The organism is Cellulomonas humilata (genome assembly GCF_013359775.1).
GTDB lineage: Bacteria > Actinomycetota > Actinomycetes > Actinomycetales > Cellulomonadaceae > Cellulomonas > Cellulomonas humilata.
In genome coordinates, this window is record NZ_JABMCI010000069.1 from 113,040 (window position 1) to 169,945 (window position 56,906).

Genomic DNA, 56,906 nt, shown 5'->3' on the forward strand with positions numbered 1-56,906 from the left:
TCGGCCTCCAGCCAGTGCATCTTCCCCCAGTGGGGGCGGCCGCCCACCTGGGCGACGATCCGCTCGACCGCGGCGAAGTACCGCGCGAAGGGCAGGCGCAGGTACTGGTGCACCGCGACGTACGCCGTCTCGCGCCCGTACGCCGTCGAGAGCCAGAGGTCGTCCTCGGCGGCGAACCGCACCTCCACCGGGAACGGCACGCGCTCGCCGCTGGACTCGATCCAGGCGTCGATCTCGCGCAGCACGGCCACCAGGTCCTCGCGCGGGACCGCGTACTCCATCTCGCGGAACCGGACGCGCCGCGGGGAGACGAAGACCTCCGCGGACGGCGCGGTGTACCGCCGCGAGGACAGGGCGCGGGCGGCGAACTCGTTGATCGACGCGGTGGTCGACGGGGCCAGGGTGGCGATGCCGTTGGCCACCGAGAACAGGGCGTTGGACAGCAGCTCGTCGTCGACCCACCCCCGCACCGGGTGCAGCGGGCGCACCACGTCGTCGGGGACGCGGTTGTTGCGCTTGGTGAGCGCCCGCCGGGTGTGCGGGAACCAGTAGAACTCGAAGTGGTCGTTGCCCTCGACGAGGCCGTCGCTCCCGTCCAGCTGGTCCAGCACGTCCTCCAGCGGCCAGGGCTCCTCGCGGGCCTCCAGGCGGTACGCGGGCACCACCTCGAGGGTGACCGCCGCGAGCACGCCGACGCTGCCGAGGCCCAGGCGGGCCAGCTCGAACAGCTCGGGCTGCTGCGTGGCGGAGACCTCGACGACGTCCCCCGACGCGGTCACCAGGCGGGCGCCGACCACCTGCGTGGCCAGCCCGCCCAGCCGGGCGCCCGTGCCGTGCGTACCCGTCGAGACGGCCCCCGCGATGGACTGCTTGTCGATGTCCCCGAGGTTGCGCATGGCCAGGCCCTGCTCGGCCAGGTGGGCGTTCAGGGCGTGCAGGCGGATCCCTGCGCCGACGGTGACGTGGGTCGTGCCGTCGGGCTGGCCCGCGACACGCTCGAACGCGTCCAACGAGTCGAGGCGGATCTGGACGCCTTCGGTGACGGCGACGGGGGTGAAAGAGTGCCCGCCGCCCACGGCCCGGACCTGGAGCCCGTCGCGAGCCCCCCGGCGAACCGTCGAGACGAGTTCGCCCAGGTCACGGGGGTGCTGCACGCGGCAGGGCGTGGCGCTCGCGGTGCGCGCCCAGTTCTGCCAGGTGCCAGCAGGCGACGATCGTCCCATAATGGTGAACCATCGTCCTGGTCGAATGTCCAAGTCAAGTGCGCAAAGTCCTTGACTATCGTGACAACCGACATTGAACTGTGTGGTGGGGGAGGCATTGGCCTCGTCCGCCGGTCGGGGGTGGCCGGTGGGGCCGTCGCCAGAGGGAGGGGACCCTGACATGAACCGCTTGCCTGTGGCCGAGAGGCGTGAGCAGCTCATCGAGGCTGCGCTCGCCGTCGCGAGCCGGGACGGCATCGACGCCGCCACCGTGCGCGCCGTCGCCGCCGAGGCGGGCGTGTCCCTCGGGGTCGTCCACTACTGCTTCCAGGACAAGGACGAGCTGCTGCGCGCGATGGCCCACGCCATCACGTCCGCCAACCTCGAGCGGAGCCTCGGCGACCTCCCCGAGCAGGGTGACGACCCCCAGACCGTGATCGAGGGGGTCCTGGACGCCCTCTGGGCGGGCATCCGGGAGTCCCGCGGCCCGCAGCTGCTCAGCTACGAGCTGACCACGTCGTCGCTGCGCCACTCCGAGCTCAACCAGGTCGCCATCGAGCAGTACCGGGGTCAGTGGGCCGCCGCCGAGCAGGTGCTGGACCTCGTCGAGCGCACCGCCCACGTCGGCTGGTCGGTCCCGCGGGGGGACATCGCGCGCACCGTGGTCGCCGTCATCGACGGCTACTCCCTGGCATGGCTCGTGGACGGGGACAGCGACGCGGCGCGCGCGGGCCTGCTGTCCTTCGGCCGGTACCTGTCCACCATGGCGGTGCCCGTCGCGCTCGAGCCGGTCGGTGTCGACGTCCTCGGATCCGGCGACACCGCCGCGACCCCGGCGTGACGCCTCCTTCCTCGGGCGGGTCGCCTGTGTCCACGGTGATCCGCCGCGCCCGCGTCGCGACCTCGGCCGGCTTCGCCGCGCAGGGCTTCGTCTACGCGGTGCTCCTCACCAGCCTCGAGGGGTTCAAGGACCGGTACGGCGTCGACGACGGGCAGATCACGCTCGTCGTGCTCGGCGTGTGCGTCATGGCCGCGCTCGGCACGCTGGTCGCCGACCGGGTGGCCCGGTCGAGCGGGGGGAGCAGGGTCGTCCTCGGGTCCGGCCTCGCCATCGTCGCGGCCTCGGTCGTCGTGGCCGCCGTGGCGCCCGGGTTCGCCCTGCTGGCTGCCGGCTTCGCGGTCTACGGCGTCGGGCTGGGCATGGTCGACGCCGGCACCAACATGCAGGCCGTCGCGGTCCAGCGCGAGTACGGACGGTCGCTCCTCACGGGGTTCTACGCGTCGTGGTCGGCGGGCGGCATCGTCGGCGCGGTGCTGGTGGCGGTCACCACCGGCCGCACACCTACCGACCCCGTCGCGGTCGCGCTGCTGTCCGGGACGCTCGTGGCAGGCCTCGCGGCCGGCTGGGTGCTGCGCAGCGCGTGGCGGGGCCGCGGTCCCGCCGGGGTGCACGCCGACGGCGTCGCCCGGCCCGACGAGGCGCTGGCGATCCCGGTGGGTGCGGGGGAGCGGCCCGTGGTGCCGTGGGGCGCCGTGCTGCTGCTCGGGCTCGGGGTGGTCGCCTACTACGTCGCGGACACGGCGATCTCCACCTGGAGCACCATCTACCTCGGCGACGTGCTGCTGGCGGCCGCGTCGTTCGCGCCCCTGGGCTACGCCGCGTACCTCACGACGACGCTCGGCTCCCGGCTGGCCGGCGACCCCCTGGTGCGCCGATGGGGTCGGGTGATCGTCCTGCGCGTCGCGGCGCTCGTCGGGGCCGTCGGGCTGGTGCTCGTCGTGGCCGCCCCCGGGCCCTGGGTGGCGCTGGTCGGCTTCGCGATCGCCGGCGCCGGGCTCGGTGTCATCGCGCCCCTGTGCTTCTCGGCCGCCGGCACGCTCGCCCCCGGGCACGCGGACGCGGTGGTCGCGCGGCTGAACATCTTCAACTACGTGGGGGCGGTGCTCGGCGGGGTGCTCGTGGGCGCCATCGGCAGCACGTCCTCGCTGCACTACGGCTTCCTCGTCCCGATCGTCCTGGTCGTCGCCGTGGCGGTGCTCGCGGGACGCTTCGGAGTGACCCGGGCGGAGGGCGCGCGGGCCACCGCCGACTCGGAGGCGGGTGCGTGACGCGCACCCTCGGCGACCGCCTCGACGAGGCGACGAAGGGCCTCCCCGCGCCGCTCGCGGTGGTGGACCTCGACGCCCTCGACGCCAACGCGGCGGACCTGGTGCTCCGGGCCGGCGGGACCCCGATCCGCGTCGCCAGCAAGTCGGTCCGCGTCCGGCACGTGCTCGAGCGCGTGCTCGCCCTGCCCGGGTTCGCCGGCGTGATGACCTACTCGGTGCGCGAGGCGCTCTGGCTCGTCGGCCACGGCGTCGACGACGTGCTGCTGGGATACCCGAGCGTGGACACCGACGCGCTCGACGCGCTCGCGGCCGACCCCGTCGCCGCGGCCGCGGTGACGCTCATGGTCGACGACGTCGCGCAGGTCGAGCTGGCCGCCCGCGCCGCGGACGCCCACGGCGCCACGCTGCGCCTCTGCCTCGACGTCGACGCCTCCCTCAGGCTCCGGCTCGGACCGCTGGTCGCCCACCTGGGGGTTCGGCGCTCGCCGGTGCACTCCGCGTCCGACGCGGGGGTGCTGGCCGCGGCGATCGCCCGCCGGTCCGGCGTCGACGTCGTCGGTGTCATGTTCTACGAGGCGCAGGTGGCCGGGCTGCCCGACGCGTCTCCCGCCGTCCGCGCCGTCAAGCGGCTCTCCATCCGGGACCTCGCCGTGCGCCGGGCCGCCGTCGTCGACGCCGTGCAGACCGCCGTCGGGCACGAGCTGACCCTGGTGAACTCCGGCGGGTCCGGGTCGGTGGCGTCGAGCGCCGCGGACCCCGTGGTCACCGAGGTCACCGCCGGCTCCGGCCTGTTCGTGCCCACCCTGTTCGACGCCTACCGCTCGTTCACCCCCCGGCCCGCCGCGTTCTTCGGGCTCGACGTGGTGCGCATCCCCGGCCAGGGCTATGCGACCGCGTTCGGCGGCGGCTACATCGCCTCCGGTCCGCCCACCGCGTCCCGCCAGCCGAAGCCCGTGTGGCCGTCGGGGCTGGCGCTCACCAGCCGCGAGGGAGCGGGCGAGGTGCAGACGCCGCTGCGGCTGTCCGGCGGCGCGGACCTGCGCATCGGCGACCGGGTCTGGTTCCGGCACGCCAAGTCGGGCGAGGTCATGGAGCGCTTCGAGCAGGTGCACCTGGTCCGGGACACCACGATCGAGTCCACGGCCCCGACGTACCGCGGCGAGCAGCGCACGTTCGGCTGATCGGACGCCGGGCTGATCGGCGTGTGAAAGGCGCGGGGGTTCCGCGCCGGTAGCCTTGACCGGTGACCCTGCGCCTCTTCGACACCGCGACCCGGACGGTGCGTGACTTCGTCCCGCTCGTGCCGAACGAGGTGGGCATCTACCTGTGCGGTGCCACGGTGCAGGCGCCGCCGCACATCGGCCACCTGCGGTCGGCCATCGCGTTCGACGTCCTGGTCCGCTGGCTGCGCCGCACGGGGCACCGCGTGACCCTCGTGCGCAACGTCACGGACATCGACGACAAGATCCTGGCCAAGGCCGCCGACGCCGGCGAGCCGTGGTGGGCGTGGGCCACCGCCAACGAGCGCGCGTTCAGCGCGGCCTACGACGCGCTCGGCGTCCTGCCGCCCAGCCACGAGCCCCGCGCGACCGGTCACGTGCCCGCGATGATCGAGCTGATGGACCACCTGGTCGACACCGGCCACGCCTACAGCACCGGCCCGGGCGACGTGTGGTTCGACGTCCGCTCCTACCCGGAGTACGGCGCGCTGACCAACCAGCGGGTCGACGACATGGTCCCGGCGCCGGACGGCACGGTCGACGACACCGCCAAGCGCGACCCCCGCGACTTCGCCCTCTGGAAGGCCGCCAAGCCGGGGGAGCCGGCGACGGCCTCCTGGGACACCCCGTTCGGCCGCGGTCGGCCCGGTTGGCACCTGGAGTGCTCGGCGATGGCGCAGCGCTACCTGGGCGACACGTTCGACATCCACGGCGGCGGCCTGGACCTGAGGTTCCCGCACCACGAGAACGAGCAGGCCCAGTCCCGCGCCGCCGGCTACGGGTTCGCGCAGTACTGGCTGCACAACGGCTGGGTCACGCAGGGCGGCTCCAAGATGAGCAAGTCGCTCGGCAACGGGCTGCTGGTCACCGTCGTGCTGGCCAAGGAGCGGGCGTCCGTGCTGCGGTACGCGATGACGGCCGTGCAGTACAGCTCGATGCTCGAGTGGACCGACGACACCCTGCGCGAGGCCGAGGCCACCTGGGACCGGCTGGCCGGCTTCGTCGAGCGCGCCGCCGAGAAGGTGGGGGTGGCCGACGACGCCGAGGTGGCGAAGGTGGAGCTGCCCGCCGACTTCGTCACCGCCATGGACGACGACCTCAACGTGCCGGCCGCGCTCGCGGTGGTGCACGAGCACCTGCGGACCGGCAACTCCGCGCTCGCGCACGGCGACCTGGCCGAGGCCCGCGACGCGATGGTCGTGCTGCGCGCCATGCTCGACGTGCTCGGCCTCGACCCGGGCGGCAGCCAGTGGCGCGCCCACGGCAGCGACGCCCGGTACGCCCACGCGCTCGAGGCCGTCGTCGCCGCCGAGCTGGAGGCCCGGGCCCAGGCCCGCGCCGCCCGCGACTTCGCCACGTCCGACGCCATCCGGGACCGCCTCGCCGCGGCCGGCATCGTGGTCGAGGACTCGTCTTCCGGAGCGCGCTGGTCACTTGCCGCGCGCGCCGACACTTCTGAGGAGAACTGAACATGGCTGGAAACTCCGAGCGCCGCGGGGCCGTCCGCAAGGGCAGCTCCAAGAAGGTCGCGAGCGCGGGCACCGGCGGCAAGAACCGCCGCTCGCTCGAGGGCAGGGGGCCGACGCCGAAGGCCGAGGACCGCGAGTACCACCCCGCGCACAAGGCGAAGGTCGCCGCCGAGCGGCGCGCGGTCGCGGGCACCCGCGGGACGTCCGGTCGCCAGTCGGCCGGGGCCAGCCGCAGCGCCGCCGGGTCCAAGGGCGGTCGCAAGAGCTCGACGCACGAGATCGTGTCCGGCCGGAACTCGGTGGTCGAGGCCCTGCGCGCAGGCATCCCCGTGTCCACGGTCTACATCGCCTCGCGCCTGGAGGCCGACGACCGCACGCGCGAGATCATCAGCGCCGCGGGCAACTCGAATTACCCGCTCCTCGAGGTCAGCCGCGCCGAGCTGGACCGCCTCACGGACGGCTCCGTCCACCAGGGCGTCGCCATCCAGGTCCCGCCGTACGCGTACGCGGACGACGACGACCTCCTGGACGCGGCCGCGGAGACTGACCGCCCGGCGCTCATCGTCGCGCTCGACGGCGTGACGGACCCGCGCAACCTCGGCGCCGTGCTCCGGTCCGCCGGGGCGTTCGGCGCCCACGGTGTCCTCGTGCCCGAGCGGCGCGCGGCCGGCGTGACGGCGTCGGCGTGGAAGGTGTCCGCCGGTGCGGCCGCACGCGTGCCGGTCGCCCGGGTGACCAACCTGGTGCGCACCCTCCAGAGCCTGAAGGCGGCGGGCGTGTTCGTCGTCGGCCTGGACGGCGGCGGCGACGTCTCGATCACCGACCTGCCCTACGCCACCGACCCGCTGGTGCTCGTCGTCGGCTCCGAGGGCAAGGGCCTGTCCCGGCTGGTCCGCGAGCAGTGCGACGCCATCGCGTCCATCCCGATCACGTCCGCGGTCGAGTCCCTGAACGCCGGCGTCGCCGCGGGCATCGCCCTGTTCGAGGTCTCCCGCCAGCGCGCGATCTAGCCCAGGATCAGGTCGTCGTCGTCCCCGGTGACCTGCGGGATCATGTCGGTCTCGGGGATCTCGCCCGCCTGCACGCCCAGGATCGCCTGCTCGTCGGGACGCGTGGGCAGGATGTTCTTCACGTAGCTCTTGGCGGCCTGCTTCATCGGCACGTCGTGGCCCTGCTGCTCCGAGAGGTACCAGCGGTGGTCCAGCAGCTCGTGGTAGATCTGCGCGGGCTCCAGCTTGCCGCGCAGGTCCTTCGGGACGCTGCGGACGGCCGGCTCGAAGATCTCGGTCAGCCAGTCGTGCGCGACGAACGACTCGTCGTCGCGCTGGCGGTCGGTGGCGGCGCGGAACTCGTCGAGGTCGTTGAGCAGACGGCGGGCCTGGTTCTCCTGCACGTCGAGGCCGGTGAGCCGCATGAGCCGGCGGGAGTGGTGCCCGGCGTCGACGACCTTGGGCTGGATGCGCACGCTGGTGCCGTCCACGTCCGTGGTGATGTCGAGCTCGCCGACGTCGAAGCCGAGGTCGTTGAGCCGGTCGATTCGGGCCTGCACGCGCCAACGGTCCCCGAAGGTGAACGACTCCGACTCGGTCAGCGCGCGCCAGAGCTCGCCGTACCGCTCGGCCAAGGCGTCACCGATGGCCACCGCGTCGACGTCCTCCTCGAGGAACTCGCCGGCCTGGAGGTCCATGAGCTCGCCGATGATGTTCACGCGGGCGACCTCGAGGTCGTAGCCGCGCTGGCCGTCCGAGAGCTTGTCGTGCAGGTCGCCCGTCTCGGCGTCCACCAGGTACGCGGCGAACGTCTCGGCGTCGCGGCGGAACAGGGTGTTCGACAGGGACACGTCGCCCCAGTAGAAGCCGACCAGGTGCAGGCGGACCAGGAGGACGGCGAGCGCGTCGATGAGGCGCGTGGCGGTGTCGGGGCGCAGCGACTGGCTGAACAGCGCGCGGTAGGGGAGCGAGAACGACAGGTGCTTGGTGATCAGCACCGCCTCGAGCCGCTCACCGCTGGGGTCGCTGCGTCCGGTGATGACACCGACGGGCTCGACGCTGGGGACGTCCAGGCGGCGCAGCTGGCGCAGCAGCTCGTACTCGCGGTACGCCACCGTCTCGCCGATCTCCTTGACCGCGACCACGCGGCCGGACATCTTGGCGAACCGCACGATGTGCCGGGAGATGCCGCGGGGCAGGGCGGCGAGCGTCTCGGCCGGCCAGTCCTCGAGCGGGATGTGCCATGGCAGGTCGAGGAGGGCGGGGTCGGGCGAGGCCGCGGTGATCTGCAGGCGCTGCGGCGTCGGGCTCATGGTCCGATCCTCTCAGAGAACGCCCACAGCACATGCGACAGGGCGGCCCCGGCCGAAGCCGGGACCGCCCTGTCGGGTGGTGCTGGGGTCAGACGGCGATCCGCTCGCCCGAGCCCGCGTGGAACAGGTGCTGCTCGTTGTCGCGGATGCGGATGTAGATCGTCTCGCCCTTGCCGGGCACCTGGCGCGGGTCGACGCGCACGATGACCTGCGCGTCGCCGGCACCGGAGTGCACCGCGTCGGCACGGCCGAACTCGTTGGTGAGCGAGCCGTACACGAACGCGTCGGAGCCGAGCTCCTCGACGATGTTGACGATGACCGGGATGCCGTCGGGCGTGCCCTCGGGCACGACGTCGAGCGACTCGGGACGGAAGCCGACCGTGACGTGGTTCTTGTCGTCGTCGGTGAACTGGCTGATGACCGAGCGCGGCACGGCGACGCGGGCACGGCCCAGGTTGGCGACGCCGTCCAGCACCGGGAACGTGCCGATGTTCATGGCCGGCGAGCCGATGAAGCCGGCGACGAACACGTTGGCCGGGGTGTCGTACATGTCGCGCGGGGTGCCGACCTGCTGCAGGAGACCGTCCTTGAGGACCGCGATGCGGTCACCCATGGTCAGGGCCTCGGTCTGGTCGTGCGTGACGTAGACGGTGGTGACACCGAGACGACGCTGCAGCGACGCGATCTGCGTACGGGTCTGGACGCGGAGCTTGGCGTCGAGGTTCGACAGCGGCTCGTCCATGAGGAACACCTGGGGCGAACGCACGATGGCGCGGCCCATGGCGACGCGCTGACGCTGGCCACCCGAGAGGGCCTTCGGCTTGCGGTCGAGGTACTGGGAGAGGTCGAGGATCTTGGCAGCCTCCTCGACGCGCTGACGGATCTCCGCCTTCGGGGTGCCGGCGATCTTGAGCGCGAAGCCCATGTTGTCGGCGACCGTCATGTGCGGGTACAGCGCGTAGTTCTGGAAGACCATCGCGATGTCGCGGTCCTTCGGCTGGACGTCCGTGACGTCGCGGTCGCCGATGAGGATGCGGCCCGAGTTGACGTCCTCGAGGCCCGCGAGCATGCGGAGCGACGTGGACTTGCCACAACCGGAGGGGCCGACGAGGACGAGGAACTCGCCGTCCTCGATGTGCAGGTCGAGCGAGTCGACCGCGGGGCGCTCAGTGCCGGGGTATACCCGGGAGGCCTTGTCGAAAGTGACCGTTGCCATAGCAGATCAATCCCTTCACCGGCAGGTACGTGCCGGACGATCCGTAGTGAAGAGTGTCAAGAGTGTCCTCGATGACACGGGTCCCGGAAGGAGGGTTGTCCTTCGGGGACCCGGGGTCATCATGCCATACCGGTGTGGACGGTCCACACCGGACAGTGACGCTCCACACGTTCAGCCGAGCACGATCCCCGACCCGTCGCGGAACCGGACGAGCAGCCGGCCCGCGTACTCGACGACCTGGTCGATGCCGACGGGATCGCCGGGGGCGAGCCGGGTGAGGTCGACGCTGCGAGCGCGGCGCCCGTCTGCGAGGTCGAGCGCGAGGAGCGAGCGGTCGGGGGTGACGACGACCACCAGCGACCCGTCGGTGCCCAGCCAGGCCGGCACCGCGCCCACCGGCACGGACCATCGGACCTCGCCCGTGCGGGCGTCGCGCGCGACGACGTCGGCACCCTCAGCGGTGTGCACGACGCCGTCGACGAGCAGCGGCTCGCCCCGGACTCCCTCGGCCCGCCAGAGCTCGTCGCCCGTGCCGGCGTCGCGGGCCACGAGGGCCACGCCGTCCCAGCCGCCGTCGTCGCCGGTGAGCAGGACGACCTCGGGTGCGGTGCCGTCGTCGACGGACAGCCGGGCGGGCAGCTCGCCGACCGCGACGCGCGTGCCGGCACGGGTGACCAGGACGCCCGCAGGCACCGCGAAGTTCTGCCAGGGCATCCACACCAGCGTCCCGGACCTGCCGAGCTCGGCCCAGCCGTCCGTCGCGACCGTGACGTCGCCGCGCGGCGACCCGTCGGCGCCGAACAGCCAGGCGTGCCCGCTGTCGGTGAGGAGCACGCGGTCGGCGTCGGCGGCGAGGTCCGGCTCGGACCGGATCACGTAGTCGCCGATCCGGACCTCGTGCACCTGGGGCACCACGGGGGTGCCGTGCCGCCACTGCACGGAGCCCGTGACGGGGTCGGTCGCGGTGAGCGTCCAGCGCACACCCCCGCGTCCGTCCTCGGCGGGCGTGGCGCGCACCAGGAGACCGCCGGTCGCCGCCCAGAGCGACCCGGCCGGCACGGTGGGTGTCGCGACGACCGAGCCGGTGACCGGGTCCAGCACCGCGAGCGGGGTCGCGGCGCCCCCGGACGCGACAGGGGAGACCTCGGCGGCGCAGACCGCCAGCGGTGCGTCGTCCGACCGCACGGTGCTGCAGCGGACCCACACGGAGGGGAACTCGGAGCGACCGCCCGGCGGGAGCGCCGCGTCGAGCGAGAACGGCACGGACCACCGCCGGTCGCCGGTGTCGGGGTCGGTGCCGCGCAGGGTCACTCCGCCCGGGTGGTAGTCGGCGCCGACCGCCCAGCCACCCGCGCTGTCGCCCGCCACGAGCGCTCCGACGCCGGGCGTCCACCGCCACAGCACGCCGGGTGGGTCCGCGAGGGCGCGCAGGACGCCGGGCACCTCCGCGAGGTACCGCAGCCGGGCGCGCTCGCGGGCGTCCAGCCACGACTGCACGCCGAGCAGGACCAGCACGAGGGCGACGACCGTCGCGGTCGCCCGCCCGGCGTGCCGCCGCGCCCAGAGGGGCACCCGTCGGGTGCGGTCGTCGTCAGGGGCGTCGAGCTCGTCGAGCTCGTCGAGCTCGACGGGCGCGAGGTGCACGGCGTGCCCGGCCGGGGCGCTCATCGCTCACCCGAGGACGGCGACCGAGCCGCTGTCCATCCACACGTACAGCCGCGGGTCGTGCCAGCCCGACCGGAAACCCTGCACGAAGGCGGTCGACCGGTCCCCGGCGACCTCCTCGGAGAGGTCGGTGCTCCACGCCAGCTCACCGTCGCGCAGCGAGTACGCCTCGAGCGTCACGCCCAGCCCGGGGACCAGCAGGTTCGTGCCGTCGGTGGACAGCTGGTGCGCCAGGCGCTCGAGCGGGGTCCGCCACAGCACCTCGCCGGTGGTGGCGTCGAGGGCGCGCAGGGAGTCACCGGTGGCGACGTAGAGCGTCCCGTCGAGCATGAGCCCGGCGACCACGGAGCCCTCCAGGTGCCAGAGCAGGTCCCCGGTGCGCGCGGAGCGCCCGCTGAGCCCGTCGGTCCCGCGCGCGCCGTCCCCGATGGTGATCACCACGTCCGGGGCGGAGCCGTCGTCGACCGCGAGCCAGCCGGCCGTCTCGTCGATGGCGACCTCCGTCCCGTCCTCCAGCAGCAGGATCCCCCGATACAGGTCCGACGACGTCCAGGTGCTCTTGATGAATACGCCCGCCCGGGCCGGCTGCAGCCACGACGCCGGCTCGAGCGGCACGTCGCGCACCAGGTCGCCGCCGGTGGTGAGGATCCAGGCGTGGTTGTCGACCCCGACCACGATCCGGTCGTCGTGGGTCTGCACGGAGGCCGCGGTCAGCCCGGACAGTCCCTCCGGGCCGTCGTCCCGGCTGACGACGTCGGTCACCGGGGAGGTCCAGGTCCAGCGGGCGTCGCCGGTGATGAGGTCGGTGGCGGTGACCTCCCAGCTCACCGCGTCCGCGTCGGTCTCCGCCGGGCTGCCGTCGTCGGTCACCCGCTCGGCGACGACCATCGCCTGGTCGGTGAACGCCAGCCCCGAGCCGCCGTCGACCACGCGCTCGGCCAGCAGCCGGCCGTCGGACGGGTCGAGGACCCAGACCGACGACGGAGGGGTGCCCTGGACGCCCTCGCCGTACTGCTGCGAGACGCACGCGGCCACCGACGGGCCCTCGTGGAGCAGTGCGCTGCAGGAGATCCAGAGCTCGGGGGACGAGCTGGTGGGGGTCGGCTGGGGGGTGGGGAGGTCCACCGGGGTGACCCAGGCGACGGCCCCGGTGTCCGGGTCGAGCCCGACGACCGAGGGGGAGCCGTCCGCGTCCTGGATCCCGCCGACGAGCACCCCGTCGACCATCGCGCCGGACTGGAGCGCGGCCGCCAGCCGGGGTTCGGCCCGCCAGATCACGCCGATCGACGAGTCCGCGGGCGCCACGACGCCGGGGATGGCCGCCAGCGCGGCCAGGCGCGCGGCCTCGCGGCGGTCGATCACGAGCTGGGTGACCAGGAGCGTCGCGACGAGCACTGCCGCGGCCGGCACGAGCGTCCGAGCGTGCCGGCGCAGCCACGTCCGCGCGGCCAGCACGTCGTCGGTCCGCCCGGCGGGGGCGTCCTCGTCGAGCGCGACGTCCACGCGACGCCCCGGGGCGGCCGAGGGGGAGCGCACGGGCTCGTCCGCAGCCTCGACGAGCTCGACCTGGTGCATCCGGCCGGGCATCTTCCGCACGCTACGCCTCGGTCGTGCGACCGACCACCAGGGGTCTCAGAGGCGGTCGGCGAGCTCCGCCAGCGCGGCCACCAGCTCGTCGGGTCCGTCGACGCGGTAGCGCGCCATCGTGCCTCCGTGCCCGACCTTGACCGTCAGGTCGCCGTCACGGAGCGCCTCGAACGCGTGCTCGTCGGTGACGTCGTCGCCCGCGTACAGGACCACCGCCGCGCCGAGCTCGTCGCGCAGCGCCGTGAGCGCCTCGCCCTTGCTGGCACGGAGCACCGAGATCTCGACGACGTCCTTGCCGTGCAGGACGCCCGAGCCCAGGCGCTCCCCGAGGACCATCGCCTCCTCCTCGGCCGGACGGGCCACCGCGTCCTCGGCCAGTCGGGTGTGCACGACGACGGCGGTCGGCTTGGTCTCCACCCAGACGCCGTCCCGGCCCCGGGTGATCCGGGCGGCCTCCGCGCCGAGCGACGCCAGCCGGTCCGCCTGCTCGTCGGTCAGCCGGACGACGTCGCGGTCGAGGCCGAACGTCGTCACCCGCGCCCGCTCCGCGCCATGGCTCCCGATGAGGAACGTCCCGGGCGGCACCTGGGCCAGCGTGTGCAGGTCGTGCATCGCGCGGCCGGACACCAGCGCGAGCGCGACGCCGGGCGTGCCGGCCAGCCGTTCGAGCGCGTCGATGCCGTCGGGCAGGATCCGGGACGCGGACGGGTCGTCCTGCAGCGGGGCCAGCGTGCCGTCGAAGTCGAGGGCGACCAGCAGTGGGCGGCGCGACGAGTCAGCCGCGAGGGCGCCGAGCGCGGCGGTGAGGTCCTCAGCCACGGCTGGCTCGCACGGGCACCGCGTTCAGGGCGGCCAGGAAGTCCTCGGACCAGGCCACCACGTCGTGCCCGAGCACGCGGCGGCGCAGGCGGCGCATCCGCTTGCGGGACTCGCGGCCGTCCATGTGCACGGCGTACGTGATCGCGTCCTTCATCCCGTCGATGTCGTGCGGGTTCACCAGCACCGCTCCTGTCAGCTCGTCGGCGGCGCCCGTGAACTCGGAGAGCACCAGCGCGCCGCGGTCGTCGGACCTGGCCGCGACGTACTCCTTGGCGACCAGGTTCATGCCGTCCCGCAGCGCGGTGACCAGCATGACGTCGGCCGCGAGGTACAGCGCCGCCATCTCCTCCATGGGGAAGGACTGGTGCAGGTACTGCACGGGCGCGTGACCCACCTGGCCGTAGTCGCCGTTGATGCGGCCGACCAGCAGCTCCACGTCGTCGCGCAGGGTCTGGTAGGCGCCGACGTTCTCCCGGCTCGGGCTGGCCACCTGCACGAGCGTGGTGCTCTGCGGGGACAGGCGCTCCTCGGAGAGCAGCTCCCCGTAGGCCTTGATCCGGTGCCGGATGCCCTTGGTGTAGTCGAGCCGGTCCACGCCCAGCAGCAGGTACTCGGGGTCTCCCAGCTCGCGGCGGATCTGGAGGGCGCGCTCGCGGACGGCGTCGGTCCGGGCGAGCTCGTCGAACGCGTGCGAGTCGATCGAGATGGGGAACGCGGCGGCGCGTACGTGCCGACCGGGCCCGGTGTGCCCGTCGGGCTCCGCCAACGTCACCACCTGCCCGCGCGTCGTCAGGTCCGTGAGCCGCCGCACGACGCGGACGAAGTTGGCGGCGTCACCGGCACGCTGGAACCCGACGAGGTCCGCCCCGAGCAGGCCTTCGATCACCTGCACCCGCCACGGCAGCTGGGCGAACAGCTCCAGGGGCGGGAACGGGATGTGGTGGAAGTACCCGATGCGCAGGTCCGGCCGCAGCTCCCGCAGCAGCTGAGGGACCAGCTGGAGCTGGTAGTCGTGCACCCAGACCGTCGCGCCCTGGGCCGCCTGCGCCGCCGCGGCCTCCGCGAAGCGCTGGTTGACCTTCCGGTACGAGTCCCACCACTGCCGGTGGTACGCCGGCGGCTCGATGACGTCGTGGTAGAGCGGCCACAGGGTGTCGTTGGAGAAGCCCTCGTAGAACTTCTCGAGGTCGTCCTCGGTGAGCACCACCGGGATCAGCTCGGTGCCGTCGACGTCGAACGGCTCGAGCTCGAGGTCGGGCGAACCGCCCCAGCCCACCCAGGCGCCGGAGGTGCTCGCCATCACCGGCGCGAGCGCGGTGACCAGCCCGCCGGGGGAGCGGGACCAGGTGGGCTCGCCGTCGTCGTCGAGGCTCACGTCTACGGGCAGCCGGTTCGCGACGACGACGAAGTCGTAGCCGTGCGCGGGCGCGTCGGTAGGCACCAGATCAACTCCTCGGGTCTGCGACCGACCCTATCTGTGCTGGTCGGACCGCGCGTTGCCGGGCGGGGGGCTGAGGGCTCCGGCTACGGTGCGGGGATGGAGCGGATGGGTCTGGAGCCCGGGACGGAGATCGGCGGATACACCGTCGTCGCCCCCCTGGGCTCGGGCGGCATGGGGACGGTCTACCGGGCGGTCGACGGCGGCGGCGACGCGGTCGCGCTCAAGATGCTGCACCCGCACATCGGGTCCGACGCCGTCGCGCGCGACCGGCTGCGCCGCGAGGTGCACGCCCTGCAGAAGCTGCGGCACCCGGGCGTGGCCGCGATCCTGGACGCCGAGGCCGACTCGACCGAGGCGTTCCTGGTCACCGAGCTGGTGCCCGGCGACAACCTCGAGGAGCACGTGCGCGAGCGCGGGCCGCTGGACGCCGAGGAGCTGCTGGACCTGGCCGAGGGGCTGCGCGACGCCCTCGTGGCGGTGCACGGCGCCGGGGTGGTGCACCGCGACCTCAAGCCGTCCAACGTGATCGTCGGCGACGACGGGCCGGTGCTCATCGACTTCGGCATCGCGCAGGCCGCGGACGACTCGAGGCTCACCGCCGAGGGCATGGTCCTGGGCACCCCCGGCTACCTCGCGCCCGAGCTGCTGGACGGCGACGAGCCCGACACGTCCTCCGACTTCTGGGGCTGGGCGGCGATCCTGGCGTTCGCGGCCACCGGTCGGGACCCGTTCGGCACCCGCCCGCTCGAGGCCGTGCTCGCCCGGGCGCGCTCGGGGGACGTCGACCTCGCCGGGCTCGGGCCGCTGACCACCGCTGCGCTCCGGCACGCCCTGGCACCGGCCGCGGCCGACCGCACGTCCCCGGACGACGTGGTCGCCGCGCTGACGGTGGTCGTCGCGGAGGGCGAGTCGATCGCCGACGAGACCGACACCGCGCTGCTCGTCGCCGACGACCTCGTCGGGACCACCGTCCTGGCGGCCGAGCCGGCGACCGTGGCGGTCGCGTCCCGCACCGTGCCCCCCGCGATCGCCAACGACGGGCACACACGCGCGTTCGACCCGACCGACCTCGCGCCCGTCGGGGCCGACGGGGAGTGGGAGGAGGACCCCGAGGGGGTCGACTGGATCAACGACGACCTCGACGCGTCGGAGGAGCCGGAGCCCGAGGGTTCCGGCTACGAGCGCCCGCCCGCGCGCCGCCGGTGGGGCACCCTGCTGGCGGCTGCGCTGCTGCTGGGCTCCGCCGGTGCCCTGTACCCGGGCGTGACGCTCATCGTGTTCGCGGTGCTGGTCCTGATCGTGCGGACGGCCGGTTCCACGGTCGAGGCCATGCACGGCCGCCGGGAGCGCGCCGGGGTGCGCCGCTCCGACCGCGCCGTCGCCACCGCCACCGTGCCCTGGCACCTGCTGCGCTCGCTCGTCGGGCTGATCCCGTCGCTCGTCGTCGGCGCCAGCGTCGTCGTGATCCTGCTCGGCCTGTCCTGGTGGCTGATCGGCGACGGCCGCTGGGTGATCGGCGACTCGCCGTCCGGGCAGGAGCCCCAGGGCCTGACCGCGGCGATCCTCGTCGGCACGATCGTCCTGCTCGGCGCGGCGGTCGTCTGGTGGGGACCGCTGTCGCTGATGACCCGCATCGGCGCCCGCCGGGTGCTCGCCGTCGTGGCGCCGGGCCGCACCGGAGCGCTCGTCGCCACCGTGGTCCTGCTGGCTGCCTCCGCGGTCTTCCTCGCCCAGATCTTCAGCGGCAGCGAGATCACCTGGGCGCCGCTGCCCACCCCCGTCCTGCCCTGAGCCGTCTCGCCATGCGGGACCCTTCTGGCGCGCCGCCGCGTCACCCTCTTGGGTGAAGGTTCGGTGGTCGGGGGAGGAGCGCGGGGATGTCGCTGGAGGCAGAGGCCGAGGTCGTGACGGGTCGGCGCAGCAACGGCGACGTGGTCCGGTTCGACCGACGCACAGGAGCGCTGGGCGTCTTTCGCGGCGACGTGATCGTGGCGTACTTCCGTCCCGACGAGGGCTACGAGTTCTTCCTGCGCGAGATCGCCAAGTGACCTCGTTCGACGACGCCTTCACCGCTGTCGTGCGCGCCCGCGGCGTGTGGCGCGACGACACCCCCTCCGCCGTGCTCGAGCGCTGGTCGAGCTTCGTCGCCGAGTGCGAGCACGGCTACCGGGGCGACGAGTTCGCGTACGCCAACGAGGCGATGTCACGGACCACGCTCGAGGCGGCGCTGACCGACCCGTCGCTGGCCGGCCGCCCTGAGCTGGCACTGCTGCGCCGCCGCGTCGAGGCGGTCGACGCCCGGTTCCGCCCGCTGCTGATGGAGCACGCGTTCCCGCGGATTGACCCCGACGAGTGGTGGCTGCGGGGGATCGTGCGGCGGGCCGGCGGGCGGCTGGCGCAGGACTGGAAGCGGTCGTTCGGGTTCGACATCGAGGTGGTCCGGCGGCCCCGTCCGTCGTGACGAGGCCCGGATCCTCAGCCGCGCCCCCTACGCTGTGCCGCATGATCGCGCGACGAGGGCCGCACCTGGCCGTCGCACGCCTGTCCCTGGTCGGCGCGTTCGTGCTGGCGGGGCTGGCCGCCGCGGTCGCCGCCGAGGGTCGCGTGCTGCTGCACGACTGCGTGAGCGCCGCGGGAGTGCTCGGCCCGCTCGGGCTGCGCCTGTCGGTGCTCCGCGACGCCGCCGACTGCCCGGAGGGCGCCTACGGACTGGGCACGGTGTCGCAGGGCGCCGTCGTGCTGCTCAGCGTGGCTGCGCCCGTCGCGGCCCTGTACCTCCTGCTCACCGCGTGCGGAGTCGGGTTGTCCGCCCTGCTCGTGCGTGCCGGGCGCCAGCTGCGGCGGCTGGTCGGCCAGGCCCTGCGGGGCGGCCTGCGCGCCGCCCGACCGCTGCCGGTCGCGGTCGGTGCGCACCTGGTCCCGCAGCCCGTGGTCCCGTCGTGGACCGACCGGGTGCTCGTCGGCAGCATCGCGCGACGGGGTCCCCCCGCGACGGCCTGACCTCGCACCCACCCGTCGTCCCTTCGTCCCACCAGGAGCACCCATGCCCACCAACGACCCCCGTCCCACCAAGGCGGTGCGACGCGACGAGGCCCGCCTCAAGGCCGCGCAGATGCGCAAGGAGCAGGAGCGCAAGGCCAAGCGGAACCGGCTCCTCGCGATCGCCGGACTCGCCGTCGCCGTCATCGCGCTCGTCGCCGTCGCGTTCACGATCGTCAACCAGAACAAGGCCAACGAGGCCGCCAACTCCGACGTCGTCTACGGCCAGGACGCCGAGAACGTCGTCGCCCCGCTGCTGGCCGACGTCACGTCGCCCGCAACCGCCGACGACACCGGCGGCATCCCCGTCAGCGCGGACGGCGTGGGCACGGTCGGCGACGGTGACGTCGACCTGACCATCTACTTCGACTACATGTGCCCCTACTGCGGCCAGTTCGACGCCACCAACTCGGCCGACCTGGACGCGATGATCGAGGAGGGCGGCGTGACCATCACGTACCACCCGATCTCGATCCTCGACCGCATGTCGGCCGGCAGCTCGTACTCGACCCGCACCGCCAACGCGACGGCGATCGTGGCCGACCAGGCTCCCGAGCAGTTCACCGCGTTCGTCACGGCCCTGTACGAGGACCAGCCGGCGGAGGGCACCTCGGGCCGGACCGACGCCGAGATCAAGAAGATCGCCACGGACGTCGGCGTGCCGGCCGAGGTGGCCGACACGTTCACCGACACGGTCGACGGCACCTTCGCCACGGACGCCGAGGAGTCGGTCGCCGGCACGTGGCGGACGTTCGCCCCGTGGGTCGCCGCCGCGACCAACCAGGCCGGTCTCGACCTGCCCAAGCTGTCCACCCCGGCCGTGCTGATCAACGGCACGGACTTCAGCGGGTGGCAGACGCCGGGCGCCCTGAAGCAGGCGGTCGAGGCCGCCAAGTCCTGACCCTCGGACGACCGGGCGCTCCCTGCGGGGGGCGCCCGGTTATCCTGGGCGCGCCCGCCTCCTTAGCTCAGTCGGCCAGAGCACCTGTCTTGTAAACAGGGGGTCATCGGTTCGAATCCGATAGGGGGCTCCATCGCCACGCCGCGGTCATCCCGCGGTCTCCGGCCGTTCACCTGCGCCGAGCACCATCGACGGCATGCGCGTGGAACGAGGACGACCCTCCGCCCGGTCGATGTCGATCGCCGAGCCCGTCTACGTCGTCGAGCTCTGGTCGAGCAGGGACGTCGGCGAGCAGTGGCGGCTGCTGGATGCCGAGGACATCGACGACGTCCTGGACTGGGCGCGACGACGGCAGCAGGGCCGGGTCCTGACCGTGAGCGTGGAGCACCACGACGAGTACGGGACCTCGGTGCTGCGCCTGCTCGGGCCCGCACGTGCCGTGGGCGGGTCGCTCCGGTCGGCCTGACCGGCCGGGTCAGGAGAGCCGCTCGAGGTACTGCAGGATCAGGCCCTCCCGCAGGGCCCAGGGGGACACCTCGAGCTCGTCGACGCCGAACGCCCGCATGGTCTCGGAGAGCACGATGCCGCCCGCGACGATCTGGAACGTCCGGTCGGCCGTGATGCCCGGCAGGGCGGGTCGCGAGTCGGCGGGGAGACGGGCGAGGCGGGGGACCCAGTCGTCGAGGCCGGACCGGCGCAGCAGCCGTCGGTCCTGCGGCCCCACTCCGTCCGCGAGCGAGCCCGCCAGCCGGGCCAGCGAGCGGATCGTCTTGGACGACCCGACCACGTGCGCCGGGTCGGGGCGGCCGGCGAAGTGCGCGCGGGCCTCGGCCAGCTGCGCCCGAACGTGTGTGCGCAGGGCGGCGAGCTGGTCGGCCGTCGGGGGGTCGTCGTGCAGGAACGACACCGTCGAGCGACCGGCACCCAGAGGCAGGGAGAGGGCCACGTCCGGGTCCTCGCTGCCCCCGGCGGCCAGCTCCAGCGAGCCGCCGCCGATGTCGAGCAGCAGGATCTCGCCCGCCGACCAGCCGAACCAGCGCCGGACGGCCAGGAACGTCGAGCGCGCCTCGTCGTCCCCGGTGAGCACCTGCAGCCGGACACCCGTCGTCGACTCCACCAGGTCGAGCACCTCGGTACCGTTGCCGGCCTCGCGCAGGGCCGAGGTCGCGAACGGCAGCAGCTCGTCGATCCCGGCCGTGGCACCCGCGGCGACGGCAGCGGCGACCGCGTCGACGACCGCGCGGACCCCCTCGGGGCTGATGGAGCCGGACGGCTCGAGGTAGCGCATGAGGCGCAGCACGGACCGGTGCGACGACTGCGCGACCGGTGGGCCGCCGCGGTGGGCGTCGACCACGAGCAGGTGCACGGTGTTCGATCCGACATCCAGCACTCCGAGTCGCATGGGTCGCACGTTACGGGCGGGAGGGCCTCGCGCGCAGTCACAGGAGGTTCACACCCTGGTCATCCGGAACTGTCCGGTTTGTCGTGCGCTGGTCGCCGGAGAGGAGTTCCATCGAACTCATGAGACGCACCGCAGCACTCTCTGTCCTCGCGGCGGCCGTGACCGCCGCCCTCCTCGCCCCCACGCCGGCGATCGCGGGTGACCGCGGGGGTCGGCACGCCGTCGCCCAGCCCACGCTCGTCGCTCGCGCCACCCTGTCCGCCGACTTCCTCGCTCCCGGACCGCCCTCGGGGGCGCTCGCCACACCCGCCAACGGTCGGCAGGGCCCGTTCGCCGGCCAGGTGATCCCCGGGTTCTCCGGCATGGTCGACGCCGGGGACGGCACGTTCTGGGCGCTGCCCGACAACGGGTTCGGCACCAAGGCGAACTCCGCGGACTTCCTCCTGCGGATGTACCACGTGACGCCGCAGTGGCAGACGGCCGGTGGGGGACCCGGGGAGATCGGCGTCGGGGAGTTCGTCTCCCTGCGCGACCCGGACCGCCGGATCGACGTCCCGATCGTGAACGACGCCACCGCGGACCGCCTGCTGACCGGCGCGGACTTCGATGTCGAGTCCGTGGTCCGCGCGGCGGACGGCAGCTTCTGGATCGGCGAGGAGTTCGGTCCGTTCCTGCTGCACGTCGACGCGACCGGGAAGCTCCTGGCGGCCCCCGTGCCCTTCGTCGGCGGCAAGTCGCCGCAGAACCCGTACCTCGCCCCTGGAGAGACGCCGCGGGTCCGCGCGAGCCGCGGGTTCGAGGCGCTGGCCGGGTCGCGCGACGGCCGGTACCTCTACCCGATCACCGAGGGCGCGTTCGTCGACGACGCGCAGCAGCGCCGCCGCACGATCTACGAGTTCGACACCGCGGCGGGCGCCTACACCGGACGCACCTGGGCCTACCAGACGCACCAGGACGCGAACGTCATCGGCGACGCGTTCCTGACGGGCAAGCGCGAGCTGCTGGTGATCGAGCGCGACGACTTCCAGGGCGCCGCCTCGGTGATGAAGCGCGTCTACCGGGTCGACCTCGGCACGACGGACGCCGACGGCTACGTGCGCAAGACGCTCGTGCTCGACGCGCTGAAGATCGCCAACCCGGACCACCTGGGCTCGGGCGACGGCTACGGCACCGACGACCCGTTCTCGCTGCCCGTCCAGTCGTTCGAGACCGTCGTGCAGCTGCGTGACGGCCGCCTGCTCCTCGCCAACGACAACAACTACCCGGGGAACGCGGCGCGCATCCCGGGCACCCCGGACGACACGGAGCTGGCCCTCGTCGACCTCCGCCAGGTGCGGGCGCCGAAGGCAGGCGACATCACGGTGGTCGGTCACCGCGGCGCCAGCGGCTACCGCCCGGAGCACACGCTCGCGTCCTACGAGCTGGCGATCCAGCAGTGCGCGGACTACATCGAGCCCGACCTCGTCTCGACGAAGGACGGCGTGCTCGTCGCCCGGCACGAGAACGAGATCAGCGGGACCACGGATGTGGCCGCCCGCGCCGAGTTCGCGGACCGCCGAGCCACCAGGACGATCGACGGTCGCAGCGTCACGGGGTGGTTCACGGAGGACTTCACGCTCGCCGAGCTGAAGACCCTGCGGGCCAAGGAGCGGCTCCCCGCGGTGCGGCCCGCCAACACCGCCTTCGACGGGCTCTACGAGGTCCCGACGTTCGACGAGGTGCTCGACCTCGCGCGGCACTCGGTCAGCTGCGACGGGCAGCCCGTGGGGGTCTACCCGGAGACCAAGCACCCGACGTACTTCGACTCGATCGGGCTGTCGCTCGAGGAGCCGCTGCTGGCCCAGCTCACGGCCAACGGGCTGAACGACAAGCGGTCGCCGGTGATCATCCAGAGCTTCGAGACCGGCAACCTGCGCGAGCTCGACCGGCTGACCAAGGTCCAGCTGGCCCAGCTGGTCGACTGCGCGGGGGCACCGTACAACCTGGTCGCCGCCGGCGACCCGCGCACCTACGCGGACCTGGTGACGCGCTCGGGCCTGCGGCAGATCGCCACCTACGCCGACGGTGTGGGCCTGTGCAAGGACAGGATGATCCCGCGGAACCCGGACGCGACCCTCGGGACGCCCACGCCGGTCATCCGGGACGCCCACAAGGTCGGCCTGGAGGTCCACGGGTGGACGTTCCGGCGGGAGAACCAGTTCCTGCCGGCCGAGTTCCGCAGCAGCGCGGACCCGAACGCCGTCGGTGACCTGGCCGGGGAGATCCGGGTGTTCGTGAAGGCGGGGATGGACGGGCTGTTCAGCGACAACCCCGACATCGCTGCAGCCACCGTGGGCTGACGCCCGGCGCGCACAGGCCGGTCCCCGGGAACGTCCTCCGGGGGCCGGCCCTCGTCGTACGGCCCCCGAACGGGTGAACTCGTCGTGCGCACCAAACGTTCGCCTCGGGGAAATCTGGCCGAAACGACACGTGTGTCACTCTCGATGACGAGCGTCCCGAGGCCCCGGTTCGAGCTTGGCTCCCGGGCCTCGGGGTGCCCAGCGAGACCCCACCCCCGATGCCGGTGAACTGAGGATGCGATGAACCCACGACACGACGTCCTGGTCGTCGGCGAGGCCCTGATCGACGTCCACGACGACGGCATGACCATCCGGGAGCGCCTCGGCGGCAGCGCGGGCAACATCGCCGTGGGCCTGGCCCGGCTGGGCCGGGACACGCTGCTGCACACGTCGATCGGCCGCGACGAGCGCGGCGACGACATCACCGCGTACCTGACGGCGTCGGGCGTCGGGCTCTCCGACTCGTCCGTCACGCCGGGGAGCTCGTCGGTGGCGCGTGCGGTGCTACGGGTCGACGGCTCGGCGCGGCACGACTTCCGGATCCACTGGGCGCCCGCGGCGGACCCGGGGACGGCCACCGCGCGCTGCGTCCACGCCGGCTCGGTCGCGGCGTACCTGGAGCCGGGTGCCAGCACGGTGCTGGACCTGGTGTCCCGCTCCCACGGCCGGTCCCTGATCACGTTCGACCCGAAGATCGAGCCGGCCCTCGTGGGCGCCCGCGAGGACGCCCGCCGGCGGACGCTCCAGTTCGTCGAGCTGGCCGGCATCGTGAAGGCGCGTGAGAGCGATCTCACGTTCCTGTACCCCGACGACGACCCGGTCGACGTCCTGCGCGACTGGATCGGCCGAGGTCCCGACCTGGCCGTGCTGACCCGCGGTCCGCACGGCGCCACCGCCGTCACGGCCCGCGGGGTCGTCGACGTGCCGGGCATCTCCGTGCTCTACGCCGAGGCCGGGGTGGGCGGGGGCGACGCGTTCATGTCGACCCTGATCGACAGCGCGCTGACGCTCGACGCCGACGTCAGCATGCGCTGGCTGCGCTCGGGCGCCCCGGTGGTCGAGCAGGTGCTGGCGCGCTCGGTGCAGGCGGCGGCCCTCACGGTCGCGCGGCTCGGCGCCGTCCCGCCCACCGCGGAGGAGCTCGCCTCCGCGGGTGCCTAGGCTCAGGCCTTCCACACCTGGACGACGCTGGGACGGGGTCCGCCCCACCGGCCGTCGGTGAGCGACCCCGGCGCCACGTAGTCGGGGAAGTAGGAGTGCTGCTGGGCCCAGGTGCCGTTCTCCCCGGGGTGCTGGACGGCCACGTAGACCATCTCGTCCGCGTCGCGCACCACCGGCCCGCACGTCTCGGCCTCGGCCGGCACGGACAGGAACTGCTGGACTCGGCCGCGCTCCGGACCCTCGAGCGGCACCTTGAACAGGCCGTCGCCGTACCCGATGACGCCGGGCGCCCCGTCGGTGGCGAGCCACATGGCGCCGGTCGAGTCGAAGGCGACGTTGTCCGGGCAGGAGATGGGGGAGACCTGGTCGGCGGGGAACCCGGCGAAGTAGGTCGACGTGTTCGTGGCGGGGTCGCCGCAGAGCAGGAGGATGCTCCAGCCGAAGCTGGTGGCGGCAGCGTCGTTGCCCGCCTCGGTGATCTCGATGACGTGGCCGTCGCGGTTGTTGGTCCGGGGGTTGGGCTCGACCGCGCCCTCCTTGCCGGCCTTCCCGCGGTCGGTGTTGTTGGTGCACACCACGTAGACCCGGCCCGACGTCGGGTGCGGCTCGACGTCCTCGCAGCGGTCCATCTTGGTGGCACCGGCCACGTCCGCGGCGAGCCGCGTGTCGACCAGGACCTGCTCGGTGCTGAACCCGGGGACGTGGCTCACGCCGTCGATCACCAGCGGGATCCACTCGCCGGTGCCGTCGAACGCCCCGTCCGAGGGGAGCGCGCCGGTGCCGGTGATCTCCGCGGCGGCGGAGTCGCCGGTGAACCGGGCGACGTAGAGGCTGCCGGCGGTGAGCAGCGTCTTGTTGTGCCGACGGCTGCGCTTGCTCGACCCGGGCCGGTAGGAGTCCGTCGAGACGAACTTGTAGAGGTAGTCGAACCGCTCGTCGTCGCCCATGTAGGCCACGGCCCGCCCGGTGCGCCCGATGACGACGTTGGCACCCTCGTGCTTGAACCGGCCGAGCGCGGTGTGCTTGACGGGCGGGCTGTACGGGTCCAGCGGGTCGACCTCGACGATGTACCCGAACCGGTGGGGCTCGTTCTCGTAGCCGGGGGTGCGCGCGTCGAACCGGGGGTCCACGGCCTCCCACCCGCGTGCGGTCGCCCTGTCGGCCAGGCCGTAGCGCAGGTCGGACGCGCTGGTGCCGGCCGTGCGGAAGTAGCCGTTGAAGTTCTCCTCGCCGGACAGCACCGTGCCCCACGGCGTGGTCCCGCCCGCGCAGTTGCCGAGCGTGCCCCGCACGGTCGTGCCCGTGGGGTCCTCGACCGTCCGCAGCAGCGCCGAGCCCGCGGCGGGGCCGCTGAACGTGAACGGGGTGCTCGCCGTGATCCGGCGGTTGAGCGGGGCGCCGACGACGTACTTCCACGGCCGGCGCTTGCGGGTCCGGTACAGCTGCACGATCGACATCCCGTGCGCGGCGATCGCGATGCGGCGCTGCTCGTCGAGCTGCTCCGGCGTCACGGCCGGCGGAAACATGATGCTCTCGTTCGTGTACTCCTGGTTGGCGACGAGGATCGCGCTGTACCCGAGCGGTCCCTCGATGATGTCGAGGTAGTCGTTGTTGTAGCCGAACTGGCGCTCCTGGAGCTGCGCGGTCTGGGCGTTCGGGTCGAACGCGTCGCGCGCGGAGAACAGCGGGTCTCCCCAGCGGATGATCGGCGACCACCGGTACCCGTCCGGCACGACGAACGAGTCGGCGGACGCGGGCACCGGCGCGATCGGGGTGAACGCCAGCCGCGCGCCCGGACGACCCCCCGCGGCGGCAGGCAAGGCGTCGCCGACGGCGGCACCGACGACGATCGCACCGCCGGCGGCGACCGCCCCCCACAGCACCGAGCGTCGGGTCATGCTCGCGCTCGCGATGTCCCGGAAGTACGCGTTCTCGCTGGTGTTGGGCACCGGGTGGAAGCAGGCGTCGGCGCACTTCAGGTGACAGGTCACCGCGGACCGCTTGCCCGCGGTGTGCCCGGCCATGGGCAGCAGGGGACGTCGGCCGGTCTCCTGGTCATCGGTGGTGGTCATCGCGGGAACCCTCCGTCGCCGTGCACGCTCTGGTGCTCCCACGGTGCCGGTCGGCCGGATGCGGCAGAACGGACGCCGGATGGCGGCCCGGTGAACGTCTCGGGAACGGGCGGCGGACGTCACTCCACCCGCAGGTCCAGCCCCATGGCCTCGACGAGCGTGACCGCCTGCGGCAGCGTGATGATGGCGCGCTCCAGCGTCGTGGACACCGGGTCGATCCCCGTGAGGTCGCTGCCCCGCAGGTCGCACCCGGTCAGGTCGGCCCGCAGCAGCGACGCGCCGGCCAGGTCGCAGTCGCGCAGGGTGCCGCCGACCGCCCGGGCGCCGGTGAGGTCGGCCTCGCGCAGGCGTACGCCGGTGAACGTCGCCGAGTGCAGGTCCGCGCCGGGCAGGGCGACGAACGACCAGTTCCCGCCCTCGACCTTGGTGATGTCCCACGTGCAGCCGTCGAACCGCGAGCCGACCAGCTTGCACCGTTCGAACCGGGCGTCGAAGAAGTTCGAGCGGTGGAAGGTGCAGTTCACGAACGCGGCGTCGGTGTGCACGGACGCGTTGAGCTTCGCGTTGCGGAAGACGCACTCCTCGAAGACGGCGCCGACGCCGAACGCCTCGGTGAGGTCCAGGTCCAGGAACTCCACGTTGCGGAACTCCTGCCCGGACAGGTCCCGCGCGTACCAGTCCTCGCCCCGGATCACGGTGGTGGTCGACGGCATGTCAGACGGCCGGCCCGGTCTCCTCGAGGAGCCGCAGGGCGGCGCTCACGCGGGGGTTGCGCTGCGGGTCGGCATCGATACCGAGCGTGGCGTACATCCCGTTGACGTGGTTCTGTACAGACTTCTCCGTGATGCCCAGACGGTCGCCGATGCCGGCGTTCGACAGGCCGGACGCCAGCAGCCGGAGCACCTCGTACTGCCGGTCCGTGAGCCGGGCGACCGCCGACCCGGCCCGCGGGGTCATCCGCGCGATCAGCGCGGGGTCGAGCACCGTCTCCCCGACAGCGGCCGCGCGCACCGCGTTGACCAGCACCTCCTCGCTGGTCGAGGACGTCTTGGACAGGTAGCCCCAGCCCGAGGCGACATCGGCGGGCAGGTCCAGCAGGAGGTCCATGGCGTCGTGCGCCGACAGCAGCAGGATGCCGAGCGTGGGCATCCTGCGGCGCAACGTCACGCCCAGGGAGATGCCGTTGCCGTCGGGCAGGTCGATGTCCAGGACCACGCAGTCCACCAGGCCCGGGCGCAGCATGCGGGCGGCCTCCGTGGCCGTGCCGATGGCCGCGACGACGTGCAGGCCGGGGGTGCCGGACAGGGTGTGCTCGAGCATCGACCGGAACAGCGGCTGGTCCTCGACGACGGCGATGCGCAGGGGGTTGGTGCTGGGAACACTCATCGGCGCCAGTATCGTCTGCGCCGGGGTTCCCCGCGCGCCACGCGCCGCGGGACCCTGAACCGAACGCGTCACCGGGCGCGCCACCGACGACGTCGAACGGAGCACGCGCCCCATGACGACCCCGTCGACGGACTCGGCCGCGGTGCTGGCTCTCCAGCGCGGCGACCTGCGACGTGACCAGATCACCCTGCTGCGCGGCACGGCGATCGTGGCGCTGGGCTACGGGTTGGGCGCAGCGCTCCAGCTGACCTACGTGTTCGCGGCGGACAGCCCGGCGTGGGCGTCCGTCCCGTTCTGGTCACGGCTCGCGTCGAACATCGCCGAGGTCGCCATCCTCGTCGGGGTGCTCGCGGCGTTCCAGGCGCACCGCGCGACCCGCGTCTGGTGGATGGTCGCGTTCGTCGTCTCCGCCTCGGCGGTCGCAACCGTCGGCCGCTTCGGGGCCCAGCTCCTGTTCGGGGTGCACGAGGACCCGTCCGCCGCCGTGCGTGAGGCCGAGGTGGTCAGCGGCTTCATCCTCGCCGCGATCTCGGGCGGGATCGGCATGTGGGCCATGGCCACCCGGCGGGTGGCGAGGGTCCGCACCCGCGAGTCCACCCGGAACGCGGTGCACGTGGAGGTGGCGCTCAAGGCGCTCGAGCAGGAGGAGATCCGGGTCCGGCGGGCGGTCGCGGAAGGCTTGCACGGCACCCTGCAGAGCAAGCTCGTGCTCGTCGACGCGCGGTTGGCCGACGTGCTCGCCCGCGCCCGGGAGCGCGGGATGGGCGCCGACGACGTGGAGTCGCTGGCGTGGGTGCGCACCGAGCTCGACGAGACTCGTGAGATCGACGTGCGCGAGATGAGCCGGCTGCTGTACCCCGACCGCCTCGAGCTCGGGCTGGTGCCGGCGCTGCGCGCGCTCCTGGGCCGCATCCCGGCCAGCATCGCCACGCGGCTGGCGGTGAGCGACGCCGTCCGGACGCTCGACGACCCGACCGCGTGCACCCTGACGGTCAGCGAGCGGCTGCTCGCGGTCCGGGTGGTGGAGGAGGGGCTGACCAACGCGCTCAAGCACGGCCCCGCCTCGTCGCTCGCCGTCGAGCTCGACGTGGCCGACGGCGTGCTGCACGTGAGGGTCGAGAACGACGGCGAGCTGTACGACCCCGCCGTCGCCGGGACGCCCTCGGGCACCGCCCGGCTGGGAATGCGGCTCAACCTCGTCGGCGGTCGGCTGGTCCTGTCGCCCGGTGCCGAGAAGGGTGCTCGCCTCGAGGCCTGGCTGCCCCTGGGGGCCGGCGCACAGTAGGACGTGTGTCCAGGTTGGGACGTCCGCCGGATTCGTCCGGGGTGAAAGAAACCGGCCTTTCGGGCCCCCCAGGTGCTGCCACCCAGACTTGGACGGGTGACCATGTCGATGAGACCTACGTTCGCGGTCGACCGCCACTGTGGCGAGTCTCCGTGTGGGTTTCGGTGAGGTACCGATTCCCCGGCACCTCACCCTCAGGAGAATCACCATGGCTTCCACCAAGTCCAAGAAGTCCCGCAAGGGCATCGCCGTCGCGCTGGCGTTCCTCGGCATCGCGGGCCTGTCGCTCGCGTCCGCCGCGCAGCTCAACCTGACCAACACGTCCTCGGCGCTGCCGCAGGCCGCCACGACGACCGTGACCGGCGCCTGCCAGCAGACCGACATCGCCGTCTCGTTCGGCACGACCCCGGTCGCGGGCACGCTGGCCACCGGCGCCTCGTTCGGCTACAACGCGACGGTCGACAGCCTGGTGCTCACGAAGATCGACGCCAACTGCGCCGGCAAGACGATCAAGATCGCCCTCGGCGACGCCACGGGCACCAAGCTCGGCACCGAGTACAGCTCCACCGTCGTCGCCGGCGGCGGCCCCCTGTCGCTCACGCTGAACGGCACCACGCCGCTCGTCACGATCCCCGCGGCCGACGTCTCCAAGATCGCGAAGGTCTCCGTCACGATCTACTGACGGAACCTGACCCGAGGCGTCCCTCCGTGGACACGAGCACCGCCGAAGCAGCCGACCGCACCGGTCGGCTGCTTCGGCGCGTCCGGGACGTCTTCTTCTGGGTCGCCGTCGCGGCCTGCGCGTGGCTCCTGTGGCCGTCCAGCGTCGGCGGCTGCACCACCCTGATCATCGTCAGCGGCCACTCGATGGAGCCGACCTACGCCACCGGGGACCTCGTGGTCGCGCGGTGCGGCGAGCCGGCCGTCGGCGACGTCGTCGTCTACCGGCCGACGGAGCTGGGCGGCGACGCCCGCATCATCCACCGGGTGATCGGCGGCGACGCCACCGGGTGGCAGATCCAGGGCGACAACAACGACTGGGTCGACCCGTTCGCACCGACCAACGACGAAGTGATCGGTGTCGCCGCGATCCACATCCCGAAGGTCGGCCTCGTGGCCTCGGCGATCGCGAGCCCGTGGATCTGGGCCAGCCTGATCGTCCTCGCGATCGCCCTCCTGGTGTGGCCGCGCGACGAGGACGACGAGGACGACGAGGAGCCGGCTCCGCCGGTCGGTGCCATGAGCTCCCGCGACGGGTCCGACCCGGTCCCGGAGCTCGACCCGGTGGCCGGATCATGAGCCACCGTCTCCGCGGCGGGGCCGTCGCCGCCCTGATCGCGCTCGCGACGCTGGTCGCCCTGATGGTGGCGCCCGGATACGCCGCCGGCCTCACGCTCGTCGGCAAGTCCAGGCCCTTCGCGGCCACGTCGTCCAGCTGCACGACCGGCACCCTCACCGTCGCGCCGAGCGGCACCCCGGTTGCCGGGAAGTACACGGCGGTCACCGTCTCCGGGATCAAGGGCTCCACGTGCGCTACCGGCCGCGTCATCGTCTACGGGTCGTCGGCCCCCGGCACCATCGTCTTCACCGGCACGGGCACGGTCACGGGCACGACGATGACGGCGACATCGTCGGCGTTCACCCCGCCGGCCTCGGCGGCGGCGGCGGTCTACCTGACCCTCAACGGCTGGCTCGTGCGGGCAACGTGGGCCTATACGCCCCCGCCGCCCCCGCTGCTCAGCTGCACGACCCCGTACGACGCGACTGCGACGTGCACGGCGACGGTCGCCAGTGGGACCCAGTGGCCTACGCCGCCGACCGACTACCTCGGGATGGTGCGGATCAGCACGACGTCGACGACCGCCGTGCGGTGGCGGATCACGATGAACCTGTCGGACGCCACCCTCCCGTTCCTGGCGAAGGCGCTGCTCGACACCCAGGGCGGCCTGGTCCTCATCGGCACGGTGGACTGCGCCGCGACCCCGCGGACGATCACGGTCGAGGGGACGACCGCCTGGGGCAACTACAACACCGTGGTCGCCGGGCGGACCGAGAACCTCCAGGTGCACGGGTACTCCACGGTCCAGTCGGGGACCCTGCTCCTGCGCTGCCCGTGACCGGACGTCAGTCCAGCGGAGCCAGCTCCGGCCGCTTCGGCACGCGCTCGTCGCCCGACGACTTCCCGCGCAACCGCCGGGTGGCCCACGGGTAGACGTGCTCCCGCACCCAGGCGGCGTCCTCGCGGGCCTTCGTCATCCGGGGTGTCGGCGGCAGCGGGGTGAGCGGGTCGTCCCAGGAGGCGTCGTCGGGGTCCAGCCCCAGCCCCACCAGGGCGCCCTGCGCCACGCGGGCGTGACCGTCGGTGGTCAGGTGGATGCGGTCGTCGGCCCACATCCGCCAGTCCCGCAGCGAGCGCATGCCCCACAGGTCCACCACGTAGGCGCCGTGCCGACGTGCCATCGACCAGATGAGCGCGTTGTAGATCCCGACCCGGCTGCGCGTGGCCTTCACCAGCGGGCTGTCCGCGGCGTCGACGCCCGTGCCGAGCAGCACGTCGACGCCCGCCTCGCGCAGGCGGACGACGCCGGCCTCGAGGTTGCGGGCCAGCCGGTCGATGTCGGCGGTGGGACGCAGGATGTCGTTGCCGCCGCCGACCAGGCTCACGAGGTCCGGCTTCAGCGCGAGCGCCGCGGGCACCTGCTCGACGAGGATCGGGCGCAGCAGCCGCCCGCGGATGGCGAGGTTCGCGTACTGCAGCGGTGACTCGCCCGCGGCGGAGCGTCGCTGCGACAGGTGCGACGCCAGCAGGTCCGCCCATCCGCGCTGCGGTGCCTCGACGCCGTCGGGGGAGTCCCACAGGCCCTCGGTGAACGAGTCGCCGATCGCCACGTACCGGGACCAGGGCGGGATCTGGTTGCTCACCGGGACATTGTGCCCGCGCTCGCGAACTCCTCAACTCACCTGTGTCCTGGTCGATGGGCCGGGTGAGGACCAGGTCCCGCACTCGGGGCAGGGCGCGTCACGACCACACGATCGTGACGCCGACGCCGAGCAGGATGCTGACGCCGCCTCCACGCGCACGACCGCGCCCACGGAGGGGAGCGTCATGACGTCGACCCGAAGACGCGTCGGCCCGTCGTCCGAGCGGCTGTTCTGGGCAGGCTCGCTGGTCGGGCTCGCCATCGCGGGCATGTTCGCGTCCGCGCGGTTCGCGGGACAGACCGTCTCCGCCGCCTCGGGGTGCGACACCTCGACGGTCGACTGGGGCTACGAGGTCGAGCTGAGCCCTGGCACGGGGGCCTACTCGCTCGCCGGGACGCGCTTCGACCGGGTCCCCCCGGGGTGTGCCGGCGCGCGGGCGGTGATCGTCTACCGCGACGACCAGCAGGTGCAGCACCGGTCCGAGGTGGTGCTCGTCGCCGGGCTGGTGGACCAGCTGGCCGACGAGGTGTGGACCGCGCACGCCCTGACCAGGGCCTCGTGGGGGATCGTCTCGGGGACCTGATCAGGTCAGCGACCAGTCCACCGGGTCCGCGCCCTGCGCCACCAGCAGCTCGTTGACGCGGGAGAACGGCCGGGAGCCGAAGAACCCGCGGCTCGCGGACAGCGGGCTGGGGTGCACGCTCTCGACCGTCGGCACGGACCCGAGGGCGGGCTTGAGCGACTGCGCGTCCCGCCCCCAGAGCACCGCGACGAGGGGGCCGCCGCGCTCGACGAGGGCCGCGATCGCCCGGTCGGTCACCGCCTCCCACCCGTGCCGCCGGTGCGACGCGGGCGCCCCCGGACGGACCGTGAGCACCCTGTTGAGCAGCATCACGCCCTGGTCGGCCCACGGGGACAGGTCGCCGCTGGTCGGGGGTGCCACGCCGACGTCCGCCACCAGCTCGGTGAAGATGTTGGTCAGCGACCGCGGCAGGGGCCGGACGTCGGGCTGCACCGAGAAGGACAGGCCCATCGGGTGCCCCGGCGTCGGGTACGGGTCCTGGCCGACGACGAGCACGCGAACCTCCGCGAGCGGCCGCCGGAAGGCCCGCAGCACGGCATCTCCGGCCGGCAGGTAGCTGCGCCCGGCCGCGACCTCGTCGCGCAGGAACTGCCCCGCCGCGCGAAGCTGCGGCTCGACCGGTGCGAGGGCGACGGCCCAGTCGGGGGCGACGAGCTGGTCCAGCGGCGCGGCGGTCACGCCCGCGAGGCTACCGATCCTGCGCCGCGTGGACGACCGCCGCGGCACACGGGCGACGACGCGCCGACGGGAATGACACGCGTGTCATTACGGTCGTACGATGACGGCTGTCGGTCAGCACCCCGGGTGCGGGCCGAGCCCCCGAGAGCACAGGAGGACGCATGGACGCCGCGACGATCACCGTCGGTCACATCCCGGCACCCAGCAGCCCCCGCCCGGCGGAGCTCTCCGAGCGCGACGAGCAGGTGCTCGCGTTCGAGCGGCAGTGGTGGAAGTACGCGGGCGCCAAGGAGTCGGCCATCCGCGAGCTGTTCGACATGTCGGCCACGCGGTACTACCAGGTGCTGAACGCCCTCATCGACGACCCGGCGGCCCTCGCGCACGACCCGATGCTCATCAAGCGCCTGCGCCGCATGCGGTCATCGCGCCAGCGCGCTCGCACCGCCCGTCGCCTCGGCGACGCCTGATCCACCCGTCTTTGTGCGCCGCCGTCCGCATCGCTGCACGTGACACGGCCCACGTCAGGCCGCAGGTGGACCCGCCCCCATGGCCTGAGCCGTTAGCCTGTCGGCCGTGAGCAAGGCGGAGTACTCCTATCCCGAGGACGAGTTCGACGTCCCGTCGAATCCTGACGTCCCCCGAGGCGTGCACCGCGCCCCCCGCTCGGCGTGGAGCAGGTGGTGGCCGTTCCTGGCGGTCGTCGTGCTCGCACCCGTGCTCGCGTTCGCGGCCGTGAACTACCTGGCGCGCGACGGCAACCTCCCCTCGCTCCCGGGCACGTCGACGGCGCCCGAGGCGCAGGACGAGACACCGGCAGACACCCCGACCGAGGGCGAGACTCCCGCGGACACCGAGACGACCCCGGTGGACGAGCCCGCGGCGCCGACCCCCGTGCTCGACACGCCGATCGTGGTGCTCAACGCGGCCAGCATCGGCGGCCTCGCCGCGACGCAGGCGGAGAAGCTCACCACCGCCGGGTTCACCGCCGTCACCACCGGCAACACCGAGGCGACCACCGACGACTCGGTCGTGTTCTACGCGACCGAGGACCAGGTGGCGACCGCCCAGCTGGTCGCCGACACGCTCGGCCTGAGCGCCCCGACCCTCTCCGCGGCGGACGCAGGAACCGGCATCTCCGTCGTCCTCGTCACCGACCCCGACGCCTGACCGGTCAGCTCGGACGGACCCGAGAACACCCTGGTCGGCGCGGGAGCGCGGCCACTAGGCTCTCGCGCACCGGACGCCGGCGGAGCGTCCGGGCACCGGACGTCGAGGAGCACGGCATGGCCCAGGGCATCGTGAAGTGGTTCAACGCGGAGAAGGGGTACGGCTTCATCACCCCGACGGGGGGAGGCCAGGACCTCTTCGTGCATTTCAGCGCCATCCAGTCGGACGGCTACCGGTCCCTCGAAGAGGGCCAGGGCGTCGAGTTCGAGGTCGGACAGGGCACCAAGGGACCCCAGGCGGAGCAGGTCCGCGGTCTCTGACCCCCCACCTGGACGGGCCGTGCACCCCGGGGTGTGCGGCCCGTCGGCGTGTCACCCCTCGAGTGCGTCGAGGGCCAGCAGCACGCAGGCCGCGCTCCAGCCCAGCGGTGCGACGGCCGCGGGGGAGCCGTCGGCGAGCACCTTCTCCGGCAGCGAGCCTGAGGGCGTGCGGTGGGTGTCGAGGAACGTGAGCCAGCCGTCGGCCAGGTCGGCGTCGCCGCTCTCCGCCGCCACCCACGCGTAGAGCGACGTCTGCGGCGTCCAGGAGACTCCGTCGTCGCGCCACCCCGCCCCGGGCGCCAGGCCGTTCGCAGGTCGCACCATCGCCACCGCGGACGCCCGCCACGCCTCGTCGGCACCGGGCACCGCGGCGGTGAGGAAGGGCGGGAGCAGGAAGGCGCTGGCGGCGTCCGCGTGGCCACCGTCGGCGTACCGGCCGAACCCGGTCGGGCCGAACGCGCGGATCACGGCCACCTTGGAGCGGATCGAGGCGTCGAACGCGGACCGGGCGAGTGCGTCGTCGCCGGTGAGCACCAGCACGCCCGACGCCTGCTGGAGCCCCGCGACGAGCGGCGCGACCGTGCCGAGCGTGAGGGCGTCCTCGGGCACCTCCCAGTAGTCCGGCGACGCGGGCGGGAGGCCGTCGCGCGCGACGAGGTCGATCGCGTGCCGGGTGGAGCGCAGCAGCAGCGGGCGCAGCTGCTCCGCGGCCGCCGCGCGGTCGTCGGGGTCGGCGATCTCCGCGAGCACCATGCCGGCCGCCCACAGCGCCCAGCCTGTGCCGTCGGTCTGCACGCCGCGCTCGTCCGGAGGCCCCGACCCGTCGGGCAGGTAGCGCGCCTGGAACGAGCCGTCCGGCGACTGCACGCGGTCGAGGAAGCCGAGGATCTCCAGGGCGTCGTCCACGTGGCCGGTGCGGGCCAGCGCGACGGCGACGAACGAGGCGTCGCGCGGCCACACGTACCGCCACTTCTCCGACCAGGCCGCGACGGCCGCCCCGTCGGGGAGCATCAGCGCGTGCAGGTCCAGCAGGGCCGCGCGGGCCATGTCCTCGTACGGTCCGCCGGCGCCCGGGACGGTGCCGGACGCGAGCCAGGCGCGCTGGCGCCCGGCGACGGTGGCAGCTGCCCGGACGGTCGCCTGGTGCCCGGTGGGCGCTGCCCCGGTGACGACGCGCGTGAGGGTCGACGCGGCGGGGTCGACCACGTGGGTGCCGGGCAGGAACGTCGCGTCGGTGCCGACGGCGAGCGGCACCCGCAGACCGCCCGCGTACGTGGTCAGCCCCTCGAGGTAGAGCGGGATGGTCGCGTACCGGCTGGCCGGCGCGTCGCCCGAGACGGGTGCGGCGGGACCGTCGGCGGCCAGAGCCCCGGCGGGCGCGGTGGCGACGATGGTGGTGGTGGCCGCGACGACGAGCGCGGTGGCCACGAGCCCGCCCGTGCGGCGGGGGAGGTCGGCGTGGCGCGGGCGGCGCGACGGGCGCAGGGGCGCGACGAGACTGCCGACGGTCCGCCGACCACCAGTGTCGACGTCGTCGTCGTGACCCAGCACACGCGCACGATAGCGCTGGTGGGCGCCTTGCGGTGCCGCGGGGAGCGCTGCTCACAGCGAACGCTGCTTGCACTCTCGGGGGTCGAGTGCTAACCATTGGACTTAGCACTCTCCGGTGGAGAGTGACAGAATCACCACGGCCGTCAGGTGAGGGCCGTCGCACGCGGGACAAGACCGCGGGTGGCGTGCCCGTCCGTCGCGGGCACCCTCGGCCGACCCGAACCCAGTGAAGGATCACAGCCCCATGGCCAAGATCATTGCCTTCAACGAGGAGGCCCGCCGCGGCATCGAGCGGGGACTCAACATCCTCGCCGACACCGTCAAGGTCACTCTCGGCCCGAAGGGCCGCAACGTCGTCCTGGACAAGAAGTGGGGCGCCCCCACGATCACCAACGACGGCGTCTCCATCGCCAAGGAGATCGACCTCGAGGACCCCTTCGAGAAGATCGGTGCGGAGCTCGTCAAGGAGGTCGCCAAGAAGACCGACGACGTCGCCGGCGACGGCACCACCACCGCCACCGTGCTCGCCCAGGCGCTCGTGCGCGAGGGCCTGCGCAACGTCGCGGCCGGCGCCAACCCGATCGCCCTGAAGAAGGGCATCGAGAAGGCCGTCGAGGCCGTCACCGCCGCCCTGCTCGCGCAGGCCAAGGAGGTCGAGACCAAGGAGCAGATCGCCGCCACGGCCGCGATCTCCGCCGGCGACCAGGCGATCGGCGACCTCATCGCCGAGGCGCTCGACAAGGTCGGCAAGGAAGGCGTCATCACCGTCGAGGAGTCCAGCGCGCTGGGCCTCGAGCTGGAGCTGACCGAGGGCATGCGCTTCGACAAGGGCTTCCTGTCGGCGTACTTCGTCACCGACCCGGAGCGCCAGGAGGCCGTCCTCGAGGACGCCTACGTGCTGCTCGTCGAGTCGAAGATCTCGAACGTCAAGGACCTGCTGCCGCTGCTGGAGAAGGTCATCCAGGCCGGCAAGCCGCTGTTCATCGTCGCCGAGGACGTCGAGGGCGAGGCCCTGGCCACGCTCGTCGTCAACAAGATCCGCGGCCTGTTCAAGTCGGTCGCCGTCAAGGCCCCCGGCTTCGGCGACCGCCGCAAGGCGATGCTGCAGGACATGGCCATCCTCACCGGTGGCCAGGTCGTCTCCGAGACCGTCGGTCTCAAGCTCGACACGGTGGGCCTCGAGGTCCTCGGCACGGCGCGCAAGATCGTCGTCACCAAGGACGAGACCACCATCGTCGAGGGCTCCGGCGACGCCGCCCAGATCCAGGGTCGCGTCTCGCAGATCCGTGCCGAGATCGAGAACTCCGACTCGGACTACGACCGCGAGAAGCTCCAGGAGCGCCTCGCCAAGCTCGCCGGTGGCGTCGCCGTCATCAAGGCGGGCGCGGCCACCGAGGTCGAGCTCAAGGAGCGCAAGCACCGCATCGAGGACGCCGTGCGCAACGCCAAGGCGGCCGTCGAGGAGGGCATCGTCGCCGGTGGCGGCGTGGCGCTCATCCAGGCCGGCAAGACCGCGTTCGAGGGCCTCAAGCTCGAGGGCGACGAGGCGACCGGTGCGCAGATCGTGAAGCTCGCGATCGAGGCCCCGCTCAAGCAGATCGCGATCAACGCCGGTCTCGAGGGTGGCGTCGTCGTCGAGAAGGTGCGCAACCTCCCCGTGGGTCACGGCCTCAACGCCGCGACCAACACGTACGAGGACCTGCTCGCCGCGGGCGTCAACGACCCGGTGAAGGTCACGCGCTCCGCCCTGCAGAACGCGGCGTCCATCGCTGCGCTGTTCCTCACCACCGAGGCCGTCGTGGCCGACAAGCCGGAGCGCAACAACGCGCCCTCCGGTGGCGGTGGCGGCGACGACTTCGGCGGCGGGTTCTGATCCGCAGCTGAGGCGCTAGCAGTCTCTGGACGGGCCGGTCACCTTCGGGTGACCGGCCCGTTCGTCGTCCCCGGGGCGGGGAGCCGGCGAGATCGGCAGTTCCCGCTGAGATCGGCACCTGCAACTGCCGACGTCGGCGGCAGCTGCCGATCTCGTCCGGTCGCTGCCGGCTACTGGCGGTAGCTGGACAGGAAGTTGCCCATGCGTTCGATGGCCTCCTGCAGGACCCTCGCCTCCGGGAGCGTGACGATGCGCAGGTGGTCCGGGGTGGGCCAGTTGAAGCCCGTGCCCTGGACCAGCAGGATGTGCTCGCTGACCAGCAGGTCGTAGACCAGGCGGGCGTCGTCGCGGATCTCGTGGACGTCCGGGTCCAGGCGCGGGAACAGGTAGAGGGCACCGTCGGGGCGGACGCAGTCGACGCCGGGGATCGAGGTCAGCCCGCGGTAGGCCACGTCCCGCTGCTCGTGCAGGCGACCGCCGGGGGCGATGAGGGCGTCGATGCTCTGGATCCCGCCGAGGGCTGCCTGGACGGCGTGCTGGGCGGGGACGTTCGGGCACAGGCGCGTGGACGCCAGGAGGGTGATGCCCTCGAGGAAGCCGGTCGCGTGCTCGCGTGGTCCGGTGACGACGAGCCAGCCGGAGCGGTAGCCGGCCACGCGGTACGTCTTGGACAGGCCGTTGAACGTCAGGCACAGCAGGTCAGGGGCGACGGTGGCCATCGGGATGTGCTGGGCGCCGTCGAACAGGATGCGGTCGTAGATCTCGTCGGCGAGCAGCAGGAGGCTGTGCTCCCGCGCGATCTCGGCGATGCCCTCCAGCACGGTGCGTGAGTAGACCGCGCCGGTGGGGTTGTTGGGGTTGATGACGACGATCGCCTTGGTCCGGGGGGTGACCAGGGAGCGTAGGTGCTCCAGGTCGGGCTCCCAGCCGGCGGACTCGTCGCAGCGGTAGTGCACGGGCACGCCGTCGGACAGCGAGGTCATCGCGGTCCACAGGGGGTAGTCGGGGGAGGGGATGAGCACCTCGTCGCCCTCGTCGAGGAGTGCCTGCATGACCATGGTGATGAGCTCGGACACGCCGTTGCCCAGGTAGACGTCGTCGACGTCGATCTCCGGGAAGCCGGGCTCGGTCTCGTACCGGGTGACCACCGCGCGACGGGCGGAGAGGATGCCGCGCGAGTCGGTGTACCCGTGCGCGTGGGGGATAGCGGCGATGACGTCGCGGACGATCTGGTGCGGCGCCTCGAACCCGAACGCGGCGGGGTTGCCGGTGTTGAGCCGCAGGATGGTGTGGCCCTCGGCCTCGAGCCGGACGACCTCGTCCAGGGCGGACCCGCGGATCTCGTAGAGCACGTTCTTGAGCTTCGACGACTGGTCCAGCGGGCGCAGGTGCGGCATCCGTCGAGCGTATCGCCGGCCCGTGACTGAACCGGGACCGGTCCGAAACAGACCGTTTACGGGGGCTCGTCGCTGCCTGAAACACCCCGTCCCTAGGTTCGTCACCCATGGGCACAGGGATGTATACAGCGCGGGACACAGCGCGGTGTCACGCACTGTCCAGGGCCCGGGTCCGGCACTGCCCCTCAGCTTCTTCAGCGAAAGGCATCGTCCGTTGAACACACAGTCCAGATTCAGCACGCGCGCTCTTGCCCTCCCGGCGGCCGCCCTGGTCGTCGCCCTCGGCGTCGCCGGCTGTGGCGCCCGCACCTCCGACGACCCCGGCGCCGACAGCTCGGCGTCGTCGGCCTCGTGCGTCGACACGTCCGGCGACACCGTCAAGATCGGCTTCCTCAACTCGCTGTCCGGCACCATGGCCATCTCCGAGCAGACCGTCCGCGACTCGCTCGACCTGGCCGCCGAGGAGATCAACGCCGACGGCGGGGTCCTGGGCAAGCAGCTCGAGATCGTCGCGGAGGATGGCGCCTCCGAGCCCACCGTGTTCGCGGAGAAGGCCGAGAAGCTCATCTCGTCCGACTGCGTCGCCGCGGTGTTCGGCGGCTGGACGTCCTCGTCGCGCAAGGCCATGCTCCCCGTCTTCGAGGCCAAGGACTCGCTGCTGTTCTACCCGGTCCAGTACGAGGGCCTGGAGGCCTCGCCCAACATCTTCTACACGGGCGCGACGACCAACCAGCAGATCCTGCCCGGCATGGACTACCTCAAGGAGCAGGGCAAGTCGAAGATCTTCCTGGTCGGCTCCGACTACGTGTTCCCGCGGACGGCCAACAAGGAGATCATCGCCTGGGCCGGTGCCAACGACGTGGAGATCGTCGGTGAGGAGTACGCCCCGCTCGGGCACACCGACTTCGCGACGATCGTGAACAAGCTCAAGGGCTCGGGCGCCGACGCGGTGTTCAACACCCTCAACGGCGACTCCAACGTCGCGTTCTTCAAGGAGTACAAGAACGTCGGCCTGGCCGCGGACACGCTCCCCGTCGTCTCGGTGTCGATCGCCGAGGAGGAGGTCGGTGGCATCGGCATCGACAACATCGTCGGCCAGCTCACCGCGTGGAACTACTACCAGACGGTCGACAGCCCCGAGAACGCCACGTTCGTCGAGGCGTTCAAGGCCAAGTTCGGCGACGAGCGCGTCACGTCGGACCCGATGGAGGCGGCGTACACGTCGCTCTACCTGTGGAAGGGCATGGTCGAGAAGGCCGAGTCGTTCGAGGTCGGGGCCATCCAGGAGGCGGCCGGCGGCGTGACGTTCGACGCCCCCGAGGGCACGGTCACGGTGAACGGCGACAACCACCACATCGCCAAGACCGCGCTCATCGGCAAGATCGGCCCCGACGGGCTCATCTACACCGAGTGGTCGTCGGACGGCCCCATCGAGCCGGACCCGTTCCTCGAGGGCTACGACTGGGCCGAGGGCCTGTCCTGACCCACCCCTGACGCGGTGGCCCGGCGGCTCCTCTGTGACGCCGGGCCACCGCCCCTCCTCGCACGGACAGGAAGGCGGGTCCGGATGGATGCCCTCGTCTCACAGCTCTTCGCGGGCCTCAGCCTGGGGTCGGTGCTGCTGCTCGCGGCGCTCGGCCTGGCGCTGACGTTCGGCCAGATGGGCGTCATCAACATGGCGCACGGCGAGTTCATGATGGCCGGCGCGTACACGGCGTTCGTGGTGCAGAAGGTGATCGCCGACGCCGGGGTGTCCCTGCTGGTCTCGCTGGTGATCGGGTTCCTCGTCGGCGGCCTGCTCGGGCTGATCCTCGAGATCACGCTCATCTCGCGCATGTACACGCGCCCGCTGGACACCTTGCTCGTCACGTTCGGTGTCGCGCTGGTGCTCCAGCAGCTGGCGCGCGACGTGTTCGGCGCCCCCAACGTGGACGTCCGCGCACCGGCCTGGCTGTCCGGGGCGGTGCCGATCCTCGGCGTCGGGATCCCGCGGACCCGGCTGTTCATCCTGGCGCTCGCGATCGTCTGCGTGGTCGCCCTGGCGCTCCTGCTCAAGCTCAGCCCGCTCGGTCGGCGCATCCGGGCCACCGTGCAGAACCGCGACCTGGCCGAGACGTCGGGGATCTCGACGCGGGCCACCGACCGGCTGACCTTCTTCATCGGGTCCGGTGTGGCCGGCGTCGCGGGCGTGGCGCTCACCCTGCTCGGGTCGGTCGGTCCGACCGTGGGCACCAACTACATCGTCGACGCCTTCCTGGTCGTCGTGGTCGGCGGCATCGGCCAGCTCAAGGGAGCGGTGATCGCGGCGTTCGGCCTCGGGCTGCTCTCGGCAGGCTTCGAGTACTCGACCACCGCCAGCCTGGCCAAGGTGCTGCTGTTCGTCGTCATCGTCGCGTTCCTGCAGGTCAGGCCCCAGGGGCTCGTCTCGGTGCGCACGCGGAGCCTCGCATGAGCCCCCGCGTCCGGGTCTGGGGCGGTCTCGTCATCGCCGCCGTGGTGCTCTTCGGCGTGGCGCCGGCCCTGCTGTCGGACTTCCGGCTCAACCTGCTGGCCAAGTTCTGCTGCCTGGCCATGGTCGCGGTCGGCATCGGGCTGGCGTGGGGGCGCGGCGGGATGCTCGTGCTCGGCCAGGGGGTGTTCTTCGGCCTGGGCGGCTACCTCATGGCCATGCACCTCAAGCTGTCCGACGCGGGCCCCGGCGGGGTGCCCGACTTCATGCTCCTGTACGGCGACGGCACGGTGCCGGGCTGGTGGGAGCCGTTCCGGGACCCCGTGGTCACCATCCTCGCGATCCTGGTCCTGCCCGCGTTCGTGGCCACCCTGCTGGGCCTCGCGGTGTTCAAGCGGCGGGTCCGCGGCGCCTACTTCGCCATCCTGTCGCAGGCGCTCGCGGCGGCGTTCGCCATCCTGCTGATCGGCCAGCAGAAGGTCACCGGCGGCACCAACGGGCTCAACGGGTTCCAGTCGTTCTTCGGGTTCACGCTCTCCGACCCCGTGAACAAGCGGATGCTCTACTTCATCGCCGCGGGCGTGCTGCTCGCCATGGTCGCGATCGTGCGGCTGGTGATGAACTCCCGCTACGGCGAGCTGCTCGTGGCGGTGCGCGACCAGGAGAACCGCGTCCGGTTCCTCGGCTACGACCCCGCCCTGGTCAAGGTGGTCGCCTACGCGATCGCCGCCTGCTTCGCCGCGATCGGCGGGGCGCTGTTCACGCCCATCGTCGGGATCATCTCGCCGGCCGACGTGGGCGTGGTGCCCTCGATCGGGTTCCTGGTCGGCGTCGCGATCGGCGGGCGCGCCACCCTGCTCGGGCCGGTGCTCGGTGCGATCGGGGTGTCGTGGGCGGAGACCTCGCTGTCGGAGTCGTTCCCGTCGTTCTGGATCTACTTCCAGGGCGCGCTGTTCATCCTCGTCGTCGCGTTCCTGCCCAACGGGCTGGCGACGATCGGGCGGCTGTTCCGCCGCCGGGTGAAGGAGCCGGAACCCGTGCCTGACGCCGCGCCCGCCACCCTCGAGACCGCGGGGACGCCGACATGACCGACGAGACAGGATCGCTGGACCCCGAGGCGCTCGAGGCGGTCATCGCCGCCGACGAGTCTCGGTTCCGGCACGACTACCTCGAGATCCGCGACCTGCGCGTGGTGTTCGACGGGTTCGTCGCCGTGGCGGGCGTCGACCTCACCGTGACGCAGGGAGACCTGCGGTTCCTCATCGGCCCCAACGGTGCCGGCAAGACCACGATCGTCGACGCCATCACGGGGCTGGCGTCGGCGACGGGGTCCATCCGGTTCGGCGGCGTGGAGCTCGTCGGCAAGCCGTCGCACAAGGTCGCGCGCGCCGGGGTGGGCCGCACGTTCCAGACGGCCAGCGTGTTCGACCAGCTGACTGTGCTCCAGAACCTGGACATCGCGGCGGGCTCCGGCCGGAAGGCCCGGGTGATGCTGCGGCGGCGGTCGTCGGTTCCCGAGGCCGTCGAGGCGGCGCTCGAGACGGTCGGGCTGACGCACCTGCGGGACGTGCCGGCTGGGGTGCTCGCGCACGGGCAGAAGCAGTGGCTGGAGATCGGGATGCTCCTGGTGCAGGACGCCCGGCTGCTGCTGCTCGACGAGCCCGTGGCGGGCATGAGCCAGGCCGAGCGCGAGGAGACCGGGCTGCTGCTCCAGCGGATCGGTGCCCAGCGGACGGTGGTCGTGGTCGAGCACGACATGGAGTTCCTGCGCAGCTTCGCCTCGTCGGTGACGGTGCTCCACCAGGGGTCGGTGCTCAGCGAGGGGACGGTGGCGCAGGTGCAGGCGGACCCGAAGGTGGTCGAGGTGTACCTGGGCCGAGGCGCGGGCGCACGAGGGACAGGAGCCTCCGATGCTTGAGCTCACCGGGGTGCACGTGGGGTACGGGCGGACGTCCGTGGTGCACGGGGTCGACATCGCCGTGGCCGACGGCGGGGTGACCGCGATCATGGGCCACAACGGCGCCGGCAAGACGACCCTGCTCCGGGCGGCCGTCGGGCTGCTGCCGGTGCGCAGCGGTCGGGTCACCCTGTTCGGGGAGGACGTGTCGAGGCTGCGGCCGCACCAGCGCGTGCGCCGCGGGCTCGCGTACGTGCCGCAGGGGCAGCAGTCCTTCGGGCAGCTCACCGCGCGGGAGAACCTCCAGCTGGTCGCGGACGGCGCGGGGTCCGCGGGGGCGGCTCGGATGGACGACGCGCTCGACCTGTTCCCCGCCCTGCGCGACCTGCTCGGCCGGCGTGCCGGGCTCCTGTCCGGCGGTCAGCGGCAGCAGCTCGCCATCGCCCGCGCGCTGCTCACCGGCCCGCGCGTCCTGATCCTCGACGAGCCGACCGAGGGCATCCAGCCGTCCGTCGTGCAGGAGATCGAGGACGCCATCGGCACCCTGACCCGGACGGGCGGGCTGTCCGTGCTGCTGGTCGAGCAGCACGTCGGGTTCGCCCTCGCCGCGGCCGGGCAGTACTACGTGCTGGAGTCCGGACGGGTGACCCGCTCGGGTGCGGGCGGGGCCGACCAGGAGGCCGACGTGCGGGCGGCGATGGCCCTGTGAGCGTCGGTGCGGTCCCCCTGGAGGTCTACGCTTCGTGACCATGAGCACGGAGGATCCCCGCTCCTTGCGGGACGTGGTCTATCAGCAGCTGCGCGACGAGATCCTCAACGGACGAGTCTCGCCGCGGGAGCGGCTGACGGAGCCCAAGCTCGGCAAGCAGTTCGACGTCTCCCGCACCCCGGTGCGCGAGGCGCTGTCCCGGCTGCTGTCCGACGGCCTGGTGGAGCGCACCGACTTCGGGTACGCCGTCGTCGTGCCCAGCCTGGAAGACCTGCGCAACCTGTACGAGCTGCGGATCACGCTCGAGCTGCGCGGGATCGCCCGGGCCATCGAGAACCCGCAGGTCCGGCACGACGAGGAGCTGCTGCGCACCGAGCGGGAGAAGTGGGCCGACCTGCGCGACGCCCCGCCCGAGCCGGACGCCAGCTTCGTGCTCTTCGACGAGGGGTTCCACCAGGTGCTCTCCCGGTCGTCGGGGAACACCCAGCTCACCGGCGCCCTGGTCACCGTGAACCAGAAGATCCGCGCGGTGCGCATGCACGACTTCGTGGAGCCCGACCGCATCACCGCGACCATCGACGAGCACCTCGAGATCCTGACCCTGGTCCTCGCTCGTGAGCTGCCGTCGGCCCTGACCGCCCTGCACAAGCACGTGGGGGAGTCGCTCGAGGTCGTCATGGAGCGCGCGACGAGGTCGATGACCCGGATGGCGCTCGCGGGCTGACCGCTCGCCGCTGGCCGCCGGCGGACCGCAACGTCCGAGCATGTGGCTGCCATGGCGCGCACTTCCTCGGACGTCCCGATCACCACCGCCGCGGCGTCCGAGCATCTGGTCGCCGGAGCGCGCACTTCCTCGGACGTCATGTCCCAGCGACCTCGGGAGCACGCGTAACGCACCGTTTACCCGGGTGCGAGGGGTGGGAAACACGGCCTCCGTAGCGTGCCGGATACCGGGGTGTATACATCCCGCGCCGAGCGCCCTCCGGGGGCCCGGCCCGACCGCACCCGGGGGACGCCGTGTTCGACACCCTGCTCGTGGCCAACCGCGGCGAGATCGCCGTCCGCATCCTGCGCAGCGCGCGCGAGCTCGGCCTCAAGACGGTGGCGGTCTACTCGGACGCCGACGCGGCCGCCCCGCACGTGCGACTGGCGGACGTGGCCGTGCGCCTCGGCCCTGCGGCGGCGGGCGAGAGCTACCTGCGCCCCGAGCTCGTGCTGCACGCGGCGGCGGAGAGCGGGGCCGGTGCGATCCACCCCGGGTACGGGTTCCTGTCCGAGAACGCGCAGTTCGCGCGCGAGGTCGAGGCGGCGGGGCTCGCGTTCGTCGGGCCGACGCCCGCGCAGCTGTCGGTGTTCGGCGACAAGCACCAGGCGCGCGAGGCGGCAGCCGCGGCGGGCGTGCCGCTGGTCGCGGGCAGCGGTCTGCTGGGGTCGGTCGAGGAGGCGCTCGCGGCCGCGTCGGTCGTCGGCTATCCGGTCATGGTCAAGGCGGTCGGCGGCGGCGGCGGGATCGGCATGCAGGCGTGTGCCGACGCCGACCAGCTGGTGGCCGCCTTCGACCGCGTGCAGCGGCTGGCGGCGGCGAGCTTCGGCAGCGCCGGGGTGTTCCTGGAGCGGTTCGTGTCCCGCGCGCGGCACCTGGAGGTGCAGGTGTTCGGCGACGGCGTCGGCCGCGTGGTCAGCCTGGGCGACCGCGACTGTTCCCTGCAGCGGCGCAACCAGAAGGTGGTCGAGGAGGCGCCGGCACCCGCACTGCCCGACGACGTGCGCGCGATGCTGCACGAGTCCGCCCGCGCGCTGACGGCGTCGGTGGCGTACCGGTCCGCGGGCACGGTGGAGTACGTGTACGACGTGGACCGCGGCGAGGCGTCGTTCCTCGAGGTCAACACGCGGCTCCAGGTCGAGCACCCGGTGACCGAGGCCGTGACCCGAGTCGACCTGGTGGCGTGGATGCTCCAGCTGGCACAGGGCGACGTCTCGTTCCTGAACGGCGTCCCCGACGAGGGTCCGGCGGTCGTCGGTCACGCCGTCGAGGTCCGCGTCTACGCCGAGGACCCCCGCAAGGACTACCAGCCGAGTGCCGGGCTGCTCACGGAGGTCGTGTACCCCGACGACCCGGCGGTGCGCGTGGACGCGTGGGCCGAGACCGGGCAGCAGGTGACCAGCCACTACGACCCGATGTTGGCCAAGGTGATCGTGCACGCGGCCGACCGGTCCGCTGCATTCGCGGCATCGGCCGAGGCGCTCGCGGCCACCCGGTTCACCGGGGTGCAGACGAACCTCCCGCTGCTGCGCGAGGCGGTCCGGCAGCCCGACGTGCTGGCCGCCGAGCACACCACGGGCACCCTCGCAGGGGTCACGGACGACGAGCCGTATATCGACGTCGTCCGGCCCGGCGTGATGACGACCGTGCAGGACTGGCCGGGCCGGCTCGGCTACTGGGACGTCGGCATCTCGCCCTCGGGGCCGATGGACGACCTCTCGTTCCGGCTGGGCAACCGCGCGCTGGGCAACCCCGAGGGCGCGCCCGGGCTGGAGTGCACGCTGACCGGACCGCGCCTGCGGTTCAGCCACGAGACGGTCGTCTGCGTGACGGGTGCGCCCGCGCCGGTGACGGTCGACGGCGCCGCGGTGCCGCAGTGGGAGCCTGTGACCATCCCCGCGGGCGCGGTGCTCGACGTCGGCGCTCCGTTCGATGCCGGCCTGCGCACCTACGTCCTGCTGCGCGGCGGGCTGGACGTGCCGCTCTACCTCGGCTCGGCGTCGACCTTCTCGATGGGCGGCTTCGGCGGGTACACCGGCCGCGCGCTCGTCGTCGGCGACACGCTGGTGCCGGGCGTCCCCGACGGACCCGACCCGGTCGCCGTGCCGGAGGACCTCCGTCCGCAGCTGGTGCACGAGTGGGAGGTGGCGGTCCAGGAGGGACCGCAGCCGGCGCCGTCGTACTTCACGCCCGCGGACATGGACATGTTCTACGAGGCCACGTGGCAGGTGCAGACGCACGCCAACCGCACCGGCATCCGGCTCACCGGACCGAAGCCGCAGTGGGCGCGACCCGACGGCGGCGAGGCGGGCCTGCACCCGTCGAACCTGCACGACAACCCGTACTCGGTCGGCGCGCTGAACGTCTCCGGCGACACCCCGATCCTGCTCGGCCCCGACGGCCCCAGCCTCGGCGGGTTCGCGTGCCCGCTGACCGTGGTGGTCGGGCACCGCTGGAAGATGGGCCAGATCCGGCCCGGCGACACCGTGCGGCTGCTGCCCGTGCCCGACGCCACGGCGGACGCGCTGCGCACCGACGACGCCCTGCGCGCGTCGGCGCACCTCGGCCCTGACGTGCTCACCGGCCCCGACGGCGACGACGGCGTCCTTGCGCGGGTCGCCGGCACGCCCGACGTCGTCTACCTGCGCGGTGGCGACGACAACGTGCTCGTCGAGTACGGCCCGATGGTGCTCGACCTGGGCCTGCGGATGCGGGTGCACGCCCTGGGCGAGGCGTTGAAGGGCACCCCGGGCGTCATCGACATCACACCCGGCGTTCGCAGCCTGCACGTGCACGTCGACCCGGCGGTGCTCGGCGTGCGCGCGCTGGTGGACGTGCTGGTCGGGCTCGAGGCGTCGCTGCCCGCCACGGAGGACCTCGTCGTGCCGAGCCGGCGCATCCACCTGCCGCTGTCGTTCGACGACCCGGTGATCGCCGAGGCGGTCGCCCGCTACCAGGCCGGGGTCCGCCCGGAGGCGCCGTGGCTGCCGTCGAACATCGAGTTCGTCCGCCGCATCAACGGCCTGCCGTCCACCGACGACGTGTTCGACACGATGATGGCCGCCGAGTACCTGGTGCTCGGCCTCGGGGACGTCTACCTCGGCGCCCCGCTGGCCGTCCCGCTCGACCCCCGGCACCGCCTGATGACCACCAAGTACAACCCGGCCCGTACGTGGACCGCCGCCGACACCGTGGGGCTCGGCGGTCAGTACCTCTGCGTCTACGGCATGGACTCGCCCGGCGGCTACCAGCTGGTGGGCCGCACGGTGCCCATCTGGTCCGGGCACCGGCAGCGGGGGGTCTTCGAACCCGGCAAGCCCTGGCTGCTCCGGTTCTTCGACCGGGTCGTCTGGCACCCCGTCGCGGCCGACGAGCTGCTCACCCAGCGCGACGCGTTCGCTGCGGGCCGGCTCGACGTCGAGGTGGAGCACGGCACGTTCTCCTACCGCGAGCACCTGGAGCTCCTGACCGAGCACGCCGACGACATCGCCGAGTTCCAGGCACGCCAGGCCGCCGCCTTCGCCGACGAGCGCGCAGCCTGGGAGCTGGCGGGAGAGTTCGACGCCCCCACCGAGGAGCCCGCGCACGCGGGGGACCTGGGTGCCGGGCCCGGCGAGATCGAGCTGCTCGACGGCTGCGTGCTGGTCGAGGCGCCCATGGTCGGCAGCGTCTGGCGGATCGAGGCGCAGGCCGGCGAGCAGGTCAAGGAGGGCGACCTGATCGTCGCGCTGGAGGCCATGAAGCTCGAGCTCGGCGTCACCGCGCCCGCCGACGGGACCGTGCTCAAGGTCCTCGTCACACCGGGGCAGCACGTCGCGCCCGGCGCGCCGCTCGCGATCTTGGCGGTGGGTGCGTGACGGGGACGACGATGGACGGCGTGACGAGCGAGACGCGGGTGTCGGCAGCTGTCGGGGTGGCCGAGGCGCGCGTCCGTGCCGCGTACGCGCGGATCTCCGAGGTCGACCGGCCGGAGGTCTGGATCGCGCTCCTCCCGGAGCAGGTGGCTCTCGAGTCTGCCCGAGAGGTCGATGCCCGCCGCGCCGCCGGCGCCATCCTCCCGCTCGCGGGGCGCACGGTGGCGGTCAAGGACAACATCGACGTCGCCGGGGTCCCGACGACCGCCGCGTGCCCGTCCTACGCCACGGGGCCCGCGACCCTCACCGCTGCCGCGGTGCAGGCCCTGGTCGACGCGGGCGCCGTGGTGCTCGGCAAGACCAACCTCGACCAGTTCGCCACCGGGCTCGTCGGGGTCCGCAGCCCGTACGGCGCTGTCCGGCACGCCACCCTGCCCGAGCGTGTCTCCGGGGGGTCCAGCTCCGGGTCGGCCGTCGCCGTGGCGCTCGGCATCGCCGACATCGGGATCGGCACGGACACCGCCGGGTCGGGCCGCGTGCCGGCCGCGTTCGGGGGGCTGGTAGGTATCAAGACGACCCTCGGCCTCGTGCCGACCACGGGCGTCGTCCCCGCCTGCCGGAACTACGACGTGGTCACCACCTTCACGCGGGACCTGGAGCTCGGCGTCCTGGCCACCCGGACGATGACCGGCGCCGACCCGCTCGACCCGGTGCGCCGCCCGTGGCCTGCGGACGTGCGGCTGGGACTGCGCACCGCGCCCGTGGTGGCGATCCCGCGCGACGCGGACGTGGCCTCCCTCTCGGCCGGCTGGCGAGCCGCGTTCGACGCCGCCGTCCAGGCGGTCCGCGCGGTCGGTGGGCAGGTCAGGACCGTGGACATCTCGGGGATGCTCGCCGCCGCCCGGCTGCTCTACGACGGCGCGATCGTCGCGGAGCGCTACGAGGCCGTCGGGGCGTTCCTCGCCGACGCGCCCGACGCCGACCCGACCGTGCGGTCGATCATCCTGGCCGGCCGCGACGCCCCGGCCCACGCCTACGTCACCGACCGGGCACGGCTGGCCGCGGCCAAGGTCGAGGCGGCGGCCGTGCTGGACGGCTGCGACCTGCTCCTGCTGCCCACCACCACGGAGCACCCGACGATCGCCGCCGTGCAGGCCGACCCGGTGGCCATCAACCGACGCCTCGGCACGTACACCAACTTCGTCAACCTGCTCGACATGGCGGCCGTCGCGATCCCCGCCGGGACGGCGGACGGGGGACCGTTCGGGATCACCCTGGTGTCGCGCGCGTTCGACGACCAGCTGGCGGTCGATCTCGCGGCACGGATGCTGGGCGTCGAGGGCGCGCTCCTCGTCGAGGACGGTGTCGACGTCCTCGTGGTCGGCGCCCACCTGCGCGGCCAGCCCTTGAACCGGGAGCTGGAGGAGCTCGGTGCGCGGTTCGGCCGCCCGGTCCGGACGTCGGACGCCTACCGCCTGGTCGCCCTCGACACCCACCCCCGCAAGCCCGGCCTGCTGCGCGTGGGTCCCGGCGCGGGGGCGCCGATCGCGGGCGAGGTGTGGCGGCTGTCGGCCGGCGCGCTGGGCAGGATGCTCGCCGGCCTGCCCGCTCCGATGATGCTGGGTCAGGTCGAGCTCGCGGACGGCTCGTGGGTGGTCGGCTTCGGCTGCACCGCGGAGGCGGGCACCGCCGGGGCCGACATCACCGAGACGGGCGGCTGGGTGGAGGCCCTGCGGCGCGGCCTCTGAACACCCGAGCGCTACCGGTGCCTGGTGCGGTCCCGGGCAGGTATCCGGAGCCCGGACGCGCGCAGGCGCCGGATCAGCTCCTTGGCGCTCACCAGCTCGGCGCCGAGCGCCACCAGCTCCTCGATCCGCTGGTCCGGAACGTCGTAGTGGTCGAGGTCGAACCCCCGTGGCGGGATCCCGGCCCGGGACGCGAACGCGTGCAGCTCCTCCAGCGACGAGTCGCTGACCAGGTGGCCCCAGAGCATGCCGTGGTTCGGCCACATCGGGGGGTCCACCAGCACGGTCACGGCTCGAGCGTAGGCACGGGTGTGCGGTCCTCACACGCTGAACAGGCGGGATGCCTGCGACTCGGCCTCCGCGTAGGTGCGCGCCGCCGACTGCATCGCGGCCACGATCTGCTCCAGCGACGCGTCGAGCCGCGCCTCCGTGGCCGACCAGTCGGTGAGCACACCGGCGAAGGCGGTCGCGGCGGCGCCCCGCCACGAGCCCTGGAGGTCGGCGAGCTGCCGGTGCATCGCGGCGACCTCGCTACGGATGGTGCCCGCGCGCGCCTGGACGCTCGCCGCCGCCGTCGCGACCTGCGCACTGTCGACCTCGTACCTGCTCATGGGACCTCCGTCGTCGAGGCCGGGTGATCCCGGCGCTGGTCGAGGACGCTACGAGGGCCGCGAGCCGAGCGGGTGGTGGTCGGTGTCATCGGTGCGAGTGCGCGCGGCCCGATGGGGCTGTGGGCGGCTGGGCGGCCCGACAGGGCGGGGTGCGGGCGGTTGCACCCGGCGGTCCGTCCCCGGTCGGGGTGCCGCTGCACCCCGACCCGGGACCGACCAGCTCTCAGTCACACATTCGCAGCCCGACCAAGGACCAGCAGAACGAGGCACGCGAGAGCGCTCCCACAGCGTACTACGCCACGACTCCGGGACCGCCCCCGCACGACACCGCGTTCAGCCGGTCAGGAGCGTGCGGCGGTCGAGTCCTCGGTGCCGCGCTCGGCGCCCACGGTGTGCTCGGCCGTGTGCTCGGTGCCGCGTTCGGTACCCCGCTCGGCCGCGGCCGTCGCAGCGGCGGCGTCGATCGCGCGGAGCTCCTTCTCCAGCCGCTGGAGCTCGCCGGACAGGTTCTGCCGCGCGGGCTCCTCCCACGCCGACCCCAGCGGGCTGACGAACAGGGACGGCCGGGCGAGCAGCTTGTGCAGGATGCGCACCCGGGCGCGCAGGTAGTCCTCGACCGGCAGGTGCGAGTACTCGGTGCGGATGTCCTGCACGTACGCCTTGTACTTCTGCGGCTCGGTGGCGAGCATGGCCAGGTCGGCGTCGCAGAGCACCGCGCAGTCGAAGTCCGACGGGTTGGGTGCGTGCCGGACCAGGGCGACGACGAGGTCGTGCACGCGCTGGGCGCGGGCCTCGGGGACGCCCAGGGCCAGCAGCTCGTCGAACGCCAGCCGGGCGCTGGCGATCTCGTCCTCGCCGCCACGGTTGGCGTAGGCCTTGCGGTCGGCGGCGTCGAAGATGGCGCCGTGGTACCAGGCGGCCAGGCGCACGACGTCGGGCTGGTGGGTCTCCTCGACCAGCTCGTCGACACGGATGAGCACGTCGACCAGGTGCTTCAGGTTGTGGAACGACCGTCCGGGCGAGCCCCACCGGTCCACCAGCGCCTGCCCGGCGTCGCGGATCTGCTCGGTGGGAGCGGTGGCACCGGCCCCGACGGCACTGCGCACGAACGCGGACAACAACCACTGCGGTGCGTCATGGACGCCCATGAATCAGCCTTCGTCCGACGGTAGGAACCCGCCATGGTAGCCCTCAGGACTGTGACTCGTGGGCCGGAGCGGGGAGGGTGACGCGGACCGTGGTCCCGCCCCCGGGTGTCTGCGACAGGAGCACCGACCCGGAGTGCGCGTCGACGATCGCGGCGACGATCGCCATGCCCAGCCCCGCGCCCCCGGAGTCGCGCCCGCGGCTGGCGTCCACCCGGTAGAACCGCTCGAACACGCGCGCCGCGTGCTCCGGGTCGATGCCGGGCCCGTGGTCGCGCACCTCCAGGGCACCCTCGCCGGTGGGCAGCATCCCGACCGCGATCTCGACCGGGGTGCCGGGCGGGGTGTGCTGGACGGTGTTGCCGACGAGGTTGGCCAGCACCTGACGCAGCCGCGACTCCTCGCCGACGACGACGCACGGCGCGCCCGCGGCCCCGTCGACCAGCGGGACCAGCCGCGTCGAGCGGGACGGGTCGAGGGCGTGCAGGTCGCTGACCGCGTCCGCGGCGAGCACGGTGAGGTCCACGGGGCCGGTGCGCAGGGGGCGGCCCTCGTCGAGGCGGGCGAGCGCGAGCAGGTCCTCGACCAGCGCGCCCATGCGGGTGGCCGACTGCTCGATGCGGCGCAGGGTGTCGTCCACCTGGTCGGTCGTGGTCAGGGCACCCATCCGGTACAGCTCGCCGTAGCCGCGGATGGTTGCCAGCGGGGTCCGCAGCTCGTGGGAGGCGTCGGCGACGAACCGGCGCATCCGGGCCTCCGACGCGGACTGCGCCCCGAAGGCCTGCTCGATCTGCGCGAGCATCCCGTTCAGGGCGGCGCTGAGCCGGCCCACCTCGGTGTGCTCGGGCCCCGACGGCACGCGTTGCGTGAGGTCGCCTGCGGCGATCGCCGCGGCGGTCGTCTCGATCTCCCGCAGCGGCTTGAGCGAGCGACGGACCGCCCAGGCGCCCGCGACCGCGCCCAGGAGCACGATGCCCAGCCCGCTGAGCAGCAGCACGAGAGTCATCCGGCGCACCGTGTGCTGGATGTCGCCGAGGGGGAGCGCGATGACCGCGGTGCCGACCGTCCCGTCCCGCATCGTGAAGTTGTAGGCCACCACGCGCCACTGCGAGCCCGGCTGCGTGGAGGAGACCGTGAAGGGGTCGCCATGGCGGGCGGTCGCCTGGTCGATGCTCATCGACGGCACGTTCGGTGTGCCGTACTGGTCGCGGGTGGTCTCCGAGAGGATCGGCAGCTCGTCGTCGTCGACCGCGTACCGCAGGTAGTAGTCGCTCGGCGTGTAGAACGGGTTGCCGCTGATGTCGAGCTGGCTCAGCCGCTGCGTCGCCACCTGGGTGCCCTCGGTCTGGAGCTTGGTGTCCACCTGGCCGACGAGCGTCCCCTCGAGCAGGGCCGCGCTGGTGGCCCCGGCGAGCACCAGCCCGAACGCGAGCAGGACCGTGACGATGCCGACCAGGCGGGTGACCAGGGGGACGCCCGCCCAGCGGTCGCGGAGCGCGCCCAGCGGGCGTCCTGGGGGCGCGGTCTCCGCGATCTGCGCGGTGTCGTCGGGTGCCGTCGGGGCCGTCGTGCTCACGTCGACTCGCGCAGCAGGTAGCCCACGCCGCGCTTGGTGTGGATGAGCGGGGGCAGCCGGGACCCGTCCGGCCCGTCGATCTGGTCCACCTTCCGGCGCAGGTAGGAGATGTAGGACTCGACGATGTTGGCGTCGCCGCCCCAGTCGTACTGCCAGACGTGGTCGAGGATCTGCGACTTCGACAGCACCCGGCCCGGGTTGAGCATGAGGTAGCGCAGGAGCTTGAACTCGGTGGGGGACAGGTCCACCGCGTGGCCGGCGCGGACCACCTCGTGGGAGTCCTCGTCCAGCTCGAGGTCCGCGTACCGGAGCACGCTGCCGTCGTCGGCGAGGCCCGGCCGCGTCCGGCGCAGGACCGCGCGGATGCGGGCGACGACCTCCTCCAGGCTGAACGGCTTGGTCACGTAGTCGTCGCCGCCGACCGTCAGGCCCTGCACCTTGTCGGCCGTGTCGTCGCGCGCGGTGAGGAACAGGACCGGGACGTGCTGGCCCTTCTCGCGCAGGCGTCGGGTGACCGTGAACCCGTCCATGTCGGGGAGCATCACGTCCAGCACCACCAGGTCCGGCTCGACCTCGCGCGCGAGGCGCAGGGCGGAGCCCCCGTCGGCGGCGGCGTAGACCTCGAAGCCGGCGAAGCGCAGCGACGTGGCCAGCAGCTCGCGGATGTTCGGCTCGTCGTCGACGACGAGCAGACGTGCCTCCGGGGGTGTGGACATCCTCCGATTCTCCGCCCGGAGCCTGGGAGTTCGCTGGGTGAATGCGGGGTTCGCTCGAATGTGATGACGCGCACGCGTGACAGATTCATCCGGTCGGCAAAGATGGACGAGCGACCTGGAAGCGGACAGATCGGACGGCCGTTCGTTGCGGGATCGGGGTTCGGCGGGGGTACCGTCTCCGCGTGACCCTCCCCTTCTCCGGTGGCCCCCGGCCGGTCGTCACCGTCATCCAGAGCTCTCCCGACGTCCCGCTCGACCGCTTCGGCGAGTGGCTCGGCGACGTCGAGCTGCGCATCGTCGCGGCCTTCGCCGGTGAGAGCGTTCCCGCGGTCGACCAGGTGGGCGACGGACTCGTCGTCCTCGGCGGCCACATGTCCGCGCACGACGACGCCACCGCCGTCTGGCTGCCGGAGCTGCGCGCGCTGCTCGCGGACGCCAGCGCGCAGGGCGTCCCGACGCTCGGCATCTGCCTCGGTGCCCAGCTGCTCGCCGCGGCGCGCGGCGGCCGCGTGCAGGTGGCGGCCCCTCCGGGACGCGAGTCCGGCGTCGTCGACGTGCGCTGGCGGCCCGAGGCCACCGGCGACGTGGTCGTCGGTGCCGTCGCGGCCCTGGCCGACGCCCGGCACGCCACGCCGCAGCCGAGCATGCACGCGGACGCCGTCGTGGACCTGCCGCGCGGTGCGGTCTGGCTGGCGTCGTCGGCCATGTACCCGTACCAGGCCTTCCGCATCGGCTCCGCCTGGGGCGTGCAGTTCCACCCCGAGGCCGGCGCGGACACGCTGCGCGGCTGGGCCGACGGGCACGACGACGTCGACACCGACGCCGTCCTCGCGGCCTACGCTGCCCGCCAGGGCGAGGTCGAGGCCGTGGGCCGCACGCTCGCCGAGTCGTTCGCCGCGCACGTGCGCGCGACCGCGCAGGAGCCCGTCTCCGCCTGACCGGACAGCAGAGCGCCCGACCCCTGCGGGGGTCGGGCGCTCTCGTCGTGCGTCAGGCCTCGATCTCCGGGGTGACCCGCGTGGTGCCCAGCTGCTGCGGGGCGCTGCCGGCCTTGAGCGCGGCCAGCCGCGCCTCGACCTCGATCTGCTCGGAGGACGCCTCGAGCTCCGAGAACTGCGAGTCGAGGGAGGATGCGGCGATCTCCGCCTGGCCCATCGCGAGCGCCTCCTCGCGGCGCACCTTGTCCTCGAAGCGGGAGATCTCGCTGGTCGGGTCCAGCACGTTGATCGAGCTGATCGCGGTCTGCACGGTCTGCTGCGCCTCGGCGGACTTCTGCCGGGCGACCAGGGTGTCCCGGCGCGACTTCAGCTGGCCGAGCTTGTCCTTCATCATGGCCAGGCCGGACTTGAGCTTCTCGACGGTCTCCCGCTGCGACGCGATGAGCGGCTCTGCCTCGCGGACCTCGCCCTCCGCGGTGAGCTGCTTGCCGAGCGCGATCTTGGCGAGGTTGTCGAACTTGTCGGCGTTCGCGGCGTCACCGGCGGAGCGGTACTGGTCCGCGCGGCTGGACGCGGCCAGCGCCTTGCTGCCCCACTCGCGCGCCGCGGAGACGTCCTCGTTGTAGTCCTGCTCCGCCAGGCGCAGGTTGCCGATGGTCTGCGCGATCGCGCGCTCGGCGTCCCCGATCGAGCCGGTGTAGTCGCGCACCAGCTGGTCCAGCATCTTCTGCGGGTCCTCGGCCTGGTCGATGAGCGCGTTGATGTTGGCGCGGGCCAGCTGGGTGATCCGCCCGAACACGCTCTGCTTCTCGGTCATCGCTCGTGCCTCTCGTCGTCCGTGTCGACCGGAGCATCCCGGCCGTCGTGCTCTCTGCTGTCAGAAACCCCCGCCGAACCCTCCGTCGCCGAAGCCGCCGCCACCGCCTCCTCCGCCACCGCCGCCCCAGCCGCCACCGCCGCCGAAGCCGCCGCCGCCGCGCAGGACGCTGTCCAGCAGGATGCCGCCGAGCACCATCCCGCCGACGCCGTTCAGCCCGCCGCCCCGGCCACCCGGCTGGCCGCCGCCGACCTGGAGCTGGTCCGCCCGCTCGACGTCCTGCTGCGCGAGGTCCGCCGCCTCGCGCGCCAGCTGCTCGGCGCGCTGCGCGGTGGCGAGCGCCGCGGAGGCGTCCGCCGGCCGCTGGTCGAGGGCGATCACGCGCAGGCGCTCGGCCTCGGCCAGCCGGGTCCGCGCCTCCGGACCGACGGCCCCGCGGCGGGTGCTGAGGAAGTCGCCCGTGGCACGCAGGGTGGACTCGAGCCGGCCGAGGACGTCGTCGAGCTGCCGCTGCGCGCGGCGGTCCTGCTCGACCGCGTCCCGGGTGGGGGCGAGCGCCGCGTCCAGCGCGGCCTCGGCG

53 protein-coding genes and 1 tRNA gene (2 of these 54 cut by a window edge) are annotated in these 56,906 nt (G+C 73.0%); 32 read left to right on the forward strand and 22 right to left on the reverse strand.

Annotated elements, in window-relative coordinates; all coding sequences use genetic code 11:
• Positions 1-1,223, reverse strand: the 5' portion of a protein-coding gene (locus HP550_RS16690) for a D-arabinono-1,4-lactone oxidase (RefSeq protein ID WP_175348809.1). The gene continues 139 nt to the left of window position 1, outside the view; 1,223 of the gene's 1,362 nt are visible here — the first part of the coding sequence; it begins with the start codon at positions 1,221-1,223; the stop codon falls past the left edge of the window.
• Between the two features lie 160 nt (positions 1,224-1,383).
• Between HP550_RS16690 and HP550_RS16695 the strand changes: the two genes are divergently transcribed.
• From HP550_RS16695 to rlmB, 5 genes are all read left to right on the forward strand, one after another.
• A complete protein-coding gene (locus HP550_RS16695) occupies positions 1,384-2,043 on the forward strand; it encodes a TetR/AcrR family transcriptional regulator (protein ID WP_175348810.1) in 660 nt (219 codons plus the stop codon).
• Between the two features lie 26 nt (positions 2,044-2,069).
• Complete coding sequence (locus HP550_RS16700; protein ID WP_210768240.1) at positions 2,070-3,311, forward strand: MFS transporter; 1,242 nt, start codon at positions 2,070-2,072, stop codon at positions 3,309-3,311.
• Positions 3,308-4,492 (forward strand): alanine racemase, encoded by a 1,185-nt coding sequence (locus tag HP550_RS16705; protein ID WP_175348812.1) that lies wholly within the window; start codon positions 3,308-3,310, stop codon positions 4,490-4,492. The genes HP550_RS16700 and HP550_RS16705 overlap by 4 nt, the downstream gene beginning before the upstream one ends.
• A 62-nt stretch (positions 4,493-4,554) precedes the next feature.
• Positions 4,555-6,000 carry a cysteine--tRNA ligase gene (gene cysS, locus HP550_RS16710; RefSeq protein WP_175348813.1) on the forward strand — a complete coding sequence of 482 codons (1,446 nt, stop codon included), beginning with the start codon at positions 4,555-4,557 and terminating at the stop codon, positions 5,998-6,000.
• Between the two features lie 2 nt (positions 6,001-6,002).
• Complete coding sequence (gene rlmB / locus HP550_RS16715; protein ID WP_175348814.1) at positions 6,003-7,010, forward strand: 23S rRNA (guanosine(2251)-2'-O)-methyltransferase RlmB; 1,008 nt, start codon at positions 6,003-6,005, stop codon at positions 7,008-7,010.
• Here the strand turns inward: rlmB and HP550_RS16720 are convergent.
• The 6 genes from HP550_RS16720 to HP550_RS16745 all read right to left on the reverse strand — a co-directional run bounded on the left by HP550_RS16720 (position 7,007) and on the right by HP550_RS16745 (position 15,030).
• A complete protein-coding gene (locus HP550_RS16720) occupies positions 7,007-8,302 on the reverse strand; it encodes a DUF4032 domain-containing protein (RefSeq protein ID WP_175348815.1) in 1,296 nt (431 codons plus the stop codon). The genes rlmB and HP550_RS16720 overlap by 4 nt on opposite strands.
• 88 nt (positions 8,303-8,390) lie before the next feature.
• The gene (locus HP550_RS16725) at positions 8,391-9,518 is read right to left on the reverse strand and encodes an ABC transporter ATP-binding protein (protein WP_175348816.1); all 1,128 of its coding nucleotides are present in this window, start codon (positions 9,516-9,518) and stop codon (positions 8,391-8,393) included.
• A gap of 171 nt (positions 9,519-9,689) precedes the next feature.
• Positions 9,690-11,186, reverse strand: a complete 1,497-nt coding sequence (locus tag HP550_RS16730) for an outer membrane protein assembly factor BamB family protein (RefSeq protein WP_175348817.1) — start codon at positions 11,184-11,186, stop codon at positions 9,690-9,692.
• A gap of 3 nt (positions 11,187-11,189) precedes the next feature.
• Positions 11,190-12,770, reverse strand: coding sequence for an outer membrane protein assembly factor BamB family protein (locus tag HP550_RS16735; protein WP_175348818.1), 1,581 nt, complete (start codon positions 12,768-12,770; stop codon positions 11,190-11,192).
• A 45-nt stretch (positions 12,771-12,815) separates the two neighbouring features.
• Positions 12,816-13,589 (reverse strand): trehalose-phosphatase, encoded by a 774-nt coding sequence (gene otsB, locus HP550_RS16740; RefSeq protein WP_175348819.1) that lies wholly within the window; start codon positions 13,587-13,589, stop codon positions 12,816-12,818.
• Entirely contained in the window at positions 13,582-15,030 is a 1,449-nt protein-coding gene (locus tag HP550_RS16745) for an alpha,alpha-trehalose-phosphate synthase (UDP-forming) (protein WP_343048229.1), read from the reverse strand. Before HP550_RS16745 ends, otsB begins: the two co-directional genes overlap by 8 nt.
• Positions 15,031-15,126: 96 nt before the next feature.
• On the opposite strand from HP550_RS16745, the gene HP550_RS16750 reads away from it, so the two are divergent.
• From HP550_RS16750 to HP550_RS16780, 7 genes are all read left to right on the forward strand, one after another.
• Entirely contained in the window at positions 15,127-16,821 is a 1,695-nt protein-coding gene (locus HP550_RS16750; protein WP_175348820.1) for a serine/threonine-protein kinase, read from the forward strand.
• 86 nt (positions 16,822-16,907) lie between these two features.
• Positions 16,908-17,078, forward strand: coding sequence for a hypothetical protein (locus tag HP550_RS16755; protein ID WP_175348821.1), 171 nt, complete (start codon positions 16,908-16,910; stop codon positions 17,076-17,078).
• Complete coding sequence (locus HP550_RS16760) at positions 17,075-17,491, forward strand: hypothetical protein (RefSeq protein WP_175348822.1); 417 nt, start codon at positions 17,075-17,077, stop codon at positions 17,489-17,491. Before HP550_RS16755 ends, HP550_RS16760 begins: the two co-directional genes overlap by 4 nt.
• 41 nt (positions 17,492-17,532) lie before the next feature.
• Complete coding sequence (locus HP550_RS16765; RefSeq protein ID WP_175348823.1) at positions 17,533-18,030, forward strand: hypothetical protein; 498 nt, start codon at positions 17,533-17,535, stop codon at positions 18,028-18,030.
• Between the two features lie 43 nt (positions 18,031-18,073).
• Positions 18,074-18,970: a DsbA family protein gene (locus HP550_RS16770; protein WP_175348824.1), complete on the forward strand. Its 897-nt coding sequence runs from the start codon at positions 18,074-18,076 to the stop codon at positions 18,968-18,970.
• Positions 18,971-19,026: 56 nt separating this feature from the next.
• Positions 19,027-19,103: transfer RNA gene (locus HP550_RS16775), tRNA-Thr, on the forward strand.
• A 63-nt stretch (positions 19,104-19,166) separates the two neighbouring features.
• Positions 19,167-19,436 carry a hypothetical protein gene (locus tag HP550_RS16780; RefSeq protein WP_175348825.1) on the forward strand — a complete coding sequence of 90 codons (270 nt, stop codon included), beginning with the start codon at positions 19,167-19,169 and terminating at the stop codon, positions 19,434-19,436.
• 9 nt (positions 19,437-19,445) lie between these two features.
• Here HP550_RS16780 and HP550_RS16785 read toward each other — a convergent pair whose 3' ends face one another.
• Positions 19,446-20,372 (reverse strand): Ppx/GppA family phosphatase, encoded by a 927-nt coding sequence (locus tag HP550_RS16785; protein ID WP_175348826.1) that lies wholly within the window; start codon positions 20,370-20,372, stop codon positions 19,446-19,448.
• Between the two features lie 119 nt (positions 20,373-20,491).
• Here HP550_RS16785 and HP550_RS16790 point away from each other — a divergent pair, with 119 nt between their 5' ends.
• On the forward strand, positions 20,492-22,711 hold the full coding sequence (locus tag HP550_RS16790) for an esterase-like activity of phytase family protein (protein ID WP_175348827.1): 2,220 nt from the start codon (positions 20,492-20,494) through the stop codon (positions 22,709-22,711).
• A 240-nt stretch (positions 22,712-22,951) separates the two neighbouring features.
• On the forward strand, positions 22,952-23,872 hold the full coding sequence (locus HP550_RS16795; protein WP_175348828.1) for a PfkB family carbohydrate kinase: 921 nt from the start codon (positions 22,952-22,954) through the stop codon (positions 23,870-23,872).
• 2 nt (positions 23,873-23,874) lie between these two features.
• Here HP550_RS16795 and HP550_RS16800 read toward each other — a convergent pair whose 3' ends face one another.
• From HP550_RS16800 to HP550_RS16810, 3 genes are all read right to left on the reverse strand, one after another.
• The gene (locus tag HP550_RS16800) at positions 23,875-25,944 is read right to left on the reverse strand and encodes a PhoX family protein (RefSeq protein WP_175348829.1); all 2,070 of its coding nucleotides are present in this window, start codon (positions 25,942-25,944) and stop codon (positions 23,875-23,877) included.
• A gap of 119 nt (positions 25,945-26,063) precedes the next feature.
• Positions 26,064-26,657, reverse strand: a complete 594-nt coding sequence (locus HP550_RS16805; RefSeq protein WP_175348830.1) for a pentapeptide repeat-containing protein — start codon at positions 26,655-26,657, stop codon at positions 26,064-26,066.
• Between the two features lies 1 nt (position 26,658).
• Complete coding sequence (locus HP550_RS16810; protein ID WP_175348831.1) at positions 26,659-27,330, reverse strand: response regulator; 672 nt, start codon at positions 27,328-27,330, stop codon at positions 26,659-26,661.
• Positions 27,331-27,442: 112 nt separating this feature from the next.
• Here HP550_RS16810 and HP550_RS16815 point away from each other — a divergent pair, with 112 nt between their 5' ends.
• The 4 genes from HP550_RS16815 (at position 27,443) to HP550_RS16830 (ending at position 30,732) form a co-directional block, all read left to right on the forward strand.
• Positions 27,443-28,615, forward strand: coding sequence for a sensor histidine kinase (locus tag HP550_RS16815; protein ID WP_175348832.1), 1,173 nt, complete (start codon positions 27,443-27,445; stop codon positions 28,613-28,615).
• Between the two features lie 208 nt (positions 28,616-28,823).
• Positions 28,824-29,297 (forward strand): hypothetical protein, encoded by a 474-nt coding sequence (locus HP550_RS16820; protein ID WP_175348833.1) that lies wholly within the window; start codon positions 28,824-28,826, stop codon positions 29,295-29,297.
• 26 nt (positions 29,298-29,323) lie between these two features.
• A complete protein-coding gene (locus HP550_RS16825) occupies positions 29,324-29,914 on the forward strand; it encodes a signal peptidase I (protein WP_175348834.1) in 591 nt (196 codons plus the stop codon).
• Positions 29,911-30,732: a hypothetical protein gene (locus HP550_RS16830; RefSeq protein WP_175348835.1), complete on the forward strand. Its 822-nt coding sequence runs from the start codon at positions 29,911-29,913 to the stop codon at positions 30,730-30,732. Before HP550_RS16825 ends, HP550_RS16830 begins: the two co-directional genes overlap by 4 nt.
• Positions 30,733-30,739: 7 nt before the next feature.
• Here the strand turns inward: HP550_RS16830 and HP550_RS16835 are convergent, their stop codons facing one another.
• Positions 30,740-31,537 carry a GDSL-type esterase/lipase family protein gene (locus tag HP550_RS16835; RefSeq protein WP_175348836.1) on the reverse strand — a complete coding sequence of 266 codons (798 nt, stop codon included), beginning with the start codon at positions 31,535-31,537 and terminating at the stop codon, positions 30,740-30,742.
• 184 nt (positions 31,538-31,721) lie between these two features.
• Between HP550_RS16835 and HP550_RS16840 the strand changes: the two genes are divergently transcribed.
• Entirely contained in the window at positions 31,722-32,120 is a 399-nt protein-coding gene (locus tag HP550_RS16840) for a hypothetical protein (protein ID WP_175348837.1), read from the forward strand.
• On the opposite strand, the gene HP550_RS16845 is transcribed toward HP550_RS16840, so the two are convergent.
• Positions 32,121-32,798, reverse strand: a complete 678-nt coding sequence (locus tag HP550_RS16845) for a uracil-DNA glycosylase (RefSeq protein ID WP_175348838.1) — start codon at positions 32,796-32,798, stop codon at positions 32,121-32,123.
• 161 nt (positions 32,799-32,959) lie between these two features.
• Here HP550_RS16845 and HP550_RS16850 point away from each other — a divergent pair, with 161 nt between their 5' ends.
• The 3 genes from HP550_RS16850 (at position 32,960) to HP550_RS16860 (ending at position 34,285) form a co-directional block, all read left to right on the forward strand.
• Entirely contained in the window at positions 32,960-33,265 is a 306-nt protein-coding gene (locus HP550_RS16850; RefSeq protein WP_175348839.1) for a DUF3263 domain-containing protein, read from the forward strand.
• Positions 33,266-33,371: 106 nt separating this feature from the next.
• Positions 33,372-33,965, forward strand: coding sequence for a LytR C-terminal domain-containing protein (locus HP550_RS16855; protein ID WP_175348840.1), 594 nt, complete (start codon positions 33,372-33,374; stop codon positions 33,963-33,965).
• Positions 33,966-34,081: 116 nt separating this feature from the next.
• On the forward strand, positions 34,082-34,285 hold the full coding sequence (locus HP550_RS16860) for a cold-shock protein (protein WP_175348841.1): 204 nt from the start codon (positions 34,082-34,084) through the stop codon (positions 34,283-34,285).
• A gap of 51 nt (positions 34,286-34,336) precedes the next feature.
• Here the strand turns inward: HP550_RS16860 and HP550_RS16865 are convergent, their stop codons facing one another.
• A complete protein-coding gene (locus HP550_RS16865) occupies positions 34,337-35,836 on the reverse strand; it encodes a glucosidase family protein (RefSeq protein ID WP_175348842.1) in 1,500 nt (499 codons plus the stop codon).
• Positions 35,837-36,080: 244 nt separating this feature from the next.
• Here HP550_RS16865 and groL point away from each other — a divergent pair, with 244 nt between their 5' ends.
• Positions 36,081-37,709 carry a chaperonin GroEL gene (groL, locus tag HP550_RS16870; protein WP_175348843.1) on the forward strand — a complete coding sequence of 543 codons (1,629 nt, stop codon included), beginning with the start codon at positions 36,081-36,083 and terminating at the stop codon, positions 37,707-37,709.
• Positions 37,710-37,879: 170 nt separating this feature from the next.
• On the opposite strand, the gene HP550_RS16875 is transcribed toward groL, so the two are convergent.
• Positions 37,880-39,106, reverse strand: a complete 1,227-nt coding sequence (locus tag HP550_RS16875) for a pyridoxal phosphate-dependent aminotransferase (protein ID WP_175348844.1) — start codon at positions 39,104-39,106, stop codon at positions 37,880-37,882.
• A gap of 214 nt (positions 39,107-39,320) precedes the next feature.
• On the opposite strand from HP550_RS16875, the gene urtA reads away from it, so the two are divergent.
• From urtA to atzF, 8 genes are all read left to right on the forward strand, one after another.
• A complete protein-coding gene (gene urtA / locus HP550_RS16880) occupies positions 39,321-40,589 on the forward strand; it encodes an urea ABC transporter substrate-binding protein (RefSeq protein WP_175348845.1) in 1,269 nt (422 codons plus the stop codon).
• A gap of 84 nt (positions 40,590-40,673) precedes the next feature.
• Complete coding sequence (urtB, locus tag HP550_RS16885; protein WP_056085679.1) at positions 40,674-41,558, forward strand: urea ABC transporter permease subunit UrtB; 885 nt, start codon at positions 40,674-40,676, stop codon at positions 41,556-41,558.
• Positions 41,555-42,643: an urea ABC transporter permease subunit UrtC gene (gene urtC / locus HP550_RS16890; protein WP_175348846.1), complete on the forward strand. Its 1,089-nt coding sequence runs from the start codon at positions 41,555-41,557 to the stop codon at positions 42,641-42,643. Before urtB ends, urtC begins: the two co-directional genes overlap by 4 nt.
• Complete coding sequence (urtD, locus tag HP550_RS16895) at positions 42,640-43,473, forward strand: urea ABC transporter ATP-binding protein UrtD (protein WP_175348847.1); 834 nt, start codon at positions 42,640-42,642, stop codon at positions 43,471-43,473. Before urtC ends, urtD begins: the two co-directional genes overlap by 4 nt.
• Complete coding sequence (urtE, locus tag HP550_RS16900) at positions 43,466-44,161, forward strand: urea ABC transporter ATP-binding subunit UrtE (RefSeq protein WP_056085677.1); 696 nt, start codon at positions 43,466-43,468, stop codon at positions 44,159-44,161. Before urtD ends, urtE begins: the two co-directional genes overlap by 8 nt.
• Before the next feature lie 40 nt (positions 44,162-44,201).
• Positions 44,202-44,885, forward strand: a complete 684-nt coding sequence (locus HP550_RS16905) for a GntR family transcriptional regulator (RefSeq protein ID WP_175348848.1) — start codon at positions 44,202-44,204, stop codon at positions 44,883-44,885.
• Positions 44,886-45,178: 293 nt separating this feature from the next.
• On the forward strand, positions 45,179-48,781 hold the full coding sequence (gene uca, locus HP550_RS16910; protein WP_175348849.1) for an urea carboxylase: 3,603 nt from the start codon (positions 45,179-45,181) through the stop codon (positions 48,779-48,781).
• A gap of 11 nt (positions 48,782-48,792) precedes the next feature.
• Positions 48,793-50,526 (forward strand): allophanate hydrolase, encoded by a 1,734-nt coding sequence (atzF, locus tag HP550_RS16915; RefSeq protein WP_175348891.1) that lies wholly within the window; start codon positions 48,793-48,795, stop codon positions 50,524-50,526.
• Between the two features lie 11 nt (positions 50,527-50,537).
• On the opposite strand, the gene HP550_RS16920 is transcribed toward atzF, so the two are convergent.
• The 5 genes from HP550_RS16920 to HP550_RS16940 form a co-directional block, all read right to left on the reverse strand.
• Positions 50,538-50,813, reverse strand: coding sequence for a DUF4031 domain-containing protein (locus HP550_RS16920; protein ID WP_175348850.1), 276 nt, complete (start codon positions 50,811-50,813; stop codon positions 50,538-50,540).
• A 30-nt stretch (positions 50,814-50,843) separates the two neighbouring features.
• A complete protein-coding gene (locus HP550_RS16925) occupies positions 50,844-51,134 on the reverse strand; it encodes a WXG100 family type VII secretion target (RefSeq protein ID WP_175348851.1) in 291 nt (96 codons plus the stop codon).
• Between the two features lie 341 nt (positions 51,135-51,475).
• Entirely contained in the window at positions 51,476-52,282 is an 807-nt protein-coding gene (locus tag HP550_RS16930) for an HD domain-containing protein (protein ID WP_246280950.1), read from the reverse strand.
• A gap of 43 nt (positions 52,283-52,325) precedes the next feature.
• A complete protein-coding gene (locus HP550_RS16935; protein WP_175348852.1) occupies positions 52,326-53,855 on the reverse strand; it encodes an ATP-binding protein in 1,530 nt (509 codons plus the stop codon).
• A complete protein-coding gene (locus HP550_RS16940; RefSeq protein WP_175348853.1) occupies positions 53,852-54,571 on the reverse strand; it encodes a response regulator transcription factor in 720 nt (239 codons plus the stop codon). Before HP550_RS16940 ends, HP550_RS16935 begins: the two co-directional genes overlap by 4 nt.
• Before the next feature lie 182 nt (positions 54,572-54,753).
• On the opposite strand from HP550_RS16940, the gene HP550_RS16945 reads away from it, so the two are divergent.
• Positions 54,754-55,509: a glutamine amidotransferase-related protein gene (locus HP550_RS16945; protein WP_175348854.1), complete on the forward strand. Its 756-nt coding sequence runs from the start codon at positions 54,754-54,756 to the stop codon at positions 55,507-55,509.
• A gap of 52 nt (positions 55,510-55,561) precedes the next feature.
• Here HP550_RS16945 and HP550_RS16950 read toward each other — a convergent pair whose 3' ends face one another.
• Complete coding sequence (locus tag HP550_RS16950; RefSeq protein ID WP_175348855.1) at positions 55,562-56,326, reverse strand: PspA/IM30 family protein; 765 nt, start codon at positions 56,324-56,326, stop codon at positions 55,562-55,564.
• A gap of 60 nt (positions 56,327-56,386) precedes the next feature.
• Positions 56,387-56,906, reverse strand: partial view of a TPM domain-containing protein gene (locus HP550_RS16955; protein ID WP_175348856.1) — the end only. 1,460 nt of this gene lie beyond the right edge of the window; only the last 520 of its 1,980 coding nucleotides appear in the window; its start codon lies beyond the right edge, outside the window; it ends in the stop codon at positions 56,387-56,389.

Bases quoted from the DNA above. Each gene is read 5' to 3' on its own strand.
- HP550_RS16695 (WP_175348810.1), top strand. From the start codon at position 1,384: ATGAACCGCTTGCCTGTGGCCGAGAGGCGTGAGCAGCTCATCGAGGCT.
- rlmB (WP_175348814.1), top strand. From the start codon at position 6,003: ATGGCTGGAAACTCCGAGCGCCGCGGGGCCGTCCGCAAGGGCAGCTCC.
- HP550_RS16720 (WP_175348815.1), bottom strand. From the start codon at position 8,302: ATGAGCCCGACGCCGCAGCGCCTGCAGATCACCGCGGCCTCGCCCGAC.
- HP550_RS16725 (WP_175348816.1), bottom strand. From the start codon at position 9,518: ATGGCAACGGTCACTTTCGACAAGGCCTCCCGGGTATACCCCGGCACT.
- HP550_RS16730 (WP_175348817.1), bottom strand. From the start codon at position 11,186: ATGAGCGCCCCGGCCGGGCACGCCGTGCACCTCGCGCCCGTCGAGCTC.
- HP550_RS16735 (WP_175348818.1), bottom strand. From the start codon at position 12,770: ATGCCCGGCCGGATGCACCAGGTCGAGCTCGTCGAGGCTGCGGACGAG.
- HP550_RS16750 (WP_175348820.1), top strand. From the start codon at position 15,127: ATGGAGCGGATGGGTCTGGAGCCCGGGACGGAGATCGGCGGATACACC.
- HP550_RS16755 (WP_175348821.1), top strand. From the start codon at position 16,908: ATGTCGCTGGAGGCAGAGGCCGAGGTCGTGACGGGTCGGCGCAGCAAC.
- HP550_RS16765 (WP_175348823.1), top strand. From the start codon at position 17,533: ATGATCGCGCGACGAGGGCCGCACCTGGCCGTCGCACGCCTGTCCCTG.
- HP550_RS16770 (WP_175348824.1), top strand. From the start codon at position 18,074: ATGCCCACCAACGACCCCCGTCCCACCAAGGCGGTGCGACGCGACGAG.
- HP550_RS16780 (WP_175348825.1), top strand. From the start codon at position 19,167: ATGCGCGTGGAACGAGGACGACCCTCCGCCCGGTCGATGTCGATCGCC.
- HP550_RS16785 (WP_175348826.1), bottom strand. From the start codon at position 20,372: ATGCGACTCGGAGTGCTGGATGTCGGATCGAACACCGTGCACCTGCTC.
- HP550_RS16790 (WP_175348827.1), top strand. From the start codon at position 20,492: ATGAGACGCACCGCAGCACTCTCTGTCCTCGCGGCGGCCGTGACCGCC.
- HP550_RS16795 (WP_175348828.1), top strand. From the start codon at position 22,952: ATGAACCCACGACACGACGTCCTGGTCGTCGGCGAGGCCCTGATCGAC.
- HP550_RS16800 (WP_175348829.1), bottom strand. From the start codon at position 25,944: ATGACCACCACCGATGACCAGGAGACCGGCCGACGTCCCCTGCTGCCC.
- HP550_RS16805 (WP_175348830.1), bottom strand. From the start codon at position 26,657: ATGCCGTCGACCACCACCGTGATCCGGGGCGAGGACTGGTACGCGCGG.
- HP550_RS16810 (WP_175348831.1), bottom strand. From the start codon at position 27,330: ATGAGTGTTCCCAGCACCAACCCCCTGCGCATCGCCGTCGTCGAGGAC.
- HP550_RS16815 (WP_175348832.1), top strand. From the start codon at position 27,443: ATGACGACCCCGTCGACGGACTCGGCCGCGGTGCTGGCTCTCCAGCGC.
- HP550_RS16820 (WP_175348833.1), top strand. From the start codon at position 28,824: ATGGCTTCCACCAAGTCCAAGAAGTCCCGCAAGGGCATCGCCGTCGCG.
- HP550_RS16830 (WP_175348835.1), top strand. From the start codon at position 29,911: ATGAGCCACCGTCTCCGCGGCGGGGCCGTCGCCGCCCTGATCGCGCTC.
- HP550_RS16840 (WP_175348837.1), top strand. From the start codon at position 31,722: ATGACGTCGACCCGAAGACGCGTCGGCCCGTCGTCCGAGCGGCTGTTC.
- HP550_RS16850 (WP_175348839.1), top strand. From the start codon at position 32,960: ATGGACGCCGCGACGATCACCGTCGGTCACATCCCGGCACCCAGCAGC.
- HP550_RS16860 (WP_175348841.1), top strand. From the start codon at position 34,082: ATGGCCCAGGGCATCGTGAAGTGGTTCAACGCGGAGAAGGGGTACGGC.
- groL (WP_175348843.1), top strand. From the start codon at position 36,081: ATGGCCAAGATCATTGCCTTCAACGAGGAGGCCCGCCGCGGCATCGAG.
- HP550_RS16875 (WP_175348844.1), bottom strand. From the start codon at position 39,106: ATGCCGCACCTGCGCCCGCTGGACCAGTCGTCGAAGCTCAAGAACGTG.
- urtB (WP_056085679.1), top strand. From the start codon at position 40,674: ATGGATGCCCTCGTCTCACAGCTCTTCGCGGGCCTCAGCCTGGGGTCG.
- urtC (WP_175348846.1), top strand. From the start codon at position 41,555: ATGAGCCCCCGCGTCCGGGTCTGGGGCGGTCTCGTCATCGCCGCCGTG.
- urtD (WP_175348847.1), top strand. From the start codon at position 42,640: ATGACCGACGAGACAGGATCGCTGGACCCCGAGGCGCTCGAGGCGGTC.
- urtE (WP_056085677.1), top strand. From the start codon at position 43,466: ATGCTTGAGCTCACCGGGGTGCACGTGGGGTACGGGCGGACGTCCGTG.
- HP550_RS16905 (WP_175348848.1), top strand. From the start codon at position 44,202: ATGAGCACGGAGGATCCCCGCTCCTTGCGGGACGTGGTCTATCAGCAG.
- atzF (WP_175348891.1), top strand. From the start codon at position 48,793: ATGGACGGCGTGACGAGCGAGACGCGGGTGTCGGCAGCTGTCGGGGTG.
- HP550_RS16925 (WP_175348851.1), bottom strand. From the start codon at position 51,134: ATGAGCAGGTACGAGGTCGACAGTGCGCAGGTCGCGACGGCGGCGGCG.
- HP550_RS16930 (WP_246280950.1), bottom strand. From the start codon at position 52,282: ATGGGCGTCCATGACGCACCGCAGTGGTTGTTGTCCGCGTTCGTGCGC.
- HP550_RS16940 (WP_175348853.1), bottom strand. From the start codon at position 54,571: ATGTCCACACCCCCGGAGGCACGTCTGCTCGTCGTCGACGACGAGCCG.
- HP550_RS16950 (WP_175348855.1), bottom strand. From the start codon at position 56,326: ATGACCGAGAAGCAGAGCGTGTTCGGGCGGATCACCCAGCTGGCCCGC.